Annotated in this window: 47 protein-coding genes and 2 tRNA genes (2 of these 49 only partly in view); 26 read left to right on the top strand and 23 right to left on the bottom strand. The window is 71.1% G+C overall.

The features are described 5' to 3' along the window. The 3 genes in view from ACIBK1_RS01355 to ACIBK1_RS01345 are tightly spaced (at most 2 nt apart) and all read right to left on the bottom strand, a layout consistent with a single transcriptional unit that may run on beyond the window. Positions 1-818, bottom strand: partial view of a carbohydrate ABC transporter permease gene (locus ACIBK1_RS01355; protein WP_081903513.1) — the 5' portion only. The gene continues 85 nt to the left of window position 1, outside the view; only the first 818 of its 903 coding nucleotides appear in the window; the start codon lies at positions 816-818; the stop codon falls past the left edge of the window. A gap of 2 nt (positions 819-820) precedes the next feature. Beyond that, a complete protein-coding gene (locus ACIBK1_RS01350; protein ID WP_030507866.1) occupies positions 821-1,735 on the bottom strand; it encodes a carbohydrate ABC transporter permease in 915 nt (304 codons plus the stop codon). Between the two features lie 2 nt (positions 1,736-1,737). Beyond that, positions 1,738-3,057 (bottom strand): extracellular solute-binding protein, encoded by a 1,320-nt coding sequence (locus ACIBK1_RS01345; protein WP_051761677.1) that lies wholly within the window; start codon positions 3,055-3,057, stop codon positions 1,738-1,740. A 383-nt stretch (positions 3,058-3,440) separates the two neighbouring features. Between ACIBK1_RS01345 and ACIBK1_RS01340 the strand changes: the two genes are divergently transcribed. The 4 genes from ACIBK1_RS01340 to ACIBK1_RS01325 all read left to right on the top strand — a co-directional run bounded on the left by ACIBK1_RS01340 (position 3,441) and on the right by ACIBK1_RS01325 (position 8,377). Then, positions 3,441-5,876 (top strand): beta-xylosidase/alpha-l-arabinosidase, encoded by a 2,436-nt coding sequence (locus ACIBK1_RS01340; protein ID WP_396731458.1) that lies wholly within the window; start codon positions 3,441-3,443, stop codon positions 5,874-5,876. Continuing rightward, a complete protein-coding gene (locus ACIBK1_RS01335; RefSeq protein WP_076439235.1) occupies positions 5,860-6,885 on the top strand; it encodes a LacI family DNA-binding transcriptional regulator in 1,026 nt (341 codons plus the stop codon). Before ACIBK1_RS01340 ends, ACIBK1_RS01335 begins: the two co-directional genes overlap by 17 nt. A 76-nt stretch (positions 6,886-6,961) precedes the next feature. Beyond that, on the top strand, positions 6,962-7,279 hold the full coding sequence (locus ACIBK1_RS01330) for a hypothetical protein (protein ID WP_143734549.1): 318 nt from the start codon (positions 6,962-6,964) through the stop codon (positions 7,277-7,279). A gap of 117 nt (positions 7,280-7,396) precedes the next feature. Next, positions 7,397-8,377 (top strand): AraC family transcriptional regulator, encoded by a 981-nt coding sequence (locus ACIBK1_RS01325; protein WP_396731454.1) that lies wholly within the window; start codon positions 7,397-7,399, stop codon positions 8,375-8,377. Positions 8,378-8,395: 18 nt separating this feature from the next. Here the strand turns inward: ACIBK1_RS01325 and ACIBK1_RS01320 are convergent, their stop codons facing one another. Both ACIBK1_RS01320 and ACIBK1_RS01315 read right to left on the bottom strand, forming a co-directional pair. Further along, entirely contained in the window at positions 8,396-8,857 is a 462-nt protein-coding gene (locus ACIBK1_RS01320; RefSeq protein WP_197042590.1) for an ATP-binding protein, read from the bottom strand. 148 nt (positions 8,858-9,005) lie between these two features. Further along, entirely contained in the window at positions 9,006-9,875 is an 870-nt protein-coding gene (locus ACIBK1_RS01315) for a hypothetical protein (protein WP_396731451.1), read from the bottom strand. A 98-nt stretch (positions 9,876-9,973) separates the two neighbouring features. Between ACIBK1_RS01315 and ACIBK1_RS01310 the strand changes: the two genes are divergently transcribed. Further along, the gene (locus ACIBK1_RS01310) at positions 9,974-13,255 is read left to right on the top strand and encodes a BTAD domain-containing putative transcriptional regulator (RefSeq protein WP_396731448.1); all 3,282 of its coding nucleotides are present in this window, start codon (positions 9,974-9,976) and stop codon (positions 13,253-13,255) included. Here ACIBK1_RS01310 and ACIBK1_RS01305 read toward each other — a convergent pair whose 3' ends face one another. The 5 genes from ACIBK1_RS01305 to ACIBK1_RS01285 all read right to left on the bottom strand — a co-directional run bounded on the left by ACIBK1_RS01305 (position 13,256) and on the right by ACIBK1_RS01285 (position 17,056). Continuing rightward, positions 13,256-14,266, bottom strand: coding sequence for a hypothetical protein (locus ACIBK1_RS01305; RefSeq protein ID WP_051761679.1), 1,011 nt, complete (start codon positions 14,264-14,266; stop codon positions 13,256-13,258). A 132-nt stretch (positions 14,267-14,398) separates the two neighbouring features. After that, positions 14,399-14,797 carry a MerR family transcriptional regulator gene (locus ACIBK1_RS01300; RefSeq protein WP_357319603.1) on the bottom strand — a complete coding sequence of 133 codons (399 nt, stop codon included), beginning with the start codon at positions 14,795-14,797 and terminating at the stop codon, positions 14,399-14,401. A gap of 380 nt (positions 14,798-15,177) precedes the next feature. Further along, on the bottom strand, positions 15,178-15,405 hold the full coding sequence (locus tag ACIBK1_RS01295; RefSeq protein ID WP_030507877.1) for a hypothetical protein: 228 nt from the start codon (positions 15,403-15,405) through the stop codon (positions 15,178-15,180). 490 nt (positions 15,406-15,895) lie between these two features. Then, entirely contained in the window at positions 15,896-16,312 is a 417-nt protein-coding gene (locus ACIBK1_RS01290) for a hypothetical protein (protein ID WP_030507878.1), read from the bottom strand. Between the two features lie 54 nt (positions 16,313-16,366). Next, on the bottom strand, positions 16,367-17,056 hold the full coding sequence (locus tag ACIBK1_RS01285) for a TetR/AcrR family transcriptional regulator (RefSeq protein ID WP_051761680.1): 690 nt from the start codon (positions 17,054-17,056) through the stop codon (positions 16,367-16,369). A gap of 168 nt (positions 17,057-17,224) precedes the next feature. Between ACIBK1_RS01285 and ACIBK1_RS01280 the strand changes: the two genes are divergently transcribed. Together ACIBK1_RS01280 and ACIBK1_RS01275 are read left to right on the top strand one after the other, a co-directional pair. Then, a complete protein-coding gene (locus ACIBK1_RS01280) occupies positions 17,225-17,716 on the top strand; it encodes a DUF1707 domain-containing protein (RefSeq protein ID WP_051761681.1) in 492 nt (163 codons plus the stop codon). Positions 17,717-17,819: 103 nt separating this feature from the next. After that, the gene (locus tag ACIBK1_RS01275) at positions 17,820-18,461 is read left to right on the top strand and encodes a TetR/AcrR family transcriptional regulator (RefSeq protein WP_030507881.1); all 642 of its coding nucleotides are present in this window, start codon (positions 17,820-17,822) and stop codon (positions 18,459-18,461) included. Between the two features lie 3 nt (positions 18,462-18,464). On the opposite strand, the gene ACIBK1_RS01270 is transcribed toward ACIBK1_RS01275, so the two are convergent. Beyond that, the gene (locus tag ACIBK1_RS01270) at positions 18,465-19,472 is read right to left on the bottom strand and encodes a lysylphosphatidylglycerol synthase transmembrane domain-containing protein (RefSeq protein WP_363526002.1); all 1,008 of its coding nucleotides are present in this window, start codon (positions 19,470-19,472) and stop codon (positions 18,465-18,467) included. Positions 19,473-19,620: 148 nt separating this feature from the next. Continuing rightward, entirely contained in the window at positions 19,621-20,997 is a 1,377-nt protein-coding gene (locus ACIBK1_RS01265; RefSeq protein ID WP_396731442.1) for a GH1 family beta-glucosidase, read from the bottom strand. A gap of 298 nt (positions 20,998-21,295) precedes the next feature. Between ACIBK1_RS01265 and ACIBK1_RS01260 the strand changes: the two genes are divergently transcribed. The 5 genes from ACIBK1_RS01260 (at position 21,296) to ACIBK1_RS01240 (ending at position 24,747) form a co-directional block, all read left to right on the top strand. Continuing rightward, on the top strand, positions 21,296-21,814 hold the full coding sequence (locus ACIBK1_RS01260) for a hypothetical protein (protein WP_030507884.1): 519 nt from the start codon (positions 21,296-21,298) through the stop codon (positions 21,812-21,814). A gap of 37 nt (positions 21,815-21,851) precedes the next feature. Then, positions 21,852-22,304 (top strand): hypothetical protein, encoded by a 453-nt coding sequence (locus ACIBK1_RS01255; RefSeq protein ID WP_396731439.1) that lies wholly within the window; start codon positions 21,852-21,854, stop codon positions 22,302-22,304. Next, positions 22,265-22,870 (top strand): hypothetical protein, encoded by a 606-nt coding sequence (locus ACIBK1_RS01250; RefSeq protein WP_396731436.1) that lies wholly within the window; start codon positions 22,265-22,267, stop codon positions 22,868-22,870. The genes ACIBK1_RS01255 and ACIBK1_RS01250 overlap by 40 nt, the downstream gene beginning before the upstream one ends. Next, a complete protein-coding gene (locus tag ACIBK1_RS01245) occupies positions 22,871-23,410 on the top strand; it encodes a hypothetical protein (RefSeq protein ID WP_396731433.1) in 540 nt (179 codons plus the stop codon). Positions 23,411-23,613: 203 nt separating this feature from the next. Beyond that, positions 23,614-24,747 (top strand): glycerophosphodiester phosphodiesterase family protein, encoded by a 1,134-nt coding sequence (locus ACIBK1_RS01240; protein WP_396731430.1) that lies wholly within the window; start codon positions 23,614-23,616, stop codon positions 24,745-24,747. 302 nt (positions 24,748-25,049) lie between these two features. On the opposite strand, the gene ACIBK1_RS01235 is transcribed toward ACIBK1_RS01240, so the two are convergent. Beyond that, complete coding sequence (locus ACIBK1_RS01235; RefSeq protein ID WP_396731427.1) at positions 25,050-26,162, bottom strand: amidohydrolase family protein; 1,113 nt, start codon at positions 26,160-26,162, stop codon at positions 25,050-25,052. 80 nt (positions 26,163-26,242) lie between these two features. Between ACIBK1_RS01235 and ACIBK1_RS01230 the strand changes: the two genes are divergently transcribed. Beyond that, positions 26,243-26,821, top strand: coding sequence for a TetR/AcrR family transcriptional regulator (locus ACIBK1_RS01230; RefSeq protein WP_030507889.1), 579 nt, complete (start codon positions 26,243-26,245; stop codon positions 26,819-26,821). A gap of 307 nt (positions 26,822-27,128) precedes the next feature. Here ACIBK1_RS01230 and ACIBK1_RS01225 read toward each other — a convergent pair. Next, a tRNA-Leu gene (locus tag ACIBK1_RS01225) sits at positions 27,129-27,214 on the bottom strand. A gap of 210 nt (positions 27,215-27,424) precedes the next feature. Between ACIBK1_RS01225 and ACIBK1_RS01220 the strand changes: the two genes are divergently transcribed. From ACIBK1_RS01220 to ACIBK1_RS01210, 3 genes are all read left to right on the top strand, one after another. After that, positions 27,425-28,720: a M20/M25/M40 family metallo-hydrolase gene (locus ACIBK1_RS01220; protein WP_076439202.1), complete on the top strand. Its 1,296-nt coding sequence runs from the start codon at positions 27,425-27,427 to the stop codon at positions 28,718-28,720. Between the two features lie 110 nt (positions 28,721-28,830). Beyond that, positions 28,831-29,457 carry a hypothetical protein gene (locus ACIBK1_RS01215; protein WP_396731423.1) on the top strand — a complete coding sequence of 209 codons (627 nt, stop codon included), beginning with the start codon at positions 28,831-28,833 and terminating at the stop codon, positions 29,455-29,457. Positions 29,458-29,660: 203 nt separating this feature from the next. Further along, positions 29,661-31,712 (top strand): chaplin family protein, encoded by a 2,052-nt coding sequence (locus ACIBK1_RS01210; protein WP_396731420.1) that lies wholly within the window; start codon positions 29,661-29,663, stop codon positions 31,710-31,712. 333 nt (positions 31,713-32,045) lie between these two features. Here the strand turns inward: ACIBK1_RS01210 and ACIBK1_RS01205 are convergent, their stop codons facing one another. Next, positions 32,046-32,237: a DUF5703 family protein gene (locus ACIBK1_RS01205; protein ID WP_205831154.1), complete on the bottom strand. Its 192-nt coding sequence runs from the start codon at positions 32,235-32,237 to the stop codon at positions 32,046-32,048. Positions 32,238-32,471: 234 nt separating this feature from the next. Between ACIBK1_RS01205 and topA the strand changes: the two genes are divergently transcribed. From topA to ACIBK1_RS01170, 7 genes are all read left to right on the top strand, one after another. Then, complete coding sequence (gene topA, locus ACIBK1_RS01200) at positions 32,472-35,177, top strand: type I DNA topoisomerase (RefSeq protein WP_081903517.1); 2,706 nt, start codon at positions 32,472-32,474, stop codon at positions 35,175-35,177. 188 nt (positions 35,178-35,365) lie between these two features. Further along, complete coding sequence (locus tag ACIBK1_RS01195; protein ID WP_231513873.1) at positions 35,366-36,688, top strand: metallophosphoesterase; 1,323 nt, start codon at positions 35,366-35,368, stop codon at positions 36,686-36,688. Between the two features lie 155 nt (positions 36,689-36,843). Continuing rightward, positions 36,844-38,907, top strand: coding sequence for a dTMP kinase (gene tmk / locus ACIBK1_RS01190; protein WP_030507895.1), 2,064 nt, complete (start codon positions 36,844-36,846; stop codon positions 38,905-38,907). Positions 38,908-38,913: 6 nt separating this feature from the next. Further along, positions 38,914-40,086 carry a DNA polymerase III subunit delta' gene (locus ACIBK1_RS01185; RefSeq protein ID WP_357320236.1) on the top strand — a complete coding sequence of 391 codons (1,173 nt, stop codon included), beginning with the start codon at positions 38,914-38,916 and terminating at the stop codon, positions 40,084-40,086. 40 nt (positions 40,087-40,126) lie between these two features. Next, on the top strand, positions 40,127-40,684 hold the full coding sequence (locus ACIBK1_RS01180) for a SigE family RNA polymerase sigma factor (RefSeq protein WP_063754606.1): 558 nt from the start codon (positions 40,127-40,129) through the stop codon (positions 40,682-40,684). After that, a complete protein-coding gene (locus tag ACIBK1_RS01175) occupies positions 40,681-42,108 on the top strand; it encodes a hypothetical protein (protein WP_396731415.1) in 1,428 nt (475 codons plus the stop codon). Before ACIBK1_RS01180 ends, ACIBK1_RS01175 begins: the two co-directional genes overlap by 4 nt. A 141-nt stretch (positions 42,109-42,249) precedes the next feature. Next, a complete protein-coding gene (locus ACIBK1_RS01170) occupies positions 42,250-43,095 on the top strand; it encodes a stage 0 sporulation family protein (protein ID WP_396724486.1) in 846 nt (281 codons plus the stop codon). A gap of 57 nt (positions 43,096-43,152) precedes the next feature. Here ACIBK1_RS01170 and ACIBK1_RS01165 read toward each other — a convergent pair whose 3' ends face one another. Continuing rightward, positions 43,153-44,328: an FAD-dependent oxidoreductase gene (locus ACIBK1_RS01165; RefSeq protein WP_396731412.1), complete on the bottom strand. Its 1,176-nt coding sequence runs from the start codon at positions 44,326-44,328 to the stop codon at positions 43,153-43,155. Positions 44,329-44,384: 56 nt separating this feature from the next. Here ACIBK1_RS01165 and ACIBK1_RS01160 point away from each other — a divergent pair, with 56 nt between their 5' ends. Together ACIBK1_RS01160 and ACIBK1_RS01155 are read left to right on the top strand one after the other, a co-directional pair. Continuing rightward, entirely contained in the window at positions 44,385-44,921 is a 537-nt protein-coding gene (locus tag ACIBK1_RS01160) for a TetR/AcrR family transcriptional regulator (protein WP_076439181.1), read from the top strand. 30 nt (positions 44,922-44,951) lie between these two features. After that, the gene (locus tag ACIBK1_RS01155; RefSeq protein WP_363423358.1) at positions 44,952-45,119 is read left to right on the top strand and encodes a hypothetical protein; all 168 of its coding nucleotides are present in this window, start codon (positions 44,952-44,954) and stop codon (positions 45,117-45,119) included. Between the two features lie 62 nt (positions 45,120-45,181). On the opposite strand, the gene ACIBK1_RS01150 is transcribed toward ACIBK1_RS01155, so the two are convergent. From ACIBK1_RS01150 to ACIBK1_RS01140, 3 genes are all read right to left on the bottom strand, one after another. Next, entirely contained in the window at positions 45,182-47,029 is a 1,848-nt protein-coding gene (locus ACIBK1_RS01150; RefSeq protein ID WP_083744626.1) for a lectin, read from the bottom strand. A gap of 242 nt (positions 47,030-47,271) precedes the next feature. Continuing rightward, positions 47,272-48,252, bottom strand: a complete 981-nt coding sequence (locus ACIBK1_RS01145) for an OmpA family protein (RefSeq protein ID WP_396731407.1) — start codon at positions 48,250-48,252, stop codon at positions 47,272-47,274. A 253-nt stretch (positions 48,253-48,505) separates the two neighbouring features. Continuing rightward, a complete protein-coding gene (locus ACIBK1_RS01140; RefSeq protein ID WP_396724443.1) occupies positions 48,506-50,035 on the bottom strand; it encodes an alpha/beta hydrolase in 1,530 nt (509 codons plus the stop codon). Between the two features lie 435 nt (positions 50,036-50,470). Here ACIBK1_RS01140 and ACIBK1_RS01135 point away from each other — a divergent pair. Further along, a tRNA-Thr gene (locus tag ACIBK1_RS01135) sits at positions 50,471-50,547 on the top strand. Between the two features lie 587 nt (positions 50,548-51,134). Here ACIBK1_RS01135 and ACIBK1_RS01130 read toward each other — a convergent pair. The 4 genes from ACIBK1_RS01130 to ACIBK1_RS01115 all read right to left on the bottom strand — a co-directional run. Beyond that, complete coding sequence (locus ACIBK1_RS01130; protein WP_396731404.1) at positions 51,135-51,686, bottom strand: TetR/AcrR family transcriptional regulator; 552 nt, start codon at positions 51,684-51,686, stop codon at positions 51,135-51,137. A 70-nt stretch (positions 51,687-51,756) separates the two neighbouring features. Beyond that, a complete protein-coding gene (locus ACIBK1_RS01125) occupies positions 51,757-52,752 on the bottom strand; it encodes a zinc-dependent alcohol dehydrogenase family protein (protein ID WP_396731401.1) in 996 nt (331 codons plus the stop codon). Between the two features lie 347 nt (positions 52,753-53,099). Continuing rightward, positions 53,100-54,221, bottom strand: coding sequence for a sensor histidine kinase (locus ACIBK1_RS01120; RefSeq protein WP_357314260.1), 1,122 nt, complete (start codon positions 54,219-54,221; stop codon positions 53,100-53,102). Positions 54,222-54,572: 351 nt separating this feature from the next. Then, positions 54,573-56,426 carry the 3' portion of a phosphocholine-specific phospholipase C gene (locus ACIBK1_RS01115; protein ID WP_030507918.1) on the bottom strand. It continues 309 nt past the right edge of the window, so the window shows 1,854 of its 2,163 coding nt (coding positions 310-2,163); the start codon falls outside the window, past its right edge; its stop codon occupies positions 54,573-54,575.

Raw genomic sequence — 56,426 nt, 5'->3', positions numbered from 1 at the left:
ACGACGGAGGCCAGCACGGCGGGCACGTTCACGCCGTACGGTCCGCCCTGGAACGCCGCCAGCGCCAGCGGCAGCGTGCGCTTGTCGGGGCTCTGGGTGAGGATCAGCGGCAGCAGGAACCCGTTCCAGACCTGCAGCGCGTTGTAGATCGACACCGTCACCACGGCGGGCCGCGTGAGGGGGAAGGCCAGGCCCCACAGCGTCTTCCACTCGGTCGCGCCGTCGAGCCGCATCGACTCGAACAGTTCCTTCGGCACGTCCCTGATGAAGTTGGACAGCACCAGCACCGACAGCGGGATCGCGAAGGCGATCGATGGCAGGATCAGCGCCGTCAGCGAGTCGTAGAGCTGCATCTTGATGATCAGCAGGTAGACGGGGATCACCGTCGCCTGCAGGGGGATGGCCAGGCCCATGAGGAACAGCGAGTTGACCCCGCGCAGGAAGCGGCTGGCGCCGCTGCTCCGGACGATCGCGTACGCCGCCATGAACGAGAACAGCACCGACGGGATCACCGTGCCGATGGCGACGATGATGCTGTTCAGGAAGTACAGCGGGAAGTCCATCTCGATCACGAGCCGGTAGTTGTCCAGCGTCGGATCACCGGGCGGCGCGAACGGGTTGGTCAAGTAGTAGTTGGACTGCGTCTTCAGACTGGTGACCACGATCCAGTAGATCGGGATGAGCACCACGGCCAGCCACAGCCAGCTCACCAGCCCACCCAGCCAGTTCGGGCGCTGCCGGCTCTTCGCCGGACGGCGTCCGTGCGCCCCGGACGTGGCGGGGCGCTTGGCCGCCCTCGATGTGTGGGTCACGGTCACGGTCAGGCCCCTTCCAACTGACTGGCGTAGGGGTCGCGGCCGCCGATACGGCGTAGCAGCAGCGCCAGAGCGAGGCCCACGAGGACGAGGATGACACCGATCACACAGGCCGCTCCCATGAGGTTGGCCTGGAAGCCGCGCTTGTACATGTCCAGGGCGAGCGCGCGGGTGGCGTCACCGGGACCGCCCTCGGTCAGCACGAAGATCAGGTCGAAGAAGGTCAGGGAGCCGACGAGCATCAGCGTCGAGGACGTGATGATCGTGTACTTGAGCTGCGGCAGCGTGATGCTGAAGAACATGCGGACGCGCCCCGCCCCGTCCAGCTCCGCGGCCTCGTAGAGCGAACGCGGAATCTGCCGGACGCCGCCCTGGTAGAGGAGCGAGTGGAACGGGATGTACTGCCACGACACCACGAAGATCACGACGCCGAAGGCCAGGCCGGGTTCGCCGAGCCAGTCCTGGGTGAGGAAGTCGAGGCCCAGCCCGGCGCCGAGCCCGAAGTTCGGGTCGAGCAGCGCCTTGAAGGTGATCGCGATGGCCGCGGAGCTGAGCAGCAGCGGGATGAAGTACAGCACCGCGAGCAGCTCGCGGTAGCGCTGGCGGCCCGCCAGGAACACCCCGATCAGGATGCTGGCCGGGGTCTGGAAGGCCCAGGAGAGCAGCATGATCAGGAACGTCACCCACAGCGCGTGGGGCAGGCCGGGGTCGGTGAGCACCTGCCGCCAGCTTTCGAGCCCGGTCAGCTGGATCTCGCCCAGCGTGTCCCAGGACGTGAAGCTGAGCAGCAGGACCCCGACGAGCGGAATCAGCGCGAAGACGGCGAAGGCCACCAGGGCCGGCAGGGCCAGCCATGGCAGGACGCCGCCGCCGCGCGTGGCGGCGGCGGACGACGTCCTTCGAGCGGAGATAGCAGACATGCTTACTTACCGATGACCGCGTTCATGTTCGAGGCGAACTGCTGCGGCGAGATCGACAGCTGGAACAGCTTGGCGATGTTGTCGAGCAGCACCTCGGCCGCGGTCGGGCTGAGCGCCTGGTCCCACGACTGGGCGAACACCTTGGCGTTGCTGGAGACGCCGTAGATGAAGTTCAGGAACTCCGCGTCCTTGGAGCCGGCGAACAGCTTGTCGGAGCCCTTGACGATCGGGACGCCGCCGGTGCCGACCCAGTCCTTCTGCTCCTGGTCGTCGAGCACGCCGGTGGCGAAGAACTTCTTGGCGATCTCCTTCTGCTCGGGCGTCGCCTTGGAGGAGATCGACAGGTACTGGCCGGGGTTGCCGACGGTGTTGGTCGGGTCGCCCTTGCCGCCGTCGACCCCCGGGAAGTTCATCCAGCCGAGGCCGCCGCTGGAGACGATGTCGCCGCCCTGCTCCTGCTGGATGCCGTACGACCAGCTGCCGTGCAGCATCATCGCGGCCTTGCCGGTGTACAGCAGCGCCTGGTCGGCGTTGGAGTCGGCGGTGACCGAGGAGAAGCCCTTGATGAAGGCGTTGGCCTTGATGAGCTCCTGCATCTTGGTCAGGGCCTCGATGGAGGCGGGGTTGTTCCAGGCGTCCTTCTCGCCGTCGAAGACGGCCTGGAACACCTCGGGACCGCCGATGCGGTCGAAGAGGAACTCCAGCCACATCATGTTCGTCCAGCGCGACTGGCCGGCCAGGGAGAACGGCGCGACGCCCGCGTCGTTGAACTTCTTCACCAGGTCGAGGATGTCGCCGTACGACTGCGGCGGCTGCGCCCCGACCTTCTCGAAGACCTTCTTGTTGTAGAACAGGACGATCGGCTGCACGGTCTCGCACGGCATCGCGTAGATCTTGCCGTCGATCGTCGCGGCGCCGAAGGCGCCGGGGAACAGCCGGTCCTTCACGGCGGCGTTCTCTCCGAACCACGAGGTGAGGTCCTCGACCTGGCCGGCCTGCACGTAGCTGCGCAGACCGCCGCCGCCCCAGCCCCAGATGATGGTGGGCGCCTGGTTCGCGCCGATCGCCGTCTTGATCTTCGTCTTGTACGCGTCGTTCTGGATCGTGGTGATCGCGATCTGGCCGCTGGGGTTGGCCTTGTTGAACCGCTCCACCGACGCGGTGCGGGGGGCCTCACCGGGCGGACCCTGGAGGAACCAGTAGGTGGCCTTGCCCGCGCCACCACCGCTGCCGCCGGCGGCACCGCCACCGGCGCCTCCGCCGGACGGGGCCGGGCCGGACGTGCCGCAGGCCGCCAAGGCGGCACCGAGGGGGAGGCCCATGGAAAGGCTGAGGAAAGTGCGGCGGGATGGTGTCCTGGACTCCACGCTGATCTCCGTACGTCGAACGCCGAGGCTGGCCGCGGCTCGTTGAAAAATACTCGGACGCGGCGGGGGGCGACGTGGATCGGCACCCCGGTGCCACTGTCCACTCCTTCTTGAAGTCAGCTCGTTCGAAACATTTCGACACAAGCCGCGTGGCACGCCAATCTAGATTTGCGATACCTCACTGTCAAGAGCGCTCTCACGACCCCCCCAGGTCAACGTGAGGCGTGTGTAAAGTACCGACGAACAGGCGTCACCTCGGAGATCACGGTCGACCGAAAGATTAGCGATAGAACCGCTCACGACGCCGAAATGTTTCGAAACCTTTTTGAGGAGAGCAGATGACGGCCCCAGATCGGACGCACGCGGCGGACGGGACGCTCCGGGTGTGGCAGGACCCGGCACTTCCCGTGGCCGACCGGGTCGAGGCCCTCCTCGCCGAGATGACGCTTGAGGAGAAAATCGGCCAGCTCGGCAGCCGGTGGATCGGCAACGACATGCAGTCCCCGGAGGAGGTGGAGCCCGATAACGCGCACAACGTGGCCCCGATGCAGGACGTCTTCGCCGCCTCGGGCACGGTGCCCATCGAGGAGGCCGCACGCCACGGGCTCGGCCACCTGACCCGGGTGTTCGGCAGCGCTCCGTTGACGGCGGTTGAGGGCGCGGCGGAGGTGGTGCGGCTGCAGCGCGAGGTGGTGAAGCAATCCAGGCTCGGCATCCCGGCACTGGTGCACGAGGAGTGCCTGACCGGTTTCACCACCTATGGCGCGACCGTCTACCCGGCGGCCATCGCCTGGGGCGCGACCTTCGACCCCGAGCTGGTGGAGCGGATGGCCGCCGCCATCGGCGGGGACATGCGGGCCGTGGGCGCCCACCAGGGCCTGTCGCCGGTGCTGGACGTGGTGCGCGACTACCGCTGGGGCCGGGTCGAGGAGACCATGGGCGAGGACCCGTACCTCGTCGCGACGCTCGGCTCCGCCTACGTGCGCGGTCTGGAGAAGGCCGGGGTCGTCGCCACGCTCAAGCACTTCGCCGGTTACTCCGCCTCCCGCGCGGCCCGCAACCACGGCCCGGTCCCGATGGGCCGGCGCGAGCTGATGGACATGATCCTGCCGACGTTCGAGACCGCCATCGCCGAGGGCGGCGCGCGCTCGGTCATGAACTCCTACTCGGACGTGGACGGCGTGCCCGCCGCCGCCGACCCGTGGCTGCTGACCGAGGTGCTGCGCGACGAGTGGGGGTTCACGGGCACCGTCGTCTCGGACTACTGGGCGATCGCGTTCCTCGCGAAGATGCACCAGGTCGCCGCGGACCACGAGGAGGCCGGGGTGCTCGCGCTGACCGCGGGCATCGACGTCGAGCTGCCCGACACGCTCGGCTTCGGCGGGCACCTGGCCGAGCTGGTGCGGCGGGGCGAGCTGCCCGAGGAACTGGTGGACCGGGCCGCGCGCCGCCTGCTCACCCAGAAGGTGCAGCTCGGGCTGCTCGACCCGGACTGGACCCCGGAGGGGTCGGTGGCCGGCGCGGACGCCGTGGACCTCGACTCGCCGGCCAACCGGGCGCTGGCCCGCGAGCTGGCCGAGCGGTCGATCGTGCTGCTCGACGCCGGCGACGCGCTGCCGCTGCTCGGGGAGGGACGCCAGGGGCCGCGCCGGGTTGCCGTGGTCGGGCCCTGCGCCGACGACCCGCGCACGTTCATGGGCTGCTACGCCTTCCCCAACCACGTGCTGCCCCGTTATCCGAACCTCGGGCTCGGCCTGGAGGCGCCCAGTCTGCTCGACGCGCTGCGGGCCGAGCTGCCCGACGCCGAGATCGTCCACGAGCGGGGCTGCGACTGGCGGGACCAGGACCGCTCCGGTTTCGCCGCCGCGGTCGCGGCCGCCCGCGAGTCCGACCTGTGCGTGGCCGTCGTCGGCGACCTCGCGGGGCTGTTCGGGCAGGGCACCTCGGGCGAGGGCTGCGACGCCGAGGACCTGAGGCTGCCGGGAGTCCAGGAGGATCTGCTGGTCGAGCTGGCCGCCGCCGGCACGCCGCTCGTGGTGGTCGTGGTGTCGGGCCGGCCGTACGCGCTGGGGCGGGTCCGCGAGGGGGCCGCCGCGCTCGTCCAGGCGTTCATGCCGGGCGAGGAGGGCGGGGCGGCCATCGCCGGCGTCCTGTCCGGCCGGGTGCAGCCCAGCGGGAAGCTGCCGGTGCAGATCCCGCGGACCCCGGGCGGGCAGCCGGGCACCTACCTGCAGCCGCCGCTGGGCTCCGACAGCCACGGCATCAGCAACCTCGACCCGACCCCGCTGTTCCCGTTCGGCTACGGCGCCTCCTACACCACCTTCGAGGTCGGCGACCTGGAGATCAGCGACTCCGAGGTCTCCACGGACGGGGAGTTCACCGTGTCGGTGCGCGTGCGCAACACCGGCGGCCGCGCGGGTGAGGAGGTCGTCCAGCTCTACCTGCACGACGTGCTGGCGCAGGTGACCAGGCCGACGCGGCAGCTCACCGGGTTCGCCCGGGTGCGGCTCGAGCCCGGTGAGAGCGCGCGGGCGACCTTCACCGTGCACGCGGACAGGACCGCCTTCACCGGTCGCGACCTGCGGCGGATCGTCGAGCCCGGCGACATCGACGTCTACGTCGGCGCCTCCGCTTCGGACCTGCCGTGTCAGGGCCGGGTGCGGCTGACCGGCCCGCTGCGCCACGTCGGCCACGACCGGCGGCTCGTCACCCCCGCGGACGTGCGACCGGCCGTAAGTCCCGATCAGGGAGGAACAGATGCCGCCCAGTCGTAGGCGGGCCACTCTCGCGACGGTCGCGGCCTCGGCAGGGGTGTCGGTCGCGACCGTGTCGAAGGTGCTCAACGGCCGCAGCGACGTCGCCCCGGAGACCCGTTCGCTGGTGCTGTCGCTGCTGGAGCAGCACGACTACGTCGCGCCGCCGCAGCGCCGGGGTGAGGCGGCGCCCGACACGATCGAGGTGGAGTTCGACGCGGACCTCAACGCGTACTCCACCGAGATCGTCCAGGGCGCGGTGCAGGCCGGCGCCGATCTCGACGTGGCCGTGGTGGTGAGCATCCGGCGCAACGCCGACCGCACGGGAGGGTGGGCGCGCGACCTGGTCGCGGCCGGACGGCGGGCGCTGGTCGCCGTCACCGGCGAGCTGACCGCCGGGCAGCTCACCGCCCTGGCCAGGGCACGGCTGCCCCTGGTCGTGATCGACCCGCTGAACCTGCCGAGGGCCCGGGTGACCAGCGTCGGCTCGACGAACTTCGCCGGTGGCATGGCCGCGACGCAGCACCTGCTCGCGCTCGGCCACCGGCGCGTCGCCTACCTCGGCGGCCCGGCGACCGCGGCGTGCAACCAGGCCCGGCTGCACGGCTACCGGGCCGCCATGGAGGCCGCGGGCGCGCCCGTCCCGCCCGGGTACGTGCGGACCGCGACTTTCCACTACTACGACGGCGTGACGGGCGGGGCGGCCCTGCTGGACCTGCCGGAGGCGCCTACGGCGATCTTCGCGGGCTGCGACGACATCGCCCTCGGCGTGCTGGAGGCGGCCAGGGCCCGGGGGCTGCGCGTGCCCGAGGACCTCAGCATCGTGGGCTTCGACGACACGCAGATCGCCCGGATGGCCTCGCCGCCCCTGACCACCGTACGGCAGCCGCTGCGGGAGATGGGCGCCGTCGCGGTGCGTACGGCGCTGCGCCTGGCGGCCGGGGAGCAGGTCGAGTCGCATCACGTCGAGCTCGCGACGGAGCTGGTGGTGCGCGGCTCGACCGCCCCCGCGGCGCACACTGGAGGGTGAGGCCCCCCCAGGGGGAAGCAATCGGCCGGCGCGAACGTTGCATAATGCAATAGTCGCGTGAAAGTTGGTGGTCTCGATGACCGTCCGGGCAAAGGCACTCATCACGCTCCTGGCCTCCGACCAGGGCGGCCTGCCGCACGAACTGCCCTTCCGCACGCAGTCGCTGGTGATCTGCGCCTGCGCGGGGGAGTACGGCAGCGGGCCCAGCCGGCCCTTCCAGGCGGCGATCACCTCCGACGACGAGGAGCCGCTGATCCCGGGTGACCGCCTGCACGTGGTGACCATCGCGACGACCGACGACGACGCGGTCGATTATCTGCGCCCCGGGGGGCGCTTCCGCCTGTGGTGCGGCCACGACGTCGGCACCGGCATCGTCTCCCGCCGCGTGATCTGAGCGTCCTGCCGGTCCTCGCAGCGACCGTGTCCCGCCCGGGCGGTCCGCGCGCATAGGCTTGTGTCGTGCCCGCGACCTGCGGGAACGGGGGGGCCTGCCCACGGGGGGGAGGCGAAAATGGCCGAACAGTCGCTACCGCTAGCCGCACATCTGCGGCTGCGCACACACGATGTCGACGAGGCCCGTAGACGGGTCGGGAACGACCTCGGCGTCCACGGACTGCGCCCGGTGAGTTCGGAGGTCGCGCTCGACGCCCGCATGAACGGGGTGACGTTCGACGGAGTCGCGCTGTATTCGCTCGGCTACGGCACGGAGGTGCTGATCACGCCGCAGCCGGTGGAGAGCTTTCTGCTCGTCGAGATCCCGCTGACCGGTGTCGCGGAGGTGTCCCAGGGCCGCGAGAGGATCGTGGCGACGCCCGAGTTCGCCTCCGTGCTGTCGCTGACGCGGCCCATGTCAATGAGGTGGGCCGCCGGGCAGGAGTCGCTGATCGTCCGCTTCGATCGCGCCGCGCTCGAAGCCCACCTCGGCAAGCTCATGGGGCGCACGCCGCGCAGGCCGCTCACCTTCTCCCTCGGCATGGACCTGACCCGGCCTCCGGCCCGATCGTGGCTCGGGGTCGTCGAGCTGCTCAGGCGGGAGGCGGAGACCGGCGGCGCCATGCTGGAGCAACCCGTCGCGCTCAGGCAGCTGGAGGGGCTGCTGATGACGCAGTTGCTGCTGGCCCAGCCCAGCAACTACAGCGAGGCGCTGTCGGGCGGCCTTCCCCGGGTCGCGCCGACGGCGGTGGAACGGGCCGTGGATCTGATCGAGGCGCGGGCGGCGGAACCGCTCACGGTGGAGGAGATCGCCGAGGCGGTGGGCGTCGGCGCGCGGGCGCTTCAGGAGGGGTTCCGGCGTCAGCTGGAGACGACGCCGATGAGCTACCTGCGGGAGGTGCGCCTCGATCGGGTGCGTGCCGAGCTCACGGTCCAGGACGCGAACGCCACCACGGTCACCGACGTCGCCTGTCGCTGGGGGTTCGTCCATCTGGGGCGGTTCTCGCTCGCCTACCGCCGGCGTTTCGGGGAGTGCCCGTCGGAGACGCTGCGCCGCTGAACGGGCGGGCAGGGCCGTTCAGCGGGCCGGCAGATCGGCCCACCACGTGATCATGCCGGAGGGTCCGCTCATGCAGCCGTGCCGGATGGCGAGGGCGTCGACGACGACGGCGCCGCGCCCGCACTCGGCCGCCGGCGCTCCGGCCCCCGGCCACACTGGAGCCGCTCCCGCGTCGGTGACCTCGACCCGGATGATGTCGTGATCGCCCTCCGCGCAGAGGAGGAGCCGGAACTCGGCCGGCGGCAGGGCGTGGAGCACGGCGTTGGTCACCATCTCGGAGATCACCAGCACGGCCTCCTGCGCGGCGTTCTCGGGCGTTCCCCAGGCCGCCAGTATGCCGAGCGCGCGGCGTCGTACGGCGCCGACCTCCTGAGGAGAGTGCGGCACCGGACACGCGTATTCGTCGACGACCGCCTCGGCCGTGCAGACGCCGGCGCGGTTCATGGTCTGCGAGTTCATCGTGTCGTGCTCCTTGGTCACCAGCGGGCACCTTCCGTGGCGAAGAGCCCCGCCCTCCAATGCGCGGTGCGTCAAACTGTTGGAAAGAGCGTCACTTATCGCAGATTAGGCGGGCCGTACGAAGGCTCGCTATCCCCAAGGCGAGGGCGGGTATCCGCATAACGAACCATTACCCGGACGCCCGCGCGGGCGGCAGGACCGGCCGGCCGGACGGGACGGGTGGGCCGGTGACTTCGTGGGCGGAACGGGCGAGCCAGATCACCGTCAGAGCGTCGGTGGCCGTGATCGCGCAGCCGTACACGTCCCCGGAGATCCCGGCGATCTCCAGTGGGACGGCCAGCGCTAGGAGCGCGACCGGCACCACCAGGGAGGCGATGCCATACCAGACGGTCGCCCGCCGCCAGCGGCCGTCCCGCCACTGGGTCAGAAACACCAGTGCCGTCCAGATCAGGCTCGCCAGAGCGCTGATATCGGGCATGTCGGCCACTCGCCGCGCCTCGCGCCAGCCGAGCACGTCGAACACCTCGACGGCGGCCACACTCGTGTTGGTCAGCAGGCCCGCGGCCAGGGCGAGCCCTGGGAACCCCACGGCGCGGCGCAGCACCGGGTGGAACAGCACCACGACCGCCGACATGACCAGCGAGTCGATCACCACCGCCCACCACGGCCAGGCCGGTGCGACCGCGGACACCAGCCAGGACCCCGCCGCCGCGTAGAACGCCACGCGCAGTCGCAGCACACCGCGGTCCGTCGCCGGCGGGCGCCCCGCGACCGGGCCTCGCAGGCCCTGCCACAGCGCCCAGCCCCACAGCCCGCCCGCCGCGAGGAGAACGAGCACGTTCGGCCATACGGCCGTGGCATCAACGTTCGCGAGCAGGTCCCACACCGTGGCGTCCTCGTCCGCCTCGAAGAAGAGCGTCAACCGCCAAAGGACTCCGATGTCGCCGCGGGCCGTCGCGACCGCGGCCGCGACCACGATCACCGCGCAATATGCGGCGGCGGCGACCAGAGCGGGAACACCCCACCGATAGTGACGCACGGACTCATTCAGGAATCGAGGAGGGAATCGATCAAGAATCATGCGTCACCCTAACGAGCCGTCTCCATGAGAGGAAACAGATCTAAGCTTTACCCGCTATGGTGCGCGTTCTGGTATTGGGCCACATCGGCGCGGAGGTGGCGGGCCGCCCTGTCGAGCTCGGCACGTCACTCCACCGGGCTGTGATGGCCCGGCTGGTCTGCGCACAGGGGCACATCGTGTCCACCGACCGGTTCGTCGACGACCTGTGGAAGGGCCAGCCGCCGCCGAAGGCGCTCGGCGCCCTGCAGGTGTACGTGTCGAACCTGCGCCGCGTCCTGGAGCCCGAGCGGGCGCCGCGGACCCCGGCCCGCGTGCTGGTGAGTGCGCCGCCCGGATATCGCCTCGCGCTCGGCACCGAGGACGTGGACGCCTGGCTTTTCCCCAAGCTGGTCGACACCGCGGCCGGACTCCTCTCGCGGCGCGAACCCGCCGCCGCCTTCGACACGATCAGCGAGGCGCTGTCGCTGTGGACGGGCCAGGCGTATGAGGAGTTCGCCGACCAGGAGTGGGCCGTGCCCGAGGTGGGCCACCTGCTCGAACTGCGGGCGGTCGCGACCGAATACCGCGCCGAGGCGGGACTGGCGCTCGGCCGCCACGCCGAACTGGTCCCCGAGCTGGAACGCCATGTCGCCGCCCACCCGCTCCGGGAGAACGCCGTCAGGTTGCTCGCGCTCTCCTACTACCGGGCCGGCCGTCAGGGGGACGCCCTCGCGGCCCTGCGCCGCACGCGGGCCCTCCTCTCGGACGAGCTCGGCGTGGACCCCGGGCCCGCGCTGCGGAGCCTGGAGGCGGACATCCTCGCCCAGGCCCCCTCTCTCGACCTGATCGTCCGGGAGCCCGCGCCCGCGCCGCCGGTCGTGCCGCCCGACCGGCCGCGCCCGCCGTCCCCCGGCAGGATGGTCGGCCGTACGAGGGAGCTGGCCCGCCTGGCCGCCGCCGCGGAGCAGGCCGGGGACGGGTTCCGGGTCGCGTGGCTCGGCGGCGAGGCCGGGCTGGGCAAGAGCACCCTGGCCGACGCCCTGGTGGGGCACCTGTCGTCGCGGGGCTGGCGGACGATCGTCGGCCGATGCCCGGAGACGACGGGCGGCGTGCCGCCCGCGTGGGCGTGGAGCGAGGTGCTGCGCGATCTCGCGGCGACCACGCCGCCCCCGCCGGAGACCGCCGCGCGGCTGGCGCCGCTGCTGACCGACGACGCCGTGCCGGTCGGCCAGTTCTGGCTGGCCAGGGCCGTGGGCGACTATCTGGACGGCGTGCCGGGGCCGCTGCTGATCGTGCTGGAGGACGTCCACAGGGCCGACGAGGAGACCCTTCAGCTGCTGCGCCACCTGGCCGTACGGCTGGCCGCGACACCCGTGCTCGTCCTGCTCACGCACCGGCCCGGGGAGTCGGGAGCCGGCCTGATGGCGACCGCCGCCGCCCTCGCCGTACAGACGGTGGAGAACATGGAGCTGAGCGGTCTCGCACCGGGCGAGGTCGCCCGGATGCTCACCGAGCGGTCCGGCCTGGACGTGGATCAGGCGACGGTCCGGAAGGTCAGCGAGCGCACCGGCGGCAACCCGCTGTTCGTGAGCGAGACGGCGCGGCTGCTCGCGATCGACGGCCCCTCGGCGGTGAACGTGCTGCCGCCCGGGGTGCGGGACCTGATCCGGCGGCGGGTGGCCCGCCTCCCCGGCGCGGTCCAGGCGACGTTGCGCAACGCCGCGGTGCTCGGCAGGGAGGTCGACGCCGACGTGCTCATCGCGATGCCGGGAGCCGACGAGGAGACCGTGCTCGACGGGCTGGAGGCGGGGGTGCTGGCCGGGCTGCTCGAGGAACCCCGGCCGGGGCGGGTCCGCTTCGCCCACGTGCTGGTCCGCGAGACCCTCTACGAGGACATCCCCCGGCTGCGGCGCGCCCGGATGCACCGCAAGGTCGTGACGGCCCTGGAGGCGGTGCGGCCCGGGGACGTCGGGGCGCTGGGGCACCACGCGCTCGCCGCCGCGACCACCGCCACCGCGACGGCCGCGGCCGAGTACGCGTCGCGCGCGGCGGCCCAGGCGTCCGCGCTGTACGCCCACAGGGACGCGGCGGCCTTCCTGGACGGCGGGCTGGGCGCGCTCGACCTGGCATCCGACCCGCCGGAGGCCCTGCGACTCGACCTGATGTGCCGCCTGGTGTCCGCGTTCGCACACGCGGGTGAGGTGGAAAGGGCGTTCGACGTCCGGGCGAAGGCGCTGACCGCCGCCCGGAGAACCACCGATCCGAAGGCCGTCGCCCGGGCGGCCGTCTCCTTCGACGCGCCCGTCATCTGGACCGTCCAGCCGGAGCGGAGGCTCGATCGCGATCTGGTGCACGCCGTCGAGGACGCGATTCCCCGGGAGACGGGCGAGCTGCGCTGTCTTCTGCTGGTCACGCTGTGCCACGCCGTCGAGGGGCACGACGCCGCCCGGGTGGAGTCGGCGAGCACCGAGGCGGTGGACATCGCCCGCGCCGTGGGCGACCCGCACCTGCTGTGCATGGCGCTGAACGCCCGATACTGGGCCTGCCACGCCCCCGACAGGCGCCAGGAGCTGGAAGAGCTGGGGCACGAGCTGCTGCGGGTCTCCACGGCGGCCGGGCTGCTCGGCTACCGGACACTCGGTCACGCGGCGCTGTGCATGGTCGCGCTGGGCCGCAACGACTGGGCCGCCGCCCGGCGCCACGCCGACCAGGCGGCGGAGCACTCGACGAGCGGCCAGCTCGGCCATGCCCTCGGCATCCTCGCGTTCCTCGACGCCCTGCACCTGCTCGTGCGGGGAGAGTTCGACGAGGCCGAGAGGGCGTACACGACGCTGGGCGAGCGGCTCGTGGAGACGGGAGCCTCGATCTCGGCCCTCATGGGCGCCGTGGGGCGCTTCGCGGTCCGTCTGGCGGCGGGCCGCTTCGACGAGTGCGTGGAGGCGCTCGCCCCGGTGTGGGCGCGCATCCCCGAGGAGGTCGCGGAGCTGTACGCCCGTGCCCTCGTGGCGGCCGGCCGCCTGGAGGAGGCCAGGGCCGTGTGGCCGGCGGCCCTCCCGCGCCGTGACTTCACCTGGACCGGCATGATGGCGGCGCGATCGGCGACCGCCATCGCGCTGGAGGACCGCGAGACGGCCGAGGCGTGCTACCGCCTGCTCCTCTCCGAGGAAGGGGAGATGGCCGGGCTGAGCACCGCGTCGGTCACCTTCGGTCCGGTGGCCCACTCACTCGGCGACCTCGCCGTCTTCCTGGGCGAACCCGAGGCCGCGGAGGGACACTACGCGCGGGCGGTGGAGGTGGCCCGGCAGGTCGGCTCTCCCCACTGGGAGAAGGCGGCCCGTGACGCGCTCGCGGGCCTGTGATCAGCGAGACCGCCGGAGCACGGGGACGGGCTGCCCGCGTCGTGCGGCCTCCCGTTCGAGTCGGGGTGCCAGAGCGCGAGCGGTCCGCACCATCTTCCGCACCTGCCCGGCACGGCTCCCGCTGAGGCTGAAGTCCGCGAGGGCGCGCTCGACCCGCACGTGGACCCCGTCGGACAGGGGCGTGGCCTCGCCGACCAGCACGACGTTCTCCTGGCCGCTCATGTCGGCGCCGTGGGTGTGGAAGGTCAGGCAGGCCCGTCCACGCGCCGGGACGCCGGGCGGGCCGATCCGTACGAGGAAGCCGTCGTCCACGCGGGTCGCGCCGGACGAACGCAGCGGCAGGGGCCAGCCGTCCTCGTCCACCACGGTCAGCACGGGGTCGCCGAGGCCGGCGGCGTGGTCGGCGCGCGGGCGCCAGTCGGCGGGCGGCTCCAGCCATTTCGGAGCGCCGGCTCCCGCGGGAACGGGATCCGACGGCGGCGCGGTCACCTCTGGCGCCGCCTCCCATCGCAGGGGAGGCGCGTCGAGCCGCCCGTCCGGCCACCACAGCACGCGCAGCGGAGTGACCTCGATCCATATCCGCGCCCAATACCAAACCTGCCGCCGAACGAGGAACCACGGCTGCCGGGCGAGGGACTGCGGATATTTCGCCAGCGTCCGCCGCAGATAGAGATCGGTGTTGGCCTGCAGATCCGCGTCGCGTACGGTCGCCAGGCCCTGAACGAGCACGGTGGGAGGGCCGGAGACGGGCGATCCCGTGGGGTCGGAGAACAGCAGCGCGACCCGGGGGTCGCGTCTGGCCCGCTCGGCCTTGGACGGATAGGTCAGGCCCGTCGAGACGTCGACCGTGCGACCGTCCTCGGCGACGTAGGGCGCCACCGGCCAGGTGATCGGCGCGCCGGTGCGGGTGAGCGAGGCGTACTCGCACGTCAGTGTGTGTTCGAGCACCGGCAGGATCTCGGCGGGCCAGTTCGTGCGCCCGGCCGTGCCGGACGCGGGCGACAGGGACATCCCATGCTCCCTCGCTGCGGAAAGCCGGAGAACTCCGCAGGCGGTCCGCGGAATTCCTTACGCCGGTGAACGTAGGCGGCAGGGCTTAGACGGCACTTGGGACGGACTTGGGCACCCGCGGGACGCGGAAGATCAGCAGGCGGACGTGGTCTTCGGGGCGTTCAACCGCTGACGCCGGAGCTGCTCGGCGAACTCCCTGGCCATCGCGAGCTGCTCGCGCAGCTTGTCGGCGCGTTCCGCGACGGCCCGCTCGAACAGCTGCAGCCGGGCGATCAGGCCGGGGTCGTCGTCGCCGTGGGCGAGCCGGTCGGTGATCTCCAGCAGGCCGCGCATCTCCTCCAGCGTGAACCCCAGCGGCTTCATCCGCCTGATCAGCGCCAGGCGCTGCACGTCCTCCTCGCTGTAGAGCCGGAAACCCCCCTGGGTGCGGGCGGGCACGACCAGGCCGACCTCTTCGTAGTGGCGGATCGTGCGCAGGGACAGCCCGAGCCGCTCGGCGACCTCGCCGATCTGCACCAGACCTTCAGGCATCGCTCCGCTCACCTTTCCTGCCCCCGTGGTCACCGCTCCCGCGCGGGTACCGTCGCCAATCACGGCCTACCCTCACGTATGGGTAGGGTTTCGCGGAACAGCTCCCTGGAACCCGTCGGTGACGATACCTCTCGCCTGGGAGTCCGGCTGGAGGGGAGGACAAGCATAAGGCCGGGGCCGCCCTGGTGGGGCCCTGCGGCAGTGCCTGCTCCCACCGCGACGGCGCGCCCGGCGAGGGGGAAGGGCCAGGCGGGCCGTGCGGTGGCGTTGACGCCTGCGATGGGTGAGCACGCGGCGAAGCGGAGTCCCACCGCAAGCGGGGCAGACTCTACTCTCACGGAAGGTTATAGAGCAATAACCGTCGAGAGCGAGCGCCGCGATCAGTAGGTGCTGGGCTCCGGCTCCTCGACGTTCCACGTGACCGTGCCGTCCGACTGAATGCATCGCCGGCGGACCCGGGTGACCAGTTGCGTCGGCAGTTGCAGCGCCGCCACCCAGGACCCGTTCCTGCTCCGCTCGAAACAGATGTTGTCGCCGTTGACGACGACGCGGTCGGCGGTGAGGGTGCGCTGGAACCCGCTGTACATCCTGACGCGGTAGACGGACATCGTCCTCCTCTCCACGTGCGGTCTCTCGTGTGGCCGGACCCGCCGCGGAGGAGGCTCCCGCGCGGGCGGGCCCCGGTGGGCGGCGGGGCCGCCCGGACGCCTGGCCTTCCGGCGGTGACGACGCAGGGCGCGGGGACTGGACGTCGCGGGACGGCAGCGCGTCGGCCGGGAGAACCACGTGACCAGCCTCACCCTACTCTGACGTCAGAGTAGGCAAATCCGAGGGCGGACGGGCACAGGGTGGACGGGCACAGGGTGGACGGGCACAGGGTGGACGGGCACAGGGCGGACGGCGCATGGCCCCGGCGTTCTCCTCGCCGCGAGCCGGATCACCCGCCACGGCACGTGAGCGGGGCCCGCGCGGGACGTGACGGGCGGTCTGTCCGCCGCCGTCCCGCGCGGGCCCCGTAGCGCACTCTCACGCTCTCGCTTACCCCAGGCATCGGGTGTCATGCGCGGCTCTTTTCCACCGGTCGTCCCGGTGGCCCCGTCAGCTCGTCAGCAGGCCGATGCCGAGGGTCAGCACGCCCGCCGCCAGGCAGAGCGCGCCGAGCCAGAGCAGGATGATCAGACGGTTCGGCCGGGTCACGTCCCGTCCGATGGACGACAGGAAGAACCCCGCGGACATCAGCACGGCGGCGGCCGGCACGCCGAGCCGGGCGGTCCACAGGGCGGCTCCGTCGAGGCCGGTGGCGTCGACGAAGAGGAGGCACACCAGCCCCAGGGTGACCAGCACCCCCGCGTGCGCGTGGCCGGCGCGCGCGAACGCCTGCTGGAAGGGTGTCATCGGCACCGCGCCGCGGACGATCCGGGTGAGGAACCACCCGCCGAACTCGATGGTCACGATGGTCAGCAGGACGACGCCGGCGATCACCTGGGTCGGCTGGCTGAGCTGCAGGGGGGTCATGGGATCTCCTGTCCGAACATGGTGGGGCCGTACGGGGACGGCGGTGGGGGAACGTCAGCGGCCGGTGTCCAGGGCGGCCTCGGGAAGGCCGAGTGTCCGCGCGAGCTCGGCCAGCTCCGCCTCGAACAGATCGCCCTCCTCGTCGCCGACGACTCGCGGAAGGCCGAGCGACTCCAGGCAGACCATCCCGTAGAGCCGCATCCAGCAGCGGGTGAAGGCGGCCGCGGCGGCCGTGGAGGGCATCGTGACCTCCAGGATCCGGACGAGCCGCTCGGCCAGCGGCTCGATCCGGGGCTCGCGAGGCCAGGGAGCGGGGGAGGCGCTGCCGTAGTCCCGCCAGGCTCCGGCGAAGATCTCCCCGAACAGCTTGCCCACCTGGCGTCGCGCGCGGCCGACCGCCTGGTCCTCCTCCTCCGGCGGGGACACGACCAGGGAGAGGTGGAACTCCCGGGGGTGCTCGACCCCCCACCGCCGCAACGCCCTGCTGGCGACCACGAGCCGGCCCGCCGCGTCCGCTTCGTCCACCTCGCCGACCCTGGTGACGACGAACTCGGTGAGCTCGTCCAGGATCGCCACGATGACCGCGTCGAGGAGGGCACGGTGGCTGTCGAAGTAGCGGTAGACCCCGGGCGGGGTCATCCCCATCTCCCGGGCGACCGCCCGGATCGTCAGCGCTTCGACGCCCTGGGTCGTCAGGATCTCGCGGCTCACCGAGACCAGCTCACGCAGTGTCGCGTCACGCACCCTCTGGCGTCGTGAAGGACCGGTCGTCGAGGACCCCTCCATCGGCCTGTCTCCCTTCTTCTGTTTACACATGTTAACTCTAGCGTCTTGCAGTAGCCAATGCGTTTATGCGACGCTCAGGTTACCAACGTTCGCGGGGAATCGCCCGCCCGGCCCCTGGAGGCTCCCTTGACCACCGACTCCGGCACAGCGCTGCGCTCCAGACCCGCCGCTCCGGCCACCGCCCGGGCCACTGCTCCCCGGGCCGGCGCCGCCGAGCGCGACCGCGCCGTCGAGCTGCTCGCCGACGCGTACGGCGCCGGCTACCTGACCAAGGAGGAGTTCGACGAGCGCCTGGACATCGCCACGCGCGCTCGGCACCGCGCCGAGCTCGACGCTCTCCTCGCCGACCTGCCGGCCAAGCTGCGCACGTCGAGGGACCGGGCGCAGCGCCGGGTCCGGAAGGCCAGGGCGGCGAGGCTCGGGGTGCGCATCCACGCCGGCGTCTATGCCGGCATGTCGCTCCTCATGGTGGTCGTCTGGCTCGCCGTCGGCCGGGCGACGGGCTCCTGGTATCCGTGGCCGATCTGGCCCGTCCTGGGCTGGGGCGTCGGAGTGCTGGGCCATGCCGTACCCGTGACCCTGGCGACCCGCGCCCGCGAGCGCCGGGAGACGACGTAAATCAATCGCTTGACTTACCTCACCGGGATCGATGGACTTGCACCGGGCCGAGGAGGCCTTGTCGGTCGGTGAACCGCGGAGCGGTTCCGGTGCGGTGGTGAGGATGACCGGGAAGTCGCGAGCCGAACGGGCCGGTGTGACCCGTGAGCGGATCCTGTCGGCCGCGGAGCGGCTGTTCGCGGAACACGGCGTGTCCGCCGTGTCCAACCGCCAGGTCAGCGAGGCCGCGGGGCAGGGCAACAACGCCGCGGTCGGCTACCACTTCGGCACCAAGGCGGATCTCGTGCGCGCGATCGTCCGCAGACACGCCGAGCCGGTCGATCGGATACGCGAGCGGATGCTGGCCGGCCTCGGCGACTCCGCCGACGTACGCGACTGGGCGGCCTGCCTGGTCCGCCCGGTCACCGAGCATCTGGCCGCCCAGGGCAATCCGACCTGGTATGCCCGCTTCATCGCCCAAGTGGTGACCGATCCCTCGCTGTGCGCGATCATCACCGAGGAGACGCACGCCTCGCTGCGGCGGGCGATGGACGGGTTCGTCCGCTGCCTGCCCGAGCTGCCCGCCGAAGTCCGGGCGGAGCGCAGCGACATGGCGCGGCAGCTGATCACGCACGTGTGCGCCGAACGCGAGCGCGCCCTCGCCGAAGGCGCCCCCACGCCCAGGTCGAGCTGGCACGGCACGGCGACCGGGCTGATCGACGCGCTCGTCGGGCTGTGGCTGGCGCCCGTTTCCGGGGAGTCGTGAGCCTCACCCCGCCGGGCGCACGCCCGCCCCGTTGTCACCGCGGCAGACGACGCCGAGCAGCCACCGCCCGGCCGTGGCCAGCCGGTCCCTGACCCCGTCGCGGAGCAGCAGCCAGGCGACCCAGCCGACGGCGAGCACGGCCCAGTAGGAGATCAGCCGGTAGAGCGCGACGACGGCCGCCGCCATGCTGCCGGTGACGCCCGCTCCGACGAACGTGGCGGCCATGCCGAGCTCGGTGACGCCGAGCCCGCCGGGGATCACCGCGACCGTCGCCGCGATCTTGCCTGCGACGTAGCCGAGCAGCACGGTGTGCGGCCCCAGCCCGACTCCCGCCGCCGCGCACACGGCGGCAAGGCAGGCCACGTCGAGAAGCCAGTTGGCCAGCGCCAGGACGACGAGGACCAGCCGGTCCCTGCCGGTCGGCCTGATCGCGTTCCTGGCCGCGAGGATCCGGGAGGCGCCGGAACGGCGTACGCCGGGCCGCCGGCGCAGCCGCACCAGCGCGACGACGGCCGCCGCGACGGCGGCCAGCGCGATCAGCGCGGGGATCCGGGTCGCGTCGCCGCCCAGCAGCGCGACCAGTCCCAGCACGGCGAAGGTGGTGGTCGAATACACGGCGCTGAGCACGAGCGTCGCGACCGACAGCGGTTTGGACGCGCCGAGCCGGCCGAGCTCGCGGATGGTGAAGGCGACCGAGAGCACCGGTCCGGCGGGCAGGGAGCCGGACACGGCGTTGCGCGCGTAGGTGACGGCCACCGAGCGCGGCCCGGTGAGCCTGACGCCGCCGCTCCTGAGCAGGCGGCGCAGCAGCCCCGCGAACAGCCGCATCGAGAGGCCCTCGGCGACCACGGCGACGGCCAGCCAGCCGAGGCTCACCTTCCGGACCGAAGCCCAAACCGCGTCCGGGTCGGGAATGTTCTCCCTGAGGGCGAACAGCGCCACCCCGGCCACGCCGACCGCGGCGGCGCTTCTGAACCGGCGCGCCGCGTGGGCGACGGAGGCAGGGGACATGCGCGGGATTCTCCGTTGCGCGATCGGGGTGGTGCGCGCCTAAATCAAGCGACTGACTTACGTTAGCATCGCGGTTTTCCCCGCTCCGGAGCGGATCCGGTCTTCGTGCTCCCGCTGCCGTGGCCGAGGTGGCGGGTGAGAACGGTGATCACGCCCGCTCCTTCTCGGCCTTCTCCTTCTCCGCGGCGACGCGCTCGGCGTAGTAGCGCGCGGAGCGCTTCGGGGTCCTGCGGAGCGTGTCGTAGTCGACCCGGACGATGCCGAACCTGCGGTCGTAGCCGAATGCCCACTCGAAGTTGTCGAGCAGCGACCAGGCGAAGTAGCCGCGGACGTTGGCGCCGCGCGCGCGGGCCTCCAGCGTCGCGTCGATGTGCGACCGCAGATACTCCGCCCGCTCGACGTCGTCCACGTAACCGTTCTCGTCGGGCACGTCGGCGTACGCGGCGCCGTTCTCGGTGATGTACCAGGCCGGACCGGGATACTCCCGTTCGAGGCGGAGCAGCAGATCCGTCAGCGCGGCGGGGGTGACCTCCCAGTCCATCGCGGTGCGCGGGACGTCGCGGCGCAGAGCCACCGGCGACGGCCAGCCGTTCTGACCCACCCGCCCGGCCTGGACGGCCTGCGAGGAGTAGTAGTTGACGCCGAGCACGTCCAGCGGCTGCGCGATCAGCGCGAGGTCGCCGTCCCTGACCGGGAGCGGGCATCCCAGCTCGTCGAGCTTGTTCGCGATGTCGGCCGGATACTCACCCCGCAGCAGCGGGTCGAGGTACAGCCGGTTGTCGAACCCGTCCGCCCAGCGGGCGGCGGCGACGTCGGCCGGGGAGTCGCTCGCGGGGATCTTGGGGGCGAGGTTGAGCGTGATGCCCACCTCCAGCCGGTCGGAGCGGCCGCTCGCCTCCGCCCTGTCGCGGATCGCCCGGGTCGCCAGCCCGTGTCCCAGCAGCAGGTGGTGGAGGGCGGCCATCCCCGCGCGGGCGTCCTGGCGCCCCGGGGCGTGCTGGCCGGTCACATAGCCGAGGAAGGCCGAGCACCACGGCTCGTTCAGGGTCGTCCACTGGTCCACCCGGTCGCCCAGCGCGTCGTAGGCGATGGCCGCGTAGTCGGCGAAACGGTACGCGGTGTCGCGGCTCGGCCAGCCCCCCGCGTCCTCCAGCGCCTGGGGGAGATCCCAGTGATAGAGCGTCACCCACGGGCGGATGCCCTTGGCCAGCAACTCGTCGACGAGACGGTCGTAGAAGGCGATCCCCGCGGGGTTGCCCCCGCCGGTTCCGTCCGGCTGCACGCGCGGCCAGGCGAGGGAGAAGCGGTACACGTCCATCCCGAGTTCGGCCATGATCGCCACGTCCTCGGGCATGCGGTGGTAGTGATCGCACGCGACGGCTCCGGTGTCGCCGTCCGTCACCGTGCCAGGAGTCGCGCAGAAGGTGTCCCAGATGGACGGGGTGCGCCCGTCCTCGGCCACGGCGCCCTCGATCTGGTACGACGAGGTCGCCGTGCCCCACAGGAAGTTCGCATGCTGCGTCATCAGGTCAGATTTCCATTCACGAAGGGAGTTATCAGGTCCTGGCCAGGCAGTGTGTCAGAACATCGAGCTCGGCGGACCGGTGCCTGACCTTCGAGCCGCCGATCACACACACCGTCTCGCCGGAGGACGTCGACGCCGTCCGGGCGCGTTCAAGCTTCGGTCGCGATGGGGTCGGTGACCCGTATCCACGGGTGCGTCCTGCCCGGCGGTGACGCCCTCCGCTTTCTATCGTGTGCCCTGAAGTGATCTACGGTGCTGCCGCCCATGCTCTGGGCGTTGACATATTCGGGGGACGAGCATGCGACTCAGGCCGCTCGCGTTGGTGTCGGGTATCGCGCTCGGGTTGGCGGTGCTGACCGGCCCGGCCGCCACGGCCGCGGACACGACGGTGACCTTCACGGTCACGTCGGGTGCGTTGACGATCACGGCGCCCGCCGGTCCGGTGCATCTGGGCAGCGCCCAAGCGGGCGGCACGGTCAGCGGGCCCATCGGCACGGTCACGGTGACCGACGCCCGAGGCGGTGTGCCCACCTCGGACTGGACGGCGCGGGTGTCGTCCTCGGCCTTCTCGGGCCCGAGTGACACGGTCCCGGCCTCCGCGGCGACCTACACGCCGGGTCCCGGCGCGTTGGTCGTCGGCAACGGGACGCTGACGCCCGGCCCGGGCGGGACCCTGGACGTGCAGCGGGTCGCGATGACCTACACCGGCGGCACGGGCAACAGCCAGGCGACCTGGCAACCGACCATCTCGGTGACCATCCCGCTGTCGGTGGGTCTTGGCACCTACTCGGGCACGGTGACGCACTCTGTCGCCTGATCGACTCATCGGCTGGGCCGCGAGCGTCCTGCTTGCCGTGCCGGTTACGGGCACGGCAGGCGCGGCGCTCGCGGCCGTCCGCGTCCCAGGCCCCGGCCCCGCCTCCGTGGCGGCCGCGGCGGCGACCACGGATCAGGGGGACCCCGGGCAGGGGCTGGGCATCCGGCTGGTCGACGCACCCGTCGCCCGCCGTGCCGACCCTCGCGCGCTCAAGGGCGTGGTCGATCACCTCGATCCCGGCACCACCATCAAGCGGCGGATCGAGGTGTCCAACACCAGCGGCCACCGGATGCGCGTCTCGCTGTATCCGGCGGCGGCCGACATCCGCGGCCACGCGTTCGTCTTCGCGCCCGACCGCACCGCGAACGAGCTGACGAGCTGGACCACCATCGCGCCCGCGGAGATCGACCTGGCCCCGGGCAGGCCCGCCGGGCCTGGTTCACCACCCGCGTGCCGTCCGACGCGTGGAAGGGCGAGCGGTACGCGGTGATCTGGGCGCAGACCACCGCGGAGCCGGACCAGGTGCACAACATCGGCCTGGCCAGCCGGGTCGGCATCCGGATGTATCTCGACGTCGGCCCGGGCGGCGAGCCGCCGTCCGACATGAGCATCGACCGTCTCACCCCGGAGCGGGACGCCACCGGTCGCCCGGTCCTGGCCGCTCAGGTGCACAACACCGGCGGCCGGGCCCTGGACCTGTCCGGCTCGCTGTCGCTGTCCGACGGGCCGGGCGGGCTGCGCGCCGGACCCTACCCGGCGCAGCTGGGCGTCGCGCTGCGTCCGGGCGAGACCGGGCGGTTGGCCGTCGTCATGGACGCACGGCTGCCCGAGGGCCCCTGGAAGGTGGACATGGTCGTGCAGAGCGGCCTGATCAAACGCGAGGTCTCCGCGACCGTCGTCTTCCCCAAGGCCGGTATCGGCCGGCCCGTCACCCCGTCCGGCGCGTCGCGGCTGATCCTCCCCTCGATCGTCGTCGCACTGGGTCTCGTGGCCGCCGGTGTCCTGACCTGGCGCCGCCGCAGGGCCAGACCCCATGCCGAACCCCGAAGGGCATAAATGCGCAGACGCATCAACCCCCTCGCCACCGCGATCGTCCTGGCCGCCGCCCTGCCCGCCCCCTCGGCGTCCGCGACTGTCGCACCGGCCACCTACGTCCTGGCAAGGGCGGGAGAGCTGACCATCACCGCTCCCGTCGCGGTGTCGCTGGGCAGCGGGCCGCCCGGAAGCCAGCGCAGCGCGCAGATGGGCACGGTGACGGTGACCGACCGCCGCGAACCCGGCTCGGGCGCATGGACGGCCACGGTCTCCTCGACCAACTACACCCGCACCGCCGCGCCGGTGGTCACCATCGGCCGGGCCAACATGAGCTATTGGTCCGGCCCGGCCACGGCTACCCAAGGTGGCGGGACCTTCGTTCCCGGCCAGCCGACCGCCGCAAGCAGGGTCACCCTCGCCGCCCCGCGGACGGCGTTCTCCCATACCGCCGTGGCGGGGGTCAACAACGCCAGCTGGAACCCCACCCTGGTGCTGTCGATCCCTTTCTCCGGTGTGGCCGCCAGCGCCTACACCGGCGTCGTCACCCACTCCGTTGCATGACCACGGCCACCGGCGAGATCGCCACAGCCGGACGATGTACGTCTCCCAGGGGCGATACAGCCACTTAGGGCGCTCATGCAACTTTCGTCCCGATTACAACTGCCGTATCCCCTTCTGTTGCGCTGCTCTGTGATCTTTGTGCATGGTCGGGCCCGTCTTGCCCGGCCGTACCCGCAGCAGCACTACTCGCAGAGGGATGACACATGGGTGCATTGCGTAAGGCCGCGGTCGTCGCGGTGCTCGGCGGCGTGATGGTCGCATCGCCGGGGATCGCCTCGGCCGACGCCGCCCACGGCAAGCCGGCCAACGGGCCTGGCAACGGCCCCGCCAATGGCCCGGGTAACGGTCCCGGTCCTGGCAACGGTCCCGGTCACGGGAAGCGCGTGCTCGACCTCCAGGCGCACCGGGGCGGCGCCGCACTGATGTCGGAGAACACGATCCCGGCCTTCGCCAACGCGCTCGAACTCGGCGTGAGCACCCTGGAACTCGACATCGCGATCACCGAGGACGGCAAGGCGGTCGTCTCGCACGACCGGAAGATCGACGGCCGCAAGTGCAAGGACACCGCTCCGGCCTTCAAGGGCGACCCGGAGTACCCGTACGCCGGCAAGTTCATCAAGGACCTGACCGTCAAGCAGGTCAAGACCATGGACTGCGGCCAGACGCTGGCGGACTGGCCCGGCCAGAAGCCGGCCACCGGGGCCCACATGGCGCTGCTGACCGAGGTCTTCGACCTGGTCAAGGCCTACAAGGCCAAGGACGTCATGATGAACATCGAGACCAAGTACGAGGTCGGGACGACCGAGACGCAGCCTCGTGAGGTGTTCGTCCAGGAGGCCGCGAAGGAGATCCGCGAGGCCGGGATGCTCAAGCAGGTCACCATCCAGAGCTTCGACTGGGGCGCGCTCATGCGGATGCACCAGGTCGAGCCGCGGCTGCCCCTGGTGGCGCTGACCAACCCCGTCTACGACGGCATCCCCGGCCTCGAGATCTGGCTCGGCGGCATCGATCTCGCGGACTTCGGCGGCGACCCGCTGAAGGCGATCAAGTCGTTCGGCGCGTCGGCGTTCTCGCCGCTGCCCGGCACCCCCGAGGGTGCCGAGGTGAGCGACGCCGACTACAAGCCCTACGTGACCAAGGCGCTGGTCGACGAGGCGCACCAGCTGGGCATCAAGGTCATCCCGTGGACCGTCGAGGAGAAGTCGACGATGAACGCGATGATCGACGCCGGCGTGGACGGCATCATCACCGACTACCCGGACCGCCTGCGCGAGGTCATGGCCGACCGCGGCTTCGAGCTGCCCAAGAGCTACCACCTGAAGAACCACGGGCACTGATCGTCGATCAGCCGATGCCGGGGACCGGGCAGCCGGATGGCGCGGACCGTCCGACGGCCGGTAGCGCGGTCCCCGCCCTCCACGCGAAGGTCGTCGCCGCGGACGAGGACATCGAGGTTGCGCGGCGTCCGGTCAGGCAGCGATCGCAGGGAACACCACGAGCGATCCGTCACTGCTTCGCTCGATCTCGATAGCAACGTCAGCCTGGTGGGTTCCCACGTTGAGACCATCGCCCAAGGCGCGAAGGCTCTGGCGACGCCGCCGCGGTTACGGGAACCTCCGCTCGCGCAGCCGCTCGGGTTTCAGGGTTCGCGAGCGGTGGCCGGAGTGACGGGGTGACCGGCGCACCAGACAGCGCGGATGTCGCGGGTGGCCGTGATGTCCCGGGTCGGGTCGCCGTTGACCAGCAACAGGTCGGCCCGCATGCCCGGCCGGACGGCGCCCCGGTCGGCCAAGCCGAAGGCGCGGGCGGGCAGCACGGTCGCCGAACGCAGGATCTCCACCGGCGTCATTCCGGCCCGCGCCATCAGCTCGAACTCGTGATGCAGGCTCTCGCCGTGGGGCACGGGCAGCGGCGCGGACGGCTGGGCGTTCGCGTCCGTCCCGGCGAGGATCTCAACACCGGCCCGGTGCAGACGGCCGACGTCGCCCAGCACCTCCCCCAGGTGGTCGGCCCGCCCCGGCTGCGGGCCGGAGGTCATGAAGGCGGTGAGCAACGCCTCCATCATGGTGATCGTCGGGATGGACCTCTGGCCGGCGCTCCTCATCGCGGCCACGTCGTGCGCCCGGAGCCCGCCGACGATCGGCGTGTGCGTGACGAACTCCGCTCCCGACTCCACGGCCATCGTGTAGGCGCCCGGGGTGGCGGCGTGCACGATCGTCTTGAGCCCGTACTCGCGCGCCGCCTCCACCAGCGCACGCAGCGCGTCCGCGGGCGGCCCGCCCTCGCCGGGGGCCTCGGCGACGCCCTTGATGTAGTCGACACCCTCCGCCGCCCGCGCCTGGACGTGCCGCCGGGCATCGGCTGCCGTCAGGATGACGGCTTCCGGCGGCATTCCCGGCATGCGGGCGTGGCGGCCGCCCGGCCCGATCGCGGGCAGTCCGGCAGTACGGAAGTCGGCCGCTCCCTCGGTCTCGCGCAGCGAGGCCACCCGCTCGGTCGGCCAGCAGGCCATGTCGAGTCCGGTCGTCACTCCCCAGGCGGCCAGGGTGGCCAGGTTCCCGGGGGCGTGCAGGTGGACATGCGCGTCGATCAGCCCGGGCAGCAGCGCCGCCCCCTCCGTGTCGATCTCCTCCGCGCCTGCGGGATCGTCGCCGATCAGCACACCGTCGATGACGACGGTACGGGGCTCGCCGAGCCGTTTGCCATCGAAGACCCGCACATTGCGCAGGGCTGTCCTGCCGTCAGCGGACATGGGCCACCCACCTCAAATAAGGAACAACTTTGTTCACTATTGGAGGCTAGCACGGCAAAGTGCGTGATATATCGGTCCTCATGAGTCCCACCCGCCGCCGCGGAGACGCCCTCACCACCGCGATCTTCCAGGCCGTCCTGAGCGAACTGGCCGGGAGCAGCTTCGAGGAGCTGACGTTCGACAAGATCGCCTCCGCGGCCGGGACCGGGAAAGCGGCCTTGTACCGGCGCTGGTCCACCCCGGCCGAACTCGTCCTCGCCGCGCTGAACGACCCCGCGACCGGCTTCGGCGACCCGCCGGCGCCGCCCGGCACGGGCGCACTGCGCGATGACCTGATCGCCCTACTTGAACGCTTCGTACGGACGCTCGACGAGCCGCGCGGCCGCGCGCTGCTCCCGCTCCTCGCCCACCGCCACCGCCATCCCGAACTGTTCGAGCAGGTCCACCGGCTGGTGATCCGCCCACACCAGGAAGTACTGCTGTCCGTCCTGCGCCAGGCGGTCGAACGCGGCGAAGCCGCACCAGGCAGCCTCACCCCGCGCGTTGTCTCAGTCGGGCCGCGCCTGATCCTCCTCCAGGCATGGGAGGGCGGTCTCGTGGACTCCGGCGAGATCGCCTCCATCGTCGATGAGGTGGTCATTCCGTTGACCAGGCCATGACCCCCTGGCCGGTATTCCGCAGGGCGGCAGTGCGAGACGAAAGGCGCATGTTGTGAGTGGGCCACGGTGGTTGGGGTTCGGCCTGAAGGCAGAGGGCCGGCTACGGGCCATCACCAGGAATAGGGAGATCAGTCAAAAGGAGATCGCGGAGATGATTCCACGGTTGGCCGAGATCGCCGAGGTCATCAAGAAGGCGGACCCCGCCGACCGGAACGACCTCTACACGCAGATGGGCCTGCACCTCGTCTACGACCCTCTGGAGAGAGTGGTCGCAGTTGAGGCCAGGCCCAACATGTACCAGAGTGCGTGTCCGAGGGGGGACTTGAACCCCCATGCCCATCACTGGGCACTAGCACCTCAAGCTAGCGCGTCTGCCTATTCCGCCACCCGGACGTGGTGCCTCACGCGGGATCGTCATCCCGCGTCGGCTGATACAGGTTAGCACTCTCTGCGCCCTGCTTCATACCGGGAATCGGCTCCGGCGCGGCTCCCGGGAGACCGGGGGTGAACGTCACGCCTGTGCGGCGGCAGGATGGAGGCGCGAGCCGTACGACGGAAGGCGGGCCGGACCCCGATTGGGCCTGCCCGGCAGGAGGAGGCGCAATGACCCCACGCTACGGGGAGGACGAGGTCGCGGAGCTGTGCCGCGACCTGATCCGCATCGACTCGGTCAACGCGGGGGACAACGCGGGGCCCGGGGAACGCGAGGCCGCGGAGTACGTGGCCGGCAAGCTGTCGGAGGTCGGCCTGGAGCCGCGGATTCTCGAGTCCGACCCCGGGCGGGCGAACGTGGTCGCCCGCGTCGAGGGCACCGACCCGAGCAGGGACGCCCTTGTTCTCCACGGCCATCTGGACGTCGTGCCGTTCGACGCGGCCGACTGGACCCACCACCCGCTGAGCGGCGAGATCGCCGACGGCTGCGTCTGGGGCCGCGGCGCGGTCGACATGAAGGACATGGACGCGATGATCCTCGCCGTCGTACGGCGGAGGCTGAGCGAGGGGCGCAGGCCGCCCAGGGACGTCGTCCTCGTCTTCACCGCGGACGAGGAGGCCGGGGGCCACTACGGCGCCCAGTGGCTGGCCGAGCGGCATCCGGAGGTCTTCGAGGGCTGCACCGAGGCCATCGGCGAGGTCGGCGGCTTCAGCGTGACCACCGAGAAGGGCCGGCTGTACCTGATCGAGGCGGCGGAGAAGGGCATCGCCTGGATGCGCCTGACCGCCAGGGGCAGGGCCGGGCACGGCTCGATGCTCAACGACGACAACGCCGTGACCGAGCTCGCCGAGGCGGTCGGCAGGATCGGCCGCCACAAGTGGCCGGTCAGGCTCACGCCCACCGTGCAGGCGTTCTTCGAGGAGGTCTTCGGCAGGGAGGTCAAGGCGGAGGACGCGGAGGCGGCGGTGGCCACCCTCGGGCCGCTCGCCAGGATGATCGGCGCCACTCTCCGCAACACGACCAACCCGACCATGCTCCAGTCCGGATACAAGGCGAACGTCATCCCCCAGATCGCGACCGCGCACGTGGACGGCAGGTTCCTGCCGGGCTACGAGGACGAGTTCTTCCAGACCCTGGACGAGCTGCTCGGGCCGAACGTGACCAGGGAGTTCGTCTATCACGACGTGGCGGTCGAGACCCCCTTCAAGGGCCCGCTGGTCAAGGCGATGGCCGACGCGCTGCAGGAGGAGGACCCGGGCTCGCGGGCCGTGCCGTACACGCTGAGCGGCGGCACCGACCTCAAGGCGTTCAGCCGTCTCGGCATCAGCGGCTACGGCTTCGCGCCGCTGCGGCTTCCCGAAGACTTGGACTTCTCCGGGATGTTCCATGGCGTCGACGAGCGCGTTCCGGTTGATTCACTCCGGTTTGGCGTCCGGGTCCTTGACCGTTTCCTCGAATACTGCTGAGAAAGCTCTTGCGATCACGTGCCGTGCCGCTACAGTAACTCTCCGTTGGGGGTTGGATCCGCACCGGGTTGACCCAGCGGACTGTTGACTCAGCGGTTTGGGGAGGTCGCGTGACGCGCACGTCGCAGGAACGGCGGAGGGCGAGTTCGCCCGCCGCGGTTCCCGGCGTGCGCGTCACGTCTCCCGGCTCTGCGGAGCGGGGCCGGATGGCGCGGTTCGCGGCCGGTTCCCGTCTGGGCCGCCTGCTGGTCGTCGGCGGGCTGATCGCCGCCGGATGGCTGCTCGGTGTGTTCTTCGGTGTCTTCGGCACGGTGACGTCCGTGGCCGGGACCGCACCCTCACATGACGTCGCCGGGTCGGTTCTTCCCGATCATTTCTCAGGTCCGGACCTCGGTCTGCCGCCCTCGCCGGGCGCGGTCGAGTCCCACGGGAAGAGCACCGACGGTTTCCCCACGGCGGCGGACGACGTCTCGGTGAACGCCGAGGCGATGGCGGGGCGCACGGTCGACGGGCTGACCAGCCAGTCGAAGCCTCTGCTCCCCCCACCCTCCACCGCGGACCACGCGCCCGAAGATCAGGGCCTGGTCCCGCAGTCGAGCGGTGGAAACATCCTGTTCGGGGATGTCGCGCGGGACGTGTTCGAACCGCGCTTCACCAAGCTGCCCGCCCCACTGGCGGCGGTTGTTCCCCCGGTGGTCCGCACAGCGGCGGACGACCCGTCTTTCTCTCCTGACTGATCCCGCCTTCGTGCCGGTCCCCGTCGTACGGCGACCGGTGCCACCGCCTGCCCTCGCTCGTGGTGCCCGAGCGGCAGGCTCCCGCGGGTGACGCGGAATTTCCCATCCTCGTGACGTCCACGGCTCCGCTGTGCTCATGCGGCCTGGACATGCGTCGCGAGCTGTCAGGTAACCCCCTAGAAGAACCACTAGGAGCATTCATCATGCGAACGTGGGCGAAGGGCTCGGCCCCCGCGGCGTTTCTGGCCGCCGGCGTCATGGCCCTTGGCAGCGGTACGGCTTTCGCCGACACCGACGGCAGCCATTCCGTGCTCGGCGGCAACCAGGTCGACATCCCGGTGACCCTGCCGATCGACATCAGCGGCAACGCGGTGGCGGTCGTCGGCGAGTCCCGGGCCTCCTCCCAGGGCGGCGCGGCCGTGCAGGGCGAGGGCGTGGGCGCCGGGCAGAACAAGACCTCCGGAGCGGGCAGCATCCTCGGCGGCAACCAGGTCGAAGCGCCGATCAACGTCCCGGTCAACGCCTGCGGCAACGCGGTGTCGGTCATCGGCCGGTCGGACGCGAGCTGCCGCGGCGGCGCGGCCGTCAAGAGCTCGGGACGGCACGCGAGCGCGGGCGGCAACCGCACCAGCGGGGTGCACAGCATCGGAGGCGGCAACCAGGTCGTCGCGCCGATCACCGCGCCGGTCAACCTGTGCGGCAACTCGATCGCCGTCTTCGGCAACGCCACCGCCGGATGCCGTGGCGGTGCCTTCGTCGGCGGCGGCCGTGACGTCGTCCGCGCCGGCGGCAACCGCACCAGCGGCCATGGCTCGATCCTGGGCGGCAACCAGGTGGTCGCGCCGATCACCGTGCCGGTCAACGTCTGCGGCAACTCCGTCGCGGTCATCGGCAAGGCGTTCTCGGGCTGCACCGGCGGCTCGTCCGTGGGCGGCTCCGGCGGCCACGGCCACGGGCACGGCCACGGCGGCAAGGGCGGCCACGGCGGGTACGGCGGCCACCACGGAGGCGGTAACTGGCACCGTCCGGGCTCGGCCGGCCACGACACCGACAGCCGCTACTCCGTGGGCGGCGGCACGCAGGTGGTCTCGCCGATCACCGTGCCGACCGACGTCTGCGGCAACGGCTCGGGCAGCTGCAAGGGCGGCCACGGCCACGGCCACGGCGGGTACGGCGGCCACGGTCACGGCGGCTGGTCCGGCGGGGGCGCGGGCGGCAACCGCACCAGCGGGGTGCACAGCGTCGGCGGCGGCAACCAGGTGGTCGCGCCGATCACCGTGCCGATCAACGTCTGCGGCAACGCCATCGCGATCGCGGGCGACGCCTTCGCGGGCTGCCGCGGCGGCGCGACCGTGATCGGCGGCTGGAGCAGGCACGGCGGCAAGGGCGCGGGCGGCAACGTCACGTCCGGCCGCGGCTCGATCCTGGGCGGCAACCAGATCGTCGCCCCGATCACCGCGCCGATCAACATCTGCGGCAACGCGGTGTCGGTCATCGGCAAGTCCCAGGCGGGCTGCCGGGGCGGCGCCTCGGTCCTCGGCGGCGGCGCCGGCGCGGGTGGCAACATCACCTCGGGCCGGCACGGGATCCTCGCGGGCAACCAGATCGTCGCCCCGATCACCGCGCCGATCAACATCTGCGGCAACGCGGTGGCCGTGCTCGGCGACGCCGCCGCGGGATGCCTGGGCGGCGCCCAGGTGGGCGGCGGCTGGAAGAGCAACGGCCACTGGGCCCACCCGCAGCACAAGGCCGCCCGCAGCGGGGCCATGTCCGCCATGCCGGGCGCGTCGGTGCTGTCGGGCAAGCACACGGTGCAGCCGATGAGCGCCGCCGCGACTCCGTCCGCTCCGGTCGTCGGCGACCTGCCGAACATGCTCGGCCTGCCGGAGACGCCGAGCCTGCCCGCCGCGAAGGGCAAGAAGGCCGGCAGCACCCCCGCGGCCGTCTCCAAGGCCGGTGGCACGCTCGACGACGCGACCCGCTCGCTGACCGCCACCCAGACGCTGGAGGACGCGACCGCCTCGCTGCCCGTCGCCGACACGGCGCGCAACCTGCCGACCGGCGACCTCGGGAAGAGCGCCGGCGTGCTGCCGCTGGACAAGCTGAGCGGGCTCAAGCTGATGAGCGCGGAGCAGCCGGTCGGCCTGACCGGGATGAACCCGGCGTCGTTCCTCGCCCTGGCCCTCGGCGCCATGTTCGCCGCCTCGGCGAGCCTGTTCGCCGTCACCCGCCGCTTCCGGTTCGGCCGCAAGTAGTCGTACGGCCGCGCGTGACGGCACGGGAACACCTCCGGCGGCGACGGCCGTGCGGAAGTGATCCGGCGGCGCGCGGCTGACGGAGGCGAGGGATATCGCTCGCCCGCGCCAGGGAGCGTCTGCCAGATGCTCCCGGCGCGGGCGACCAGAACGCCCCCCACCACCAGTGGAGGGGGCACGAACGCTTTGCCCGTTCCGGGGGCGCGGCCCGGGGCGGGCAAAGCCCTTTTGTCCGGTACTGTTTCGAGACGGATGGGAGCACTACGGTCATGGCATCGATGACATTGCGGATGGGCAAAGCCCTTTTGACCGTGGCGTCCGCGCCCTCGGGGGTCACATGGTCCGCGCGGCTCGTATGATCTTCCGACGCAGCCGGACACGCCTGCTGCCGTCGGGATAAAGGCGTAACCGCTCCAGCTCCCAATCTCCGTGCTCGGCATGCTCCGTGAGCATCTGCCTCGCCGCCTCGCGAGGGGTGTCCCGAGGGAGATACAGGTCCAGATAGGAGTAGTCGAGCACAGCCATTGGTCTCCGGGGCGTGCTAGGGAACTCGGTTGGGCTCTATTCTGCGTCTCCGTGGATAACAGCGCCAGGCGGGTTACATTCCCGGACATAACCGGGTAGCCCGAGGGGGAGGAACGTCCGGCGGCAGGTACCTTCAAAGCGGCGCCTCGTCGGCGCCTCCAGGGGGTAAGCGCCCCCGGCCCGGACGACGAGGGTGTCATGAGCCGGGGAGTACGAAGCCCGGCAGTACGGGGAATGACAGCGGACAGCGAGGTAGGAAGCAGCGTGCCAGCCAACAACGGCAACGCCGGCGGAACCCGCCTGGTGATCGTGGAATCGCCCGCGAAGGCGAAGACGATCGCCGGGTACCTCGGGCGCGGCTACATCGTCGAGTCGAGCATCGGCCACATTCGCGATCTTCCGGAGAAGGCCGATGACATCCCGGAGAAGTACAAGAGCGAGGCATGGGCCCGCCTCGGGGTGAACGTCGACCACGAGTTCGAGCCGCTCTACGTCGTGAACCCGGACAAGAAGTCGCAGGTGTCCAAGCTCAAGCAGCTTCTCAAGGAAGCCGACGAGCTCTACCTCGCCACCGACGAGGACCGGGAGGGCGAGGCCATCGCCTGGCACCTGCGCGAGGTGCTCAAACCCAAGATCCCGGTGCACCGCATGGTGTTCCACGAGATCACCCCGCATGCGATCAGGGACGCGGTCTCCAACCCCCGTGATCTCAACCTCCGGCTGGTCGACGCCCAGGAGACCCGGCGCATCCTCGACCGTCTGTACGGCTACGAGGTCAGCCCGGTCCTGTGGAAGAAGGTCAAGCCGCGGCTTTCCGCCGGTCGTGTCCAGTCGGTCGCCACCAGGCTCGTGGTGGAGCGTGAGCGGGAGCGCATGGCGTTCACCGCCGCCCACTACTGGGACCTCCAGGCGCTGTTCGACACCGGCCGGGCGGGCGACGACCCACGGACGTTCTCCGCAACGCTGACCGGCGTGGACGGCAGGCGCGTGGCCCAGGGCCGCGACTTCGCCTCCACCGGCAGGCTGAAGGGCTCCGACGTCCTCCACCTCGACGAGGCCGCGGCGACGGCCCTCGCCGGCCGCCTCGCGGGCGTGGCCTACGCGGTGCGGTCGGTCGAGCGCAAGCCGTACACGCGCAAGCCGTACGCGCCGTTCCGGACCACGACTCTGCAGCAGGAGGCGAGCCGCAAGCTGGGCTTCTCCGCCAAGTACACGATGCAGGTGGCCCAGCGGCTCTATGAGAACGGCTACATCACCTACATGCGAACCGACAGCATCACGCTGTCGGAGACCGCCGTCGCCGCCGCCCGCAGCCAGGCGATCAAGCTGTACGGCCCGGCGTACGTGCCGGACAAGCCGCGCGTCTACACCAGCAAGGTGAAGAACGCCCAGGAGGCGCACGAGGCCATCCGGCCGTCCGGCGAGGAGTTCCGCACGCCGGGCGAGACCGGCCTGTCCGGGGACATGTTCCGCCTGTACGAGCTGATCTGGCAGCGTACGGTCGCCTCCCAGATGAAGGACGCCGTCGGCGAGTCGGTGTCGGTCAAGGTGGGCGGCACGTCCAGCGCGAACGAGAGCGTGGAGTTCAGCGCCACCGGACGGACCATCACCTTCCACGGCTTCCTCAAGGCGTACGTGGAGGGCGCGGACGACCCCTCGACCGACCGGGACGACTCGGAGAAGCGCCTGCCCACGCTGGCCGAGGGCGACCGGCTCACGGCGGCCGAGCTGACCGCGCTCGGGCACTCGACCAAGCCGCCCGCGCGCTACACCGAGGCATCGCTGGTCAAGGAGCTGGAGGACCGCGAGATCGGGCGGCCGTCGACGTACGCGTCGATCATCGGAACGATCCTCGACCGGGGCTACGTGTTCAAGAAGGGCACCGCCCTGGTGCCGTCGTTCCTCGCGTTCGCCGTGGTCAACCTGCTCGAACAGCACTTCGGCAACCTGGTCGACTACGACTTCACGGCCGAGATGGAGAAGGTCCTCGACGACATCGCCAACGACCGGGCCGAGCGGGTGCCCGAGCTGCGCCGTTTCTACTTCGGCGGCGAGGACGGCGACGAGGGCCTGAAGGAGATGGTCACCGACCTCGGCGAGATCGACGCCAAGGAGATCAGCTCGTTCCCGATCAGGGGGACGGACATCGTGATCAGGGTCGGCCGCTACGGGCCCTACCTCGACCGCGACGGCGCCCGGGTGAACATCCCGGAGGACATGGCGCCGGACGAGCTGACCGCCGAGAAGGCCGAGGAGCTGTTCTCGCGCCCGAGCGGCGACCGCGAGCTGGGCGTCGACCCGGCGACCGGCCGGAAAATCGTGGCCAAGGACGGCCGTTACGGCCCGTACGTCACGGAGATCCTGCCCGAGGAGCCGGCGCCGGAGGACGGCAAGAAGCGGACGAAGAAGGCGGACGCGCCCAAGCCGCGGACGAGCTCGCTGTTCAAGTCGATGGACCTGGACACGATCACGCTGGAGCAGGCGCTGAAACTGCTCCAGCTTCCCCGGGTCGTCGGCCAGATCGACGGCGAGGAGGTGACCGCGCAGAACGGCAAGTTCGGGCCCTACATCAAGAAGGGCACCGACTCGCGGTCGCTGCCGTCCGAGGAGGACCTGCTGACGGTCACGATCGAGCAGTCCAAGGAGCTGTTCGCGCAGCCGAAGGCCCGCGGACGCGGCCGTGCCGCCGCCGCGCCGCCCCTTCGTGAGCTGGGCGAGGACCCGAACTCGAAGAAGCCGGTCGTGGTGAAGGAGGGCCGCTTCGGTCCCTACGTCACCGACGGCGAGACCAACGCGTCCCTGCGCAAGGGCGACACGGTCGAGGACATCACGCTGGAGCGGGCGGCGGAGCTGCTGGCCGAGCGGCGGGAGCGGGCTCCGGCCCCCAAGCGCACGACCCGTGCCAGGACCGCCACGAAGAAGCCCGCGGGGAAGTCCTGACCCCGGTCACCGCGCTGACTCCGGTCCGCTGACCGCGGCCCCGGCAGGGCGCGGTGGGGTGCCCGGGCGGCTTCGCGACTTGTCCACAGCCGGACCCCGGCTGTGGACAACGGACGCGGCTGTCGCTGTCAGCTCGTAGCATCGTCGTCAGCCGGCCCTTGATCGCCAGCCGGTCGAGGGGAGTTCTCGTGGGGTTCGTCGGCATGATTGTGGCGGCCGTCGTCGTCGTGCACGCCTATCTGTGGCGGAGGCTGGTCAGGGCGTCCACGACGCCGGGATCGCGTTCGCGCCGGGTGCTGACGTGGGCGCTCGTGGTCCTCGCCGTCCTGATGGTGGTGACCTTCGGCGGGAGCCGGCTCGGCCTCGGCATGGACGTGGAGCGGGTCGTGGCCTGGCCCGGCTACCTGTGGCTGGCCGTGATGTTCTATCTGTTCGTGTTCGGCCTGGTCATGGAGGTGCCCCGGGCGGTCGCGACGTTCGTCGTGTCCCGGCGCCGCCGTACGGCCGACGCCGCCGCTCCGGCCGAGCGGGCCGAGGAGGAGGCGGCGCCGGTGGACGAGGTGGTCCTCGCCGGCGCGGCGGCCGGGGGAGGCGCCACCGCTCACGGCACGGCCACGACCGGCATGCCGGTGGCGGAGGAGGCCGCGGCGGGCACTCCGGCGATCGACCGGCGGCTGTTCATCTCCCGTACGGCCTCCGCGGTCGTGGCCGCGGGAGCGCTCGCGACCGTGGGTTACGGCGTGAGCACGGCCCTCGGGGATCCGGTGATCGAGCGGGTGCCGATCCGCCTGCCCCGGCTCGACCCCCGGATGAACGGGCTGCGCATCGCGGTCGTCAGCGACATCCATCTCGGCCCGCTGACCGGCCGGGGCCACACCGAGCGGATCGTCCGGATGATCAACGGCCTGGAGGCCGACGCGGTGACGATCGTGGGCGACCTGGTGGACGGCACGGTGGCCGAGCTCGGTCGTCTCGCCACACCGCTCAGGTCCCTCGAATCCCGCTATGGCGCGTATTTCGTCACCGGCAACCACGAGTACTACACCGCCGAGGGCCCCCAGGAATGGATCGAGGAGTTGCGCTCGCTGGGCGTCCGGCCGCTGCGCAACGAGCGGGTCGAGATCCGGCACGCGGGCGCCGTACTGGACCTCGCGGGCGTCAACGACCTCAACGGCGTGCCGTCGGGCGACGGCCCGGACCTCGGCAAGGCGCTCGGGGGCCGCGACGCAAACCGGCCCGTCGTGCTCATGGCCCATCAGCCCGTCCAGGTGACGCAGGCCGCCGCGCACGGCGTCGATCTCCAGCTCTCCGGGCACACCCACGGCGGGCAGATGGCGCCGTTCAACCTGCTCGTGCCGCTGCAGCAGCCCGTGGTCGCGGGGCTGGCGAGCGTGCCGCGCACGGGCGGCGGCGATACCCAGGTCTACGTGACACGAGGGGCGGGCTTCTGGGGGCCGCCGGTCCGGGTGGGCGCGCCTCCCGAGATCACCCTCATCGAGCTGCGCGCCTGACCGCGCCGGACCCCCGGAAACGGAACCGGGCAGAGCATTGGCGCCATCTCGACAGCGAGGACGAGGCGGACGTAATACCCTCAGGCGACGGGCAGGCCCCAGCGGCCCGCTCGTCCGTCTCCCAAGCCCAGCGAGCACCTGGATACGCTGACATCATGAGCACCCCTGGCCGGGCCGCCGCGCGACGCAAGCAGCCGCACGTGCTGACGAACGCGCCGTTCCGCAGGCTGTGGACGGCGATGGCGACGTGCAGCCTCGGCGACTGGCTCAACATCATCGCGCTGACCGCGCTGGCCGGTAACCTGACCGCGGGGTCGGGCTTCCAGGCGCAGAGCCTCGCCATCGGCGGCGTCTTCATCGCCAAGATGCTGCCCGCGATCCTGCTCGGCCCGCTCGCGGGAGCGGTGGCCGACCGGTTCGACCGCAGGCTGACGATGGTCGTCGCCGACCTCGCCAGGTTCGCGGTGGTGCTGTCGATCCCGCTGGTCGGCAACTACCAGTGGGTGATCATCGCGACGTTCCTGGTCGAGTGCGTGAACCTCTTCTGGGTGCCCGCCAAGGACGCCACCGTGCCCAACCTCGTGCCCAAGGAGCGGCTCGAGGAGGCCAACCAGCTCAACCTCCTGGTGACGTACGGCACCGCCCCCGTGGCCGCGGCGCTGTTCGCGATCGTGTCGGGCGTGGTCACGACGATCTCGGCGGCCGCTCCGTCGTTCGACGTCGCCGCCACCAGCATCGCGCTGTACGCCAACGCGCTGGCCTACCTGGCCTCCGCCGTGATGGTCTTCACGCTGCGGGCCATTCCGAAGAACCACGTCAGGCACGTGTCCGCGCCCTCGGTGCTCCGGCAGATCACCGAGGGATGGCGGTTCGTCGGCGGCGACCGCGTCGTACGCGGCCTGATCATCGGGATGCTCGGGGCGTTCGCCGCCGGAGGCGCCGTCATCGGCGTCGCCAAGGCGTACGTGCAGGCCCTGGGCGGCGGCGACGCGGGGTACGGCGCCGTGTTCTGCGCCGTCTTCCTCGGCATGGCGTTCGGCATGTTCTTCGGCCTGAGGCTGCTGAAGGGCCTGTCCAGGCGGCGGCTGTTCGGGCTGTCGATCATGCTCGCGGGCCTGACGCTGGCCGCCGTCGCGCTCATCCAGAACCTGGTCGTCGTGGTCGTGCTGACCGTGGTGCTCGGCGCCTGCGCCGGCATCGCCTGGATCATCGGCTACACCGTGATCGGCCTGGAGGTGGAGGACGGGCTGCGCGGCCGCACGTTCTCCTTCCTGCAGTCGCTGGCCCGGGTGGTGCTGCTGCTGGTCGTGGCAGTGGCCTCGACGCTGGCCGCGCTGTTCGGCACGCACGCCCTCGGGGTCGCCGGGATCAGCTACCGCTTCGACGGCACGAACCTCGTGCTGCTCCTGGGCGCGCTGCTGGCGATCGCCGTCGGGGTGGTCGCGCTGCGGCACATGGACGACCGGCGGGGGGTTCCCATCGCGGTCGACCTGCTGACCGCCCTGCGCGGGCGGCGATTCGAGCCGGAGGAGACCGACCCCGAGCGCGGTCTGTTCATCGCCTTCGAAGGCGGCGAGGGCTCGGGCAAGACCACCCAGTCGCGGCTGCTCGCGATCTGGCTGCGCGACCAGGGCTTCGACGTCGTGCAGACCCGCGAGCCGGGCTCGACCAAGGTCGGCATGCGGTTGCGGGCGATCCTGCTCGACGCCGCCCACCAGGGCCTGTCCCCGCGGGCCGAGGCGATGTTGTACGCCGCCGACCGGGCCGAGCACGTGGAGAAGGTCATCAGGCCCGCCCTACGGCGCGGCTCGACGGTGATCTCCGACAGGTACGTGGACTCGTCGCTGGCCTACCAGGGCGCCGGGCGGTCGCTCGATCAGGAGGACGTCGCGAGGATCAACAGGTGGGCGACGGGCGGCCTCGTCCCCGACCTGACCGTGCTCATCGACGTGCCGCCCGCGGTCGGGCTGCGGCGGATGGCCTCGCCCGCCGACCGCATCGAGGCCGAGCCGCTGGAGTTCCACGAGCGGGTGCGGCGGGAGTTCCGGGCGCTGGCGGCGGCCGACCCCGACCGCTACCTCATGGTGGACGGCACGCTCGACCAGCGGGAGGTGACGCGCCTGATCCAGGACCGGGTGCGGGAGATCCTGCCCGACCCGGTGCCGCAGGAGGCCGAGGAGGCCACCGGCACGATGCCCGCCATCCGCGACTTCGGGTAGCGGCACATGACCGTTTTCGGGGATCTGATCGGGCAGGACCGGGCGATCGACGTGATGCGGCGGGCCGCGTCGGCCGCCGCGGAGGCCGTCGCCGGAGGCCGCGGCGCGGGCATGACCCACGCCTGGCTGTTCACCGGGCCGGCCCTGCGGACCGCGGCCGCCACGGCGTTCGCGGCCTCGCTGCTCTGCCCCGACCAGGGGTGCGGCCACTGCGACGCCTGCCATCAGGTCGAGGTCGGCTCGCACCCGGACGTCACGTTCGTCCGGCCCGAGGGCCTGTCGTACAGCGTGCGGCAGACGCGCGATCTCGTGCTCAAGGCGGCGGGGGCGCCCACGCTCGGCCGGTGGCGGATCGTGCTGTTCGAGGACGCCGACCGGGTGACGGAGGCGGCGGCCAACGCGCTGCTCAAGGCCATCGAGGAGCCGCCGCCGCGGACCGTGTGGCTGCTGTGCGCGCCCTCCCCGGACGACATGATCATCACGATCCGCTCGCGCTGCCGGGTCGTGACGCTGGGCACGCCCTCCACCGAGGCCGTCGCGAACGTGCTGGTGACCCGCGACGGGGTGCCCCACGACGTGGCGCTCGACGCCGCGCGGGCGGCCCAGGGGGACATCGGCCGGGCGCGGCGGCTCGCGCTGGACGAGGAGACGCGGCGCCGGCGCGACGAGGTGCTGTCGATCCCCCGGTCGCTGACGGGTGTGGCGGAGTGCATCACCGCCGCCGAGCGGCTGGTGAAGACCTCCACCGAGGACGCCGACGCGGCCACGACCGCGCTGAACGAGGCCGAGACGGCGGAGCTGCGCAAGGTCTACGGCGAGGGCTCCTCAGGCAAGGGGCTCAACAAGGGCCTCGTCCGGGGCGGCGCGGGCGCGATCAAGGAGCTCGAGACCATGCAGAAGTCGCGGGCGACCCGTATCAAGCGCGACTCCCTCGACCTCGCGCTGCTCGAACTCGTGGCGTTCTACCGCGACGTGCTGGCCGTGCAGTTCGGTGCGCCGGTCGAGCTGGCCAACGAGGATCGCAGGCACGAGGTGGAGGCCGTCGCACGGGCGTCCACCCCCGAGCAGACGGTCCGCCGCACGGACGCGATCATGCAGTGCCGGGAGCGGCTGGCGGCCAACGTGAACCCGCAGATCGCGGTCGAGGCCATGACCCTCGCGCTCCGTTCGCCCGCATAGGACGCAAGCAACCCCGGCGGGCGTACGGCGTCTCTGGTACATGAAGGCCGAAACGCTCGATCTGGATCAGCAACCCGGGGGGCCCGTGCCCGTCCCGTCTCCGTCGGCGGGCGCCGACGACACGATCAGCGGTCTCTACGCCGAGCACGCCCTCGGCCTCACCCGCCTCGCCCTGATCATGGTCGGCGACCGGGAGAGCGCCGAAGACGTGGTGCAGGAGGCTTTCCTCGGCCTGCATCGGCGCTTCGACCGCCTGCGTGACCGGGACAAGGCGCTCCTCTACGTGCGCGCCGCAGTGCTCAACAACGCCCGCACGGTGCTGCGCAGGCGGCGGCTGCCGTCCCGGTTCGCCGGTACGTACGACCCGCCCGTCTGGTCGGCGGAGTCGGTCGCGATCCTCGGCGCGGAGCGACGGGAGGTCATGGAGGCCCTTCATCGCCTGCCCCGGCGCCAGCGGGAGGCCCTGGTCCTGCGCTACTACGCCGAGCTGTCCGAAGAGGAGACGGCGCGGGTCATGAAGATTAGCCGGGGCACCGTCAAGTCCACCACCTCCCGGGCGCTCGACGCGCTCGGCCGCCTCCTGGGAGAGACCCGATGAACGACGTCATCCGCCGGTTGCAGGACGCCGCCCACGCGGTGGGGGAGACGGTCGACGCCGTCCCGCCGTTCGGCCCAGGGGCCACCCCGGCCCGCCGCCGTATGCACGTGGGCACCGGACGGGGCAGGACGTGGCTGATGCCGGTCGCGGCGGCGGCCGCCGTGACGCTCGCGGTCGCGGGCGGCGCGGCCGTCGCGCGCCATGGCGGCGGTACCGACGACACGGCCGCCGGCATCGCCGTCGGCCCGGCCGCCGACCCCGTCTTCCTCGCCCACATCGGCGACCCCGGCGACATCACGATCAGGAGCGTCACCGACGGGCACAGCACCGACGTCGTGCCGCGGCCCGCGACGGACGAGGGATTCTTCGCGGTCCAGGCGACGCGAGACAACCGGGTCTTCTATGCGGCCACCATCTCGGACGGCTGCCGCTCGCGGCTGTACCAGTTCACGCTGGACGGGGAGGGGAGGGTCGCCTCACATGGCGAGCTTCCGTACGCGCCGCCGGGAGGCACCGAGATCACCGCGCTCGCGGTGAGCGGCGACGGTGCGACGCTCGCGTACGGGCTGTCTTCCTGCGAGTCGGAGCAGCCGCGCGTGTCCCTCGTCGTCACCGACACCGCGACCGGCGGCAGCCGTACGTGGACGTCGACGCACCCGGCGAGCATCCGGGATCTCTCCCTGACCGAGGACGGACGCCGCGTGCTCCTCACCAGGGCCATGGGAACGGCTTTCGGGATCTCGGAAGTACCCCGGCCTCCCAGGTCGGAGCCCCCGGACTCGGGTGCGGAGCCTTCACCGGTCAACACGGCTACGTCTGCGCCGGGTGCGGAGGCGAGTGCGACTTTCGAGTCGGCGTCCGCCGATCCCGCGGCGTCCGATCTCCCCGGGGCCCTGCCGGACGGATGGGGATGCAGCGTGCGGTCGATGGGCGCGGAGCCCAGCGGCTCTCCGGATGTCACTCCGAATGCGAAGGTCGCCTGGGCCTGCTCGGGTCCGCGGGATCCGGTGCTGCTCGACACCGGCGTCGCCGGCACTCTCGACGACGCGCGTGTGATCAAGCTGACGTCTACGACAGGGACGCCCCCGAACCTGATTTTCGGGGCCACGATCACCCCCGACGGGTCGCGAGTGATCGCGGCGCAGACGACCCTCAAGCTGAGCACGGCAGAGGAGGCCGCGAGAAAGGACGACTTCGACGGCATCGTGGCGTACGACCTCGAAGGGCGTCAGATCGAGGTTCTCTACGCCCACGGCGACAGAGGGGTGGTTCCGATCGGGATGCTCGACGTGGACGGCACCGGCCGGAACTTCCTGGTCTCCAGACCCGGCGAGCTGGGCGAGATCACCCCGTCCGGCTACCGGCCGCTGCACTCCTACGACGTTCCCCCGCAGGGCGTGCCCGTCGGCAAAGTGGCCTGGTAGGCGCATCACTCCGGCGGGGCCGGCGATCCGGCCCCGCCGCGGTCGTCCACAGCCGATGATTGCCGGTGCCGTACGGCACGTATGGTGGGTTCGGACGCGTTAGCCGTACGGATCGAGGAGGGCCGGCGCTTGGGCATGATGATGGCCGTGAGCTTCACCCGCTACGGACGGCTCTACTACCTCGATCCGGGCGGCCACTCACCCAAGGTGGGCGACAAGGTCCTCGTGCCGACCGACTCCGGGCCCGAGGTCGCCGAGTGCGTGTGGGCGCCGCAGTACGTGAGCGAGGACGTCGAGGGTCTGCCCGTCTGCCAGGGCATCGCGGCCGAGGAGCATCTGGCCCGCGACGAGACCAACCGCCGCCGCAGGGCGGAGGCCCGCAGTGTGTCCAAGCGCCTCATCAAACGACACGAGCTGCCGATGAAGGTGGTCGGCGTCGACTACCTGGACGCCGACAACGTCTACACCGTCTACTTCTCCGCGCCCCACCGGGTCGACTTCCGCGCTCTCGTGCGCGACCTGGCCCGCAACCTCCGTGCCCGGGTGGAGCTGCGCCAGATCGGCCCGCGTGACGAGGCCAGGCTCCAGGGCGGCATCGGCCCCTGCGGGCGCGATCTGTGCTGCGCGACGTTCCTCAAGGACTTCGAGCCGGTCTCGGTGCGGATGGCCAAGGACCAGGACCTCCCGGTCAACCCGCTCAGGATCGCGGGCGCCTGCGGGCGGCTGATGTGCTGCCTGAAATACGAACACCCGCTCTATCAGGAGTTCCGGGCGTCGGCGCCGCGCACGGGCCTCGCGGTGGACACCCCTCAGGGCCCGGGCACCGTGGTGGGGCACAACGTGCCGTCCGACTCCGTCATCGTCCGCCTCAACGAGGGCGGTCGCCGCTGCGCCTGCTCCAAGGCCAGCGTCTGCTCTCCGCGCAAGCAGCATGACGCGATGTACGGCGACGCCCAGGCGGTGGCGGTGAGCGAGCCCGAGGAGTAGCGGGCAGAGCTCCAGTCGCCGAGCTTCACCAGGCGTCCCTTCCGGTGGAGTGGGCGTTCACGCGGCGTGTCGTCTGTTCAGGCCGGACAACTGCCAGGCCAGCCGGGTGCGGACGGCGGGGATGCGGCCGGCCAGGGCGATGATGAGGTTGCGCAGCAGGCGGCGGCCGGTGGCGGCGGTGGCCAGCGTGGTGAGCCGCCCCGCGAGGGCGACCACCTGCTCGGCCTGCGCACGGCGGGTGGCCGCATAGGAGTCGAGCAGGCTGTCCGGTTCGCCGTCGAGCACCCGGGTCAGCGCCTCGCCCAGGTGCACGGCGTCGTCGATGCCCAGGTTCATGCCCTGGCCGCCGGCGGGCGAGTGGACGTGGGCGGCGTCGCCGGCCAGCAGGATGCGGCCCTGGCGGTAGGTGTCGGCGATGCGGTGGTGGACCCGGAAGCGCGAGCTCCAGATCAGCTCCTGCACCCGCGCGGGCTCGGCCTCGGGGCCACGGGTGTCGAGCAGGTGCTGCACGAAGGGGATGCCGGGGTCTTTGGGGGCCTCGTCCACGGTGGCGACGATGCGGTGCAGGCCGCCGGGTAGCGGGGCGACGACGACCATTCCGGCGGGCGAGAAGTACAGGGTGACCTCGTTCTGCGGCACCCCGCCGGACAGGCGGACGTCGCTCAGGACGAACGACTCGGCGTAGGTGCCGCCGGTGAAGCCGATCCCGGCGCTCTGGCGGACGGTGCTGTTCATGCCGTCGGCGCCGATCAGGTAGGCGGCCCGGATCTGCTGCCCGTCGTCCAGAGTGGCGGTGACGCCGTCGGCGTCCTGCTCGACGCGGCTCACCCGGGCGGGCCTCGTCACCTTGCCGCCGAGCTCGTGCAGGCGGGCCAGCAGGTGGGCCTCGGTGTCGGCCTGGGAGATCATCAGCGTGTAGGGGTAGGCCGTGGGCAGGCCGCCGAACGGCACCGGCACCAGCGCCTTGTCGCGGTCGCGGATGGTGAAGACCGGGATGTGGATGCCGTGCGCGGCCAGCCGGTCCGCCACGCCGTACGGCTCCAGGACTTCCAGGGTGCGTGCGTGCACGACGGCGGCGCGAGAGGTGTTGGCGCCCTCCGCCTGCGCGTCCACGATCATGACCTGCCGGCCGTGCTGGGCCAGGACGATCGCGGCGGTGAGCCCGGCGGGTCCGGCTCCGATGATGAGCACTTCGGCGTTCACGGCGCCTCCTTTGTCAACGGTTGTTGGCATGAACGTATGCCCGCCGCGAGTATGAAGTCAACAGTTGTTGGCCTACAATCGTTGACATGAGGAGATCCTCCGCCGAGACCAAGGCCGTGATCCTGGCCGCGGCCCGCGAACGCTTCGCCGCCGACGGCTACGACAAGGCGACCATCAGGGCCATCGCCGCCGACGCGCGGATCGACCCGGCCATGGTCATGCGCTACTTCGGCACCAAGGAGAAGCTGTTCGCCGCTGCGGCCGAATTCGATCTGGAGCTGCCCGCGTTGGCGCCGGACCAGGCCGGCGCCGGCCTGGTCCGCCACTTCCTGCGCAAGTGGGAGGCCGACGAAGGGCTGCAGGTCCTGCTCCGCACGGGCGTGACGAACGAGGCCGCGGCCGAACGCATGCGGACGATTTTCGCCGGCCAGGTCATGCCGCTCGTGATCGACCTGACCGGCGATCCAGAGCGCGCTCCCGTGCGGGCTTCCCTGATCGCCTCGCAAGTGCTGGGCCTGGCTTTGTCCCGCTACATCTTGAAGTTCCCGCCGATGGTGGCGGCAACGGAGGAAGAGCTCATCGCGTGGCTGAGCCCCACGGTCCAGCGCTACCTCACCGAGTGAAACGGGTGCGGCGACAGGTCCGGCTGCCGAATGCGGAGTAATACGCTGCCGGAGCCCGCGCTGACCGCGGCCCTGGCGGCCATGCTCCCGCCCGCGCAGGCCACCGCCTTCTTCCAGGCCGACCTGACGGCCGTGGTCCGGGGGATGCCCGACGACGAAGCGGCGATCGTCGAGAGAGCCGCTCGCCGGCGTGCCTGACGTGCGACCGGCCAGGGACGGCGCTCAGCGCGCCACCCCTGGCCGGCCGGCCGCGGACAGCGTCAGACGCGAGTCCACTTCTGGTTGGTCTCGCCGTGGCAGGTCCAGATGTGCACCTTGCTGCCGTTGGCGGTGCCGTAGTTCGACACGTCGAGGCACTTGTTCGCCCCGACCGCGGTGATGGTGCCGTCGGAGTTGAAGCGCCACTTCTGGTTGTTCTGCCCGTTGCAGTCCCAGATGATCACCGCGGTGCCGTCCGCGGTTCCCGCGCCGTTGACGTCCAGGCACTTGTTGCCGTAGACACGCAGCTCACCCGCGCTGGTGGAGGTCCACTGCTGGTTGGACTGCCCGTTGCAGTCCCAGATCTGCAGCTGTGCCCCGTTGGTCTGCGAGGCCTCGGTGACGTCCAGGCACCGGCCCGAGCCCGTACCGCGGATCGCGCTCGTCCCCTGCGGAGTGCCCGTCGGCGAGGCCGAGGGCGAGGGTGAGGGCGATGCCGGGGGTGTGGGCGAGGGGCTGGTGGTCGGCCCCCCGTTGCCGCTGAACTGCCACCAGTTCACGTTCATCAGGTAGCCGCTGCCGCCGGTGAACCTGAGGTACAGGTCGTGGGTGCCGCTCGCGCCGGTGACGGAGCAGGAGACGGTCGTCCAGTTCTGCCAGCCGCCGGTGCCCGGGACGTCGCAGGTGCCCATGAGCGTGCCGGTGGCGCTGTCACGGCGCAGCTCGATCTTGCCGCCGCTGGCGCCCGAAGCCACCCGTGCGGAGAACGAGGTCGCGCCGTTGCCGAAGCCGACGCCCTTGACCTTGATGTAGTCGCCGTTCTCGATGAACCCGACGTTCATGCCGCCCTCGCTGGAGACCTCGGTCTCCACGCCGGACTCCCAGGCGATGGTCTCGGCCTCCTGCCGCACGTACGGGTTCAACGTGCCCACCTGGGGCGCCCCCGTGGTGGTCATGTTGATCGTCGGGATCGTGCCGTCGGCGTTGTAGGTGAACTTCTCCACCGCGACCGAGCGGGTGTAACCGCCACCGCCCGGCAACGCGCCGTTGTGGTAGAAGAAGTAGGAATTGCCGTTGAAGTCGACGATCCCCGGGTGGTTGGTGAAGCTGCTGCCCTGCGTCGACATGATCGTGCCGCGGTAGGTCCACGGCCCGGTCGGGCTGGAGGATGTCGAATAGGCGATGAACTCCGAGCAGCACTTGGCCGCGAACACCATGTAGTAGAGGCTGCCCCGCTTGTAGAACCAGGGGCCTTCTTCGAACAGCGTCGGCCGGTTGGCGTCCCCGGTGCGGGTGCCGAACCCCGACGTGGTCAGGTTGACCTTCGTCGGGCTGCCCGAGTAGGAGGTCATGTCGCTGTTGAGCTTGACGTACCACAGGTTGGGGTTGCCCCAGTAGAGGTAGGCCTGCCCGTTGTCGTCGATGTAGACGGTGGGGTCGATCTCGCCGTTCTCGACCAGCGGGTGTCCCAGGGCGTCCCTGAACGGCCCGGTGGGGCTGTCGGAGACGGCCACGCCGATGGCCATCCTGCCGGTCGACCGGTTGGTCGTGGGGACGTACCAGTAGAACTTGCCGTTGCGGTAGATGGCCTGCCCGGCCCACGCGTCCGATTTCGCCCAGCTGAAGCTGGAGACGCTCAGCGGGGAGCCGTGGTCGGTCCAGTTCACCATGTCGGCCGACGACCAGACCCGCCAGTCCTTCATCGTGAAGTAGGTCGAGCCGTCCTCGTCGTGGCCGGTGTAGAGGTAGACCCGGCCGTTGTAGACCAGCGGCGCCGGGTCGGCGGTGTAGATGGTCTGCACGATCGGGTTGTCCGCCCTGGCCGCGCCGGCCGGGAGCAGCACCAGCACGCACAGCAGGCCCACGATCCAGGCGACCGTGCGTCTGGACAGCGATAATGCGGATCTCACATGCGCCTCCTGAAGTGGTGCTCGCTCACCGAGCGTTTTGGTCGGGTTACGTTAATGTGAGCGCTAACAAAACCACGGATGGCGACCGCGGTCACGCGGCGGAGCAAACCGCATGTGCGAGGGACGGTCAAGGATCCGGACCTACCCGGCAGGGCGGTCAGCGGCCGGATCACCTGTGCCGAACTGGGGTCGGAGTTCCGATCGAGGGGGCACGGAGTGTGAAAGTTTCACCGTCGCGGCGGTTAACGTACGGGCACGTGGTCGAACCTGCCGAAGGGGCCGGCGTCGAAAGTCACGCTCGTGACCCCCGGAGGGGGCGCCGGCACGTAGAAGAAGCCGCGGTTGCCCGTGCCCGGTTCGACGTTGAACGTCGCCCAGCCCGGGTCCACGTAGTCATCGGGGCCACGCGGGTCGTCCGGCCCCATCCGTACGGCGCGATAGACGGTCCGTGAGGCGGGGTCGACGACCGAGAAGCCGGTGTACCAGCCGCCGATGTAGGCGATGTCCCCTCCGAATCCGGTCCCCGCGCCGAGGTTCCCCGGCCCGAGGTTGACGATGTCGAACACTGCGACGAGGTAGGCGCCGTCGCGGTAGAAGGGCTTCACGTCGATGCGGAGGCGCTGCCCGGACGGCCGGCCGGTGGAGGTCCGGCCGGCCACGGTCTCGCCGTCGTCCGCGTGGAACGGGGCCGGCCGTCCTCCGCCCGTGGTGGGCTCGTCGGTCCGGGTCCCCGCGGTTTCCGAGGCCGTGGAACCGCCGGTCGGCTGCTTGACGCGGTAGGAGACCTCCACGCGCCGGTTCCTGGCACGCGCCTCCTCGTCGTCCGTCCCGCCCTCGCGGGCGACGGGCTCGGTCTCGCCCTTGCCCGTCGCGCGGAATCGGTACGCCCCGCCGAGGCGTGCCTGCAGTTCCCTGCGTACGGCCTGCGCACGCCGCAGGGACAGGGCCATGTTGTACGCGTGCGTGCCCTTGCCGTCGGTGTGGCCCTCGATGAGGACGGGGGGCCTGGCCGGATCGGCCTTCTCCCGGGTCTCCTTCGCGACGTCGTCGAGCACGGCCCTGGCCTGTGCCGTGAGCCTCTCCGAGTCGAAGGCGAACAGCACGTCGGTGCGCAGCCCCACGGTCTCGTCGCCGCCGCTCGCGATGGTCGTCTTCTCCGCGCTCTCGGTGATGCCGTACAGGTCCTGGACGCTGCTGGTGACCTGTCCGGCCGGTTCCCGCACCGGCCACGACACCGTGGTGCCCGGCTGCGGAGTGCCGCCGGAGGCGGCCGTAGGTGACGGACGGCCGAGGCGGTGCCGACGAGGCGCCGCCGGAAGAAGGCGCCCACGGCCCGCCCAGCGCCCCGCATCCGGACACCGTCAGGACCGCGACCATGGTCACTGGAACGGTCAGCTCGCGTGATCGCCACCGGTAGGCCATGTGCCGCAAGTGTAGGGATGCGGACTCCCGATCTGCCGGAGAAAGTAATTCAGATCAGCCCGTCTTCGGACAGATCGTGCCGCTCTTGGGTGCGCGCAGGGCGAGCAGGTAGTCGTCGACCGCGTTGTCCACACATGCCGAGCCGCTGCGGTAGGCCGTGTGCCCGTCGCCGTCGTAGCCGAGCAGCACGCCCGAGGTCAGCTCCGAGGCGAGCCCCTGAGCCCACTCGTACGGCGTGGCGGGGTCGCGCAGGGTGCCCACGACGAGGATGGGCGGCGCGCCGGTGGCCTTGAGCGGCTTGTCGGTGCCGACGGGCTTCGCGGGCCAGTAGGCGCAGGGCAGCGAACCCCACATCACGAACGGCCCGAAGTGCGGCGACGCCTTGGCGGACTCGCCCGCGGCCTTCTGATAGACGTCGAGCGACTTCGGGTACGGGTGGTCCACGCAGTTGACGGCCATGTTCGCCTCGGTCTGGTTCGAGTACGAGCCGTTGGCCCGCCGGTCGACCAGCAGGTCGGCCATCTGGAGCAGCTCCGTCCCGTCGCCCTGGTTGATCGCCTTGCCCAGGGCCTCACGCAGCCGGGGCCAGGCCGCGCGCTCGTACAGCGGGGTGGCGATGCCGATGACCGTCCACGCCTCGTTGACGGGCCGGCCGTCGCCGAGGTCGCTCCTCAGCGGCTGCCGGTCGGCCCTCGTCAGCAGGTCGCTGATCTCCTTCATCGCGCCGTCGACCGTACGGCTCTTGAAGGGGCACGATCCGTTGAGGAAGCAGTCCTCGACGAAGGCCTTCAGCGCCACCTCGAAGCCCTTGGCCTGCACCTCGTTGGACTTCAGCGCCGGCACGGCCGGGTCCACCGCGCCGTCGAGCACGAGTGCCCGCACGTGCTTGGGGAACAGGTCGGCGTACATCGCGCCCAGATAGGTGCCGTACGACTTGCCGAGATAGGTGAGACCGGGGTCGCCGAGGACGCCGCGCAGGACGTCCATGTCCCTGGCCGCGTCGGCCGTGCCGACGTGGGGGAGCAGACGGGCCGACTTGGCTCCGCAGCTGTCGGCGAACAGCTTGGACTCCTTGTCGAGCGCGGTGACTTCGGCCGGCGTGTCCGGGCTCGAGTCCATCCCGATGTACGCGTCGAGCTGGGAGGCCGTCATGCATGTGACGGGGGTCGATTCGCCCACGCCGCGCGGGTCGAACCCCACGATGTCGAACTGGGCGCGCACCTTGTCGCTGACCACGGATCGGGCCGCGCGCGCGTAATCGATGCCGGAACCTCCGGGCCCGCCGGGGTTGATGAGGAGGGAGCCGGTGCGCTTGCCGGTGGCCGGCAGGCGGATCACGCTGAGGTCGATGCGCTCGCCTGAGGGCTTCGTGTAGTCGAGGGGCACCTTGATCTTGGCGCACTGGAAGCCGTCGCCGCACGCCCGCCAGGTGGGCCGCTGCGCGTAGAACGGGCGCAGCTCCGCTGTGGGCGCATCGACCGCCGGCTGTGCCGTCGCGCCTGCGTTCGGCTGTTCGGAGGTGGCCGGGGCGTGGCTGGAGCACGCCGTGAACGGCAGCAGCGCGGCCAGCGCCGCGACCGCCATTCGCCGGCTCTGACCGCCGCCGTACCGCGTACGAGGCGATAGGACCTTCGCTTTCTGCCCAGCCGATCGCATACCCGTTGTTTCCCCTGCTGTCGCGTGCGTGACGAGCACCAGCATGCCGTCTGCCGCGGGCGGGCGGCGACCTCACGACGAGGGCCGCGTGGGATGAGGCCAAATGTCTGGGGGCCCGTCGGCGCCGTCGGGCGAGACAGGGCGCTTTTCCTGTGACAGATGCGCCTGGTATGCCCTGTCTCCGCTGGTCATCGGGTAAAGGGAGGGCCAGTTGGCGGCTGGGGAAGTTTTACCGCTCTCCGATGAGCGGATCGCGCTCCCGGAGCGCCCGGAGAGCCTTCTGAGGGCCGCGACGCTCCGGACGGCGACGGGTGCACGAGAACCGCGACGACCCTGTAGACTGTGCGAAGCCGTTCGCGGCGTGCCGCCTTAGCTCAGTCGGCCAGAGCACTTCACTCGTAATGAAGGGGTCAAGGGTTCGATTCCCTTAGGCGGCTCCACTACAGAGGCCCTCCCGGATCACCGGCGAGGGCCTTCTTTATGTCTGTACAGCAGTTGGTACAGCAACGCATGGGCGTGCTGCTCGTCTACGTCGCTCTTCGCGGGCCGAAGGGCTCAGACCTCGCCATCGCGGACGAGGCGGGGACCACGGAGACCCTCGCCGTCCGGTGACCGCGTAACGACTCCGTCAGGCGTCAGGCATCGCGATACCGCGATGCCTAACGCCCCAGCTCAGCAGCGCACGTCGCCACGGGGACGCGCCCATGCCGAACGAGCTCCTAAGAAGCGCCGCAAGGGCGAGTCGCTACTGAAGTCGGTGAAGTCGGTACGGCAGCTGATCGAGTCGTCAATGACACGCTCAAGGGCCAGCTCGATCTGGAACAGCACGGTGGACGGACCTTCGAGGTCCTGGGGGGAGAATAGGACGGGGGCGGACACCGGCCGTGGGGACAGGTACGGCCATCGCCCGGCGGGCTAGGCGGTTCGCGACGACCGCGCTCCTTTGACGTTCGCGGTCCAGGAGCGGGACGCCGAAGTACGCGCCACGGGCTTGACTTGTCCACCTCTGTGGTGCCTGAGGTGCGGCCTACGCGGGAAGCGTCGCGAGGAACGCCTCGGCGGCGTCGTGGACCCTTCGGCGGTCGCCGGTGGCGAGCAGGTCGAGCAGCAGCCCCCGGATGGTGGCGATGACGAGGGTGGCCGTGCGTGTGGCCGTGACCCGGTCGGTGTCCGGGCCTTGCGCCTCGCGCAGGCTGTTCATCCAGTCGGTCACCACATGGTCGAGGAAGTCCGCGAACTGTTCCGGTGCCTGCAGGGCGTGTCCGTAGACGGCGAAGAAGAGCCGGAACTCCCCTCCTCGCCGCGGGTCGGACACCGTCTCCCAGACGGCTGCCACGTCCGCCCGCAGACCGTCGCGGTGCCCGACAGCGGCGAAGATGCGCTCGCGCAGCCGCCCGAGGATCTCCTGCAGCATCTGCTCCTTGGAGCCGAAGCGGTGGACCAACGACGTGGTTGACACGCCCAGGGCGGCGGCCACGGGCCGCCAGGACAGATCGCTGAACCCGTGCTCGATCGTGTAATCCACGACCGCGTCGAGCATTTCGGCGCGCCGTGCGTGGTTCACGGGGCGTCCGGCCATGCCTCACCCTCCGTCATGTCAGGGGCTCTGCGGTCCGGCGGAAGATCCCCTGGTCATCGTATGCCTCGGCTCAGCGGGTCTGCCCGGTGGTGACGACGATCTTGCCCAGGCCCTGCTGTCCCTGTTCCAGGTAACGGTGTGCGTCGATGATGCCCTCCAGGGTGAACACACGGTCGACGGTGGGGCTGAGCGCGCCGCTGCGGAGGCCGGCGAAGAGGAAGGCGGCTATGCGTCGCACAGCGGCGGGGTCGAGGGCGTGCTCGAAGCTCATGTAGCGGTGGGTGCTGATGGGCACGGAGGGATAGGGGGCCGGGCGCGGGTCGAGCCAGCCCACGGTGACCAGCGTGCCGGCGAAACGCTTGGCCGCCTTGGCGAGTTCGGCGAGACCAGGGCCCATGACGGAGTCGAGGATGATGTCGGCGCCCGCGCCGCCGGTGTGCAGACGTGTGGCTTGGACGATGTCCTCGGTGTCGGTGGCGACGACCGCCGCGGCTCCGGCGGCCAGCAGGTCGTCCCTCTTCGCCGCGTGACGGGTCACCGCGATGGGGGTGGCGCCGATGTGGTTGGCGATCTGGATGGCGGCGAGGCCGACCGTGCCGGACGCCGCGGTGATCAGGACCTGGTCGCCCGGCTTCATACCGGCTTTCTCGACAAGCGCTCCGTAGGCGGTGGAGTAGGCGACCCACAGCGCCGCCGCGCTGACCGGACTCAGGCCCTCGGGACGCTTGATGATCCGGGTGGCCGGCAGCACGGTGTGCTCCCCGTAGGTGCCGTTGGCCGTCATGTCGGGAACGGCGGTCAGCACCACCGCGTCACCGACGTCGTACCCCTCGACACCCTCCCCGAGCGCGTCGACGATGCCGGTTCCCTCGCATCCGAGCCGGGCGTGCGGCAGCCGGATCGGCACCGGAGAGGCGCCGGAACGCGTCAGTTCGTCCAGCCGGTTGACAGCGAACGCCTCCAACCTGACGCGCACTTCGCCGGGGCCGGGGGTGCCGACCGGCTCATCGACCAAGCGCAGAACTCCCGGGCCGCCGACCTCGTCGAAAACAACAGCACGTGACATGGGTACCTGATCCTTCCGTCCGGTGCGTTCGCGTGAACGCACCCTGACTGGGCCCCCAATTATTTGCACGACCGTTCCAATAAATCAAATCCGCCGGACCGGCGGCGGCCGAGGCGAGGCGTACACGCCGATCAGAGGTCGTGCGGAGCACCCTCACCGCTTGACCTGCGGAAACGGATCACGCGGTGGCAGCTCGTACACCACTTCCCTGGACGTGACCGAGTCATGGCACGTCCGTCCCCCTGCCCGGCAGAGCTTCGCGAGCGTGCGGTACGCATGGTCGCGGAGATCCGCCCGAACCATCCGTTCCGCTCGGCCGCCAAGGCGGCCGTCCGGGATGACCCTGATCATGAGGCAGATTCAACGGGAACGCGGATCGCTACCCGAAAGCCGCCGCCCGGCAGCGGGCCGGACTCCATCGTGCCGCCCTCGGCCGCGATGCGCTCGGACAGGCCGTTCAGGCCGTTGCCCGGAACGTGCTTTCCCTTGGCCCGGCCGTTGTCGCGGACCTCCAGCACCGCCTCGTCGCCGTCGTGTCCCACCTCGATGACGCAGCGGGATGCGCGTGCGTGGCGGACGAGGTTGGTGACCGACTCGCGCACCGCCCAGCCGAACACGCCGTCGGCCGCCTCCGGCAGGGGCGCGCCCGCCATCCGCACAGTCGTGTCTACCCCGGCCGCCGCCAGGACCGCCCGCGCGCCGTCCAGTTCCTCGCCCAGGTCACGCCGCCGGTAGCCGGAGATCGCCTCGCGCACGTCGGCCAGCGAGGACCGGGCCACCGACTCGATTTCGCCGATCTCGGTGATGGCGCGGGCCAGGTCCCGGTCGGCCAGCCGCCGCGCCAGCTCGCTCTTCAGCACGATCAGCGACATGCTGTGGCCGAGCAGGTCGTGCAGGTCGCGGGCGATGCGCAACCGCTCGTCGGCGGCGGCGAGCCGGGCGACCTCGCCGCGAGCCTCGCGCAGCTGCACCACCAGCGTCCGCGAGTGCCGGAGCGCGACCATCATCATCCCGAACGCCAGTAGCACCAGCGCGAACCCGCCGATCATCGGGGCCGGGGCGCCGACCAGCATCCCGTCCCCGGCTATCACGGCCATCGACCCCAGCACCCCGAACGGGGCCCACCGCAGCGGCAGCGACATCGCCAGCACGAATGCCAGGTAGATCGGCAGACCCAGCCAGTCGAGCCCGAACAGCGGCGGCAGCCCCGCCGCCAGCAGCGCGAACGTCCCCAGCACCGTCACCGACCGCACCGTGTACGGGTCGTCCCATCTCCACCGCACGAATGCCGCCGCGTAGTACATCAGCGCGAACACCACCATGGCCGCCAGGCCCAGCCAGCGCCGCGTTCCCTCGTAATGGGCCACCGCCACCCCGACCGGGGTCAGGAACAGCAGCCCGAACGACATCCAGAAGGCCCGTTGCAGCAGCTCGGAGCCTTCGACGTCGCCCCGGAAAAGTCGGTTCATCAGGCGGTAACGCTAGCGGGCCGGTAGGCGGCGACCGCCGGCGAGCCCAGCGCTTCGCCCCTGCTGTCGGACGGTGTGGACCGCATGACGAACCGCGTGACAACGCCGACGGACAACCTTGGGCACTGATGATCGACGGCCCACCTGGCTGACACGGGTAGCCGCCGGCGCCGCCCGCCGCGCCTCCTCCTCCGCAACCGCGGCAGCTTCCGCGGCCCTGACCTCCCGGCAGGCCGCGTGGCGCCCGGGAAAGGGCAGGCCCTCCCCGCGGGCCCGGTCGCGATTCGCTCGCGGTCCGGGCACGGCGGGAAGGGCCTGGCCCTCTGTGTGGTTCTCGGTGCGGTAAGCGGATCAGCCGGTGATGCTGGCCTCACCGGTCTCGAGGTGGCCGACGAACCGCTGCGACCAGCCCTCGTCGTTGTCGGCCGTGACCGTCACGTCGTACCAGCCGTCGCTTTCCTTCACCGGGTTCACCGTCCACGCCTCCTTGCCGTGCGCGTTGACCTTCACGGTCTGCGGCTTGCCGGAGTTGTAGTTGTTGTGCGTGATCGTGAACGTCACGCGGGTGTCGCCGTTGTTGCGCAGCCAGAGCTTCAGTTTCGGGTTCTTCGTCGACTTGCCGTCGTAGTAGTCCGCCTCGACGACGAGGTCCTTGCCCGCGGTGGCGACGTCGCCGACGAACCGGCGCAGGAACCGGTTCGGGCCGGTGACGGTGATGTCGTACGCGGTGTCGTCGGCGGAGGAGCCCACGGCGCCGGTTCCGGACATCGTCGACTTCGCGGCGACCGTGTACTGGCCCGGGAACGCGGCCGGGTACTGCGCCAGCGTCGGGAGCCCGGCCCGGTTGTTGTACACGGCGAAGTGGCTCGCCTTGGTCACGAACGGGGCGTCGTTGCTGAACGTCAGGTTCGCCACGGCGCCGGTGAACCCAGTCAGGTTGGCGTTCGGCTGGTACGGCAGCGGGCGCGCCCGCTTGGTGCCCTCCTCCTGCGTCGGCATCGTGTTGTCGCCGGGCAGCGGGGTGTACCGCGTCTCGGGGATGAGAGGCCCGGTCTCGGGAAGGTCGGGCATGCCGTAGACGGGCTTCGCGAAGTCGAAGGCGGTCGTGAGGTCGCCGCAGACCTTGCGCCGCCACTCGCTGATGTTGGGCGAGATGGCGGGCTTGCCGAGCGCGCTGGTCCACTTCTCGATGAGCTGGATGACCGAGGTGTGGTCGGAGACCTCCGAGGTCACCCAGCCGCCACGGGTCCAGGGCGAGATGAGGATGAGCGGCACGCGGAAGCCGAGCCCGACGGGGAGCGGCTCGGTGACGCCGTACGCGGCCATGGTGCCGGAGACGAACTCGTCCGCCTCGCCCGGCGCCGGAACGGGCGGCGGGACGTGGTCGAACTGACCGTCGTTCTCGTCGTAGTTGATGATCACCAGGGTCGAGTTGAACACGTCGGGGTCGGCGTTGAGGGCCTCGAGCACGCCGCGGAGGAAGTACGCGCCGTTGCTCGGCGCCGTGACCGGGTGCTCGGAGAAGAACTGGTTGTTCACGACCCAGTTCACCTGGGGGAGGGTGCCCCCAAGCACGTCGGCCCGGATCGCGGCGATGAGGTTGTCGGCGTTGCCCGACAGCCCGGTGACCGGCTCGGGGACGTTCTTCACGCCGTTGTCGTAGTAGACGTCGCCCGGTGCGGCCGTCCCGCCCTGAGTGGGGTCGAGCTTGGCGAAGGTGTTGAAGTACTCCAGGCCGTTGTCGCCGTAGTCGTCGGCGCACTGGTAGACCCGCCAGCTGACGCCCGCCGCCTGGAGCGTCTCGGCGTAGGACTCCCAGGGCAGGAACTTGCCGCGCTCGTCGCCGCCGTCATAGGCGGTGAAGCTGCCGTGCTTGTGGTCGGCGTTGATCGTTCCGCCCCACAGGAAGGTGCGGTTGGGCCCGGTGGCGCTGAGCACGGAGCAGTGGTAGGCGTCGCCGACCGTGTAGGCGTCGGCGAGGGCGTAGTGGAACGGCAGGTCACGGCGGTCCAGGTAGCCCAGCGTGGTCGGGCCGCCCTTGGCGTAGTACCAGCCGTTCATGAGGCCGCCGTACCAGGCGCCGTGCTGGTCGGTCCAACCGTGGCTGGTGCCGCCATAGTTGGCGGCGCCGAGCTCGGCGCTCGGCGGAGTCGCCCCACTCCAGGTCTTGGCCCCGCTCAGCCGCCACGGGTACTGCGTGTCGGC

The sequence above is a fragment of the Microbispora rosea genome, assembly GCF_044460045.1.
Lineage (GTDB): Bacteria > Actinomycetota > Actinomycetes > Streptosporangiales > Streptosporangiaceae > Microbispora > Microbispora rosea.
Note: the sequence above shows the minus strand (reverse complement) of the source record. Positions and strands in the feature narration are given on the sequence as shown.

What these genes read in the sequence shown, in the direction of transcription:
- ACIBK1_RS01275 (WP_030507881.1), top strand. Translation starts at nt 17,820, where the DNA reads ATGACCGGGAAGTCGCGAGCCGAACGGGCCGGTGTGACCCGTGAGCGG.
- ACIBK1_RS01305 (WP_051761679.1), bottom strand. Translation starts at nt 14,266, where the DNA reads ATGTCCCTGTCGCCCGCGTCCGGCACGGCCGGGCGCACGAACTGGCCC.
- ACIBK1_RS01120 (WP_357314260.1), bottom strand. Translation starts at nt 54,221, where the DNA reads ATGAACCGACTTTTCCGGGGCGACGTCGAAGGCTCCGAGCTGCTGCAA.
- ACIBK1_RS01130 (WP_396731404.1), bottom strand. Translation starts at nt 51,686, where the DNA reads ATGGCCGGACGCCCCGTGAACCACGCACGGCGCGCCGAAATGCTCGAC.
- ACIBK1_RS01325 (WP_396731454.1), top strand. Translation starts at nt 7,397, where the DNA reads ATGGCCGAACAGTCGCTACCGCTAGCCGCACATCTGCGGCTGCGCACA.
- ACIBK1_RS01235 (WP_396731427.1), bottom strand. Translation starts at nt 26,162, where the DNA reads ATGTCCGCTGACGGCAGGACAGCCCTGCGCAATGTGCGGGTCTTCGAT.
- ACIBK1_RS01335 (WP_076439235.1), top strand. Translation starts at nt 5,860, where the DNA reads ATGCCGCCCAGTCGTAGGCGGGCCACTCTCGCGACGGTCGCGGCCTCG.
- ACIBK1_RS01300 (WP_357319603.1), bottom strand. Translation starts at nt 14,797, where the DNA reads ATGCCTGAAGGTCTGGTGCAGATCGGCGAGGTCGCCGAGCGGCTCGGG.
- ACIBK1_RS01340 (WP_396731458.1), top strand. Translation starts at nt 3,441, where the DNA reads ATGACGGCCCCAGATCGGACGCACGCGGCGGACGGGACGCTCCGGGTG.
- ACIBK1_RS01140 (WP_396724443.1), bottom strand. Translation starts at nt 50,035, where the DNA reads ATGGCGGTCGCGGCGCTGGCCGCGCTGCTGCCGTTCACGGCGTGCTCC.
- ACIBK1_RS01185 (WP_357320236.1), top strand. Translation starts at nt 38,914, where the DNA reads ATGACCGTTTTCGGGGATCTGATCGGGCAGGACCGGGCGATCGACGTG.
- tmk (WP_030507895.1), top strand. Translation starts at nt 36,844, where the DNA reads ATGAGCACCCCTGGCCGGGCCGCCGCGCGACGCAAGCAGCCGCACGTG.
- ACIBK1_RS01180 (WP_063754606.1), top strand. Translation starts at nt 40,127, where the DNA reads ATGAAGGCCGAAACGCTCGATCTGGATCAGCAACCCGGGGGGCCCGTG.
- ACIBK1_RS01205 (WP_205831154.1), bottom strand. Translation starts at nt 32,237, where the DNA reads ATGGCTGTGCTCGACTACTCCTATCTGGACCTGTATCTCCCTCGGGAC.
- ACIBK1_RS01345 (WP_051761677.1), bottom strand. Translation starts at nt 3,057, where the DNA reads ATGGGCCTCCCCCTCGGTGCCGCCTTGGCGGCCTGCGGCACGTCCGGC.
- ACIBK1_RS01160 (WP_076439181.1), top strand. Translation starts at nt 44,385, where the DNA reads ATGAGGAGATCCTCCGCCGAGACCAAGGCCGTGATCCTGGCCGCGGCC.
- ACIBK1_RS01230 (WP_030507889.1), top strand. Translation starts at nt 26,243, where the DNA reads ATGAGTCCCACCCGCCGCCGCGGAGACGCCCTCACCACCGCGATCTTC.
- topA (WP_081903517.1), top strand. Translation starts at nt 32,472, where the DNA reads ATGACAGCGGACAGCGAGGTAGGAAGCAGCGTGCCAGCCAACAACGGC.
- ACIBK1_RS01240 (WP_396731430.1), top strand. Translation starts at nt 23,614, where the DNA reads ATGGGTGCATTGCGTAAGGCCGCGGTCGTCGCGGTGCTCGGCGGCGTG.
- ACIBK1_RS01210 (WP_396731420.1), top strand. Translation starts at nt 29,661, where the DNA reads ATGCGAACGTGGGCGAAGGGCTCGGCCCCCGCGGCGTTTCTGGCCGCC.
- ACIBK1_RS01270 (WP_363526002.1), bottom strand. Translation starts at nt 19,472, where the DNA reads ATGTCCCCTGCCTCCGTCGCCCACGCGGCGCGCCGGTTCAGAAGCGCC.
- ACIBK1_RS01265 (WP_396731442.1), bottom strand. Translation starts at nt 20,997, where the DNA reads ATGACGCAGCATGCGAACTTCCTGTGGGGCACGGCGACCTCGTCGTAC.
- ACIBK1_RS01125 (WP_396731401.1), bottom strand. Translation starts at nt 52,752, where the DNA reads ATGTCACGTGCTGTTGTTTTCGACGAGGTCGGCGGCCCGGGAGTTCTG.
- ACIBK1_RS01330 (WP_143734549.1), top strand. Translation starts at nt 6,962, where the DNA reads ATGACCGTCCGGGCAAAGGCACTCATCACGCTCCTGGCCTCCGACCAG.
- ACIBK1_RS01165 (WP_396731412.1), bottom strand. Translation starts at nt 44,328, where the DNA reads ATGCCAACAACCGTTGACAAAGGAGGCGCCGTGAACGCCGAAGTGCTC.
- ACIBK1_RS01245 (WP_396731433.1), top strand. Translation starts at nt 22,871, where the DNA reads ATGCGCAGACGCATCAACCCCCTCGCCACCGCGATCGTCCTGGCCGCC.
- ACIBK1_RS01170 (WP_396724486.1), top strand. Translation starts at nt 42,250, where the DNA reads ATGGCCGTGAGCTTCACCCGCTACGGACGGCTCTACTACCTCGATCCG.
- ACIBK1_RS01295 (WP_030507877.1), bottom strand. Translation starts at nt 15,405, where the DNA reads ATGTCCGTCTACCGCGTCAGGATGTACAGCGGGTTCCAGCGCACCCTC.
- ACIBK1_RS01155 (WP_363423358.1), top strand. Translation starts at nt 44,952, where the DNA reads ATGCGGAGTAATACGCTGCCGGAGCCCGCGCTGACCGCGGCCCTGGCG.
- ACIBK1_RS01220 (WP_076439202.1), top strand. Translation starts at nt 27,425, where the DNA reads ATGACCCCACGCTACGGGGAGGACGAGGTCGCGGAGCTGTGCCGCGAC.
- ACIBK1_RS01290 (WP_030507878.1), bottom strand. Translation starts at nt 16,312, where the DNA reads ATGACCCCCCTGCAGCTCAGCCAGCCGACCCAGGTGATCGCCGGCGTC.
- ACIBK1_RS01260 (WP_030507884.1), top strand. Translation starts at nt 21,296, where the DNA reads ATGCGACTCAGGCCGCTCGCGTTGGTGTCGGGTATCGCGCTCGGGTTG.
- ACIBK1_RS01175 (WP_396731415.1), top strand. Translation starts at nt 40,681, where the DNA reads ATGAACGACGTCATCCGCCGGTTGCAGGACGCCGCCCACGCGGTGGGG.
- ACIBK1_RS01350 (WP_030507866.1), bottom strand. Translation starts at nt 1,735, where the DNA reads ATGTCTGCTATCTCCGCTCGAAGGACGTCGTCCGCCGCCGCCACGCGC.
- ACIBK1_RS01310 (WP_396731448.1), top strand. Translation starts at nt 9,974, where the DNA reads ATGGTGCGCGTTCTGGTATTGGGCCACATCGGCGCGGAGGTGGCGGGC.